54 protein-coding genes, 2 pseudogenes and 1 riboswitch (1 of these 57 running past the window's edge) are annotated in these 57,671 nt (G+C 52.5%); of the genes and pseudogenes, 28 read left to right on the top strand and 28 right to left on the bottom strand.

Features of this window, described 5'->3' with window-relative positions:
• On the top strand, positions 1–260 hold the 3' portion of the coding sequence (locus NXS97_RS00890; protein ID WP_116220127.1) for a DUF1203 domain-containing protein. 211 nt of this gene lie to the left of the window's left edge; the window shows 260 of its 471 coding nt (coding positions 212–471); the start codon falls outside the window, past its left edge; it ends in the stop codon at positions 258–260.
• Between the two features lie 220 nt (positions 261–480).
• On the top strand, positions 481–768 hold the full coding sequence (locus tag NXS97_RS00885; RefSeq protein WP_014333227.1) for a VF530 family DNA-binding protein: 288 nt from the start codon (positions 481–483) through the stop codon (positions 766–768).
• A 79-nt stretch (positions 769–847) separates the two neighbouring features.
• Here the strand turns inward: NXS97_RS00885 and mqo are convergent, their stop codons facing one another.
• Together mqo and NXS97_RS00875 are read right to left on the bottom strand one after the other, a co-directional pair.
• Positions 848–2,497 (bottom strand): malate dehydrogenase (quinone), encoded by a 1,650-nt coding sequence (gene mqo, locus NXS97_RS00880; protein WP_014598277.1) that lies wholly within the window; start codon positions 2,495–2,497, stop codon positions 848–850.
• Between the two features lie 380 nt (positions 2,498–2,877).
• Complete coding sequence (locus NXS97_RS00875; RefSeq protein ID WP_014333229.1) at positions 2,878–3,822, bottom strand: Rpn family recombination-promoting nuclease/putative transposase; 945 nt, start codon at positions 3,820–3,822, stop codon at positions 2,878–2,880.
• Between the two features lie 259 nt (positions 3,823–4,081).
• Here NXS97_RS00875 and NXS97_RS00870 point away from each other — a divergent pair, with 259 nt between their 5' ends.
• Both NXS97_RS00870 and dcuR read left to right on the top strand, forming a co-directional pair.
• A complete protein-coding gene (locus NXS97_RS00870) occupies positions 4,082–5,722 on the top strand; it encodes a sensor histidine kinase (protein ID WP_116220128.1) in 1,641 nt (546 codons plus the stop codon).
• On the top strand, positions 5,719–6,438 hold the full coding sequence (gene dcuR / locus NXS97_RS00865; RefSeq protein ID WP_013027948.1) for a two-component system response regulator DcuR: 720 nt from the start codon (positions 5,719–5,721) through the stop codon (positions 6,436–6,438). Before NXS97_RS00870 ends, dcuR begins: the two co-directional genes overlap by 4 nt.
• Here the strand turns inward: dcuR and NXS97_RS00860 are convergent.
• Positions 6,432–7,400: an FAD:protein FMN transferase gene (locus NXS97_RS00860; protein WP_028716071.1), complete on the bottom strand. Its 969-nt coding sequence runs from the start codon at positions 7,398–7,400 to the stop codon at positions 6,432–6,434. The two genes, dcuR and NXS97_RS00860, sit on opposite strands and share 7 nt — an antisense overlap.
• A 66-nt stretch (positions 7,401–7,466) precedes the next feature.
• On the bottom strand, positions 7,467–10,244 hold the full coding sequence (locus tag NXS97_RS00855; protein WP_116220129.1) for a flavocytochrome c: 2,778 nt from the start codon (positions 10,242–10,244) through the stop codon (positions 7,467–7,469).
• A 590-nt stretch (positions 10,245–10,834) separates the two neighbouring features.
• On the opposite strand from NXS97_RS00855, the gene NXS97_RS00850 reads away from it, so the two are divergent.
• Positions 10,835–12,343, top strand: coding sequence for a DASS family sodium-coupled anion symporter (locus tag NXS97_RS00850; protein WP_116220130.1), 1,509 nt, complete (start codon positions 10,835–10,837; stop codon positions 12,341–12,343).
• Positions 12,344–12,499: 156 nt separating this feature from the next.
• Positions 12,500–14,146 carry a class I fumarate hydratase FumA gene (gene fumA / locus NXS97_RS00845; RefSeq protein ID WP_014598272.1) on the top strand — a complete coding sequence of 549 codons (1,647 nt, stop codon included), beginning with the start codon at positions 12,500–12,502 and terminating at the stop codon, positions 14,144–14,146.
• A 53-nt stretch (positions 14,147–14,199) separates the two neighbouring features.
• On the opposite strand, the gene NXS97_RS00840 is transcribed toward fumA, so the two are convergent.
• A complete protein-coding gene (locus NXS97_RS00840; protein ID WP_105091969.1) occupies positions 14,200–14,853 on the bottom strand; it encodes an SDR family oxidoreductase in 654 nt (217 codons plus the stop codon).
• Positions 14,854–14,940: 87 nt separating this feature from the next.
• A complete protein-coding gene (locus tag NXS97_RS00835; RefSeq protein ID WP_014333237.1) occupies positions 14,941–16,005 on the bottom strand; it encodes an SDR family oxidoreductase in 1,065 nt (354 codons plus the stop codon).
• A 99-nt stretch (positions 16,006–16,104) separates the two neighbouring features.
• Here NXS97_RS00835 and NXS97_RS00830 point away from each other — a divergent pair, with 99 nt between their 5' ends.
• Entirely contained in the window at positions 16,105–17,007 is a 903-nt protein-coding gene (locus NXS97_RS00830) for a LysR family transcriptional regulator (protein ID WP_013027955.1), read from the top strand.
• A gap of 296 nt (positions 17,008–17,303) precedes the next feature.
• Complete coding sequence (locus NXS97_RS00825) at positions 17,304–18,089, top strand: CDP-diacylglycerol diphosphatase (protein ID WP_014604678.1); 786 nt, start codon at positions 17,304–17,306, stop codon at positions 18,087–18,089.
• 5 nt (positions 18,090–18,094) lie between these two features.
• Here NXS97_RS00825 and NXS97_RS00820 read toward each other — a convergent pair whose 3' ends face one another.
• Complete coding sequence (locus tag NXS97_RS00820; protein WP_246874141.1) at positions 18,095–18,484, bottom strand: hypothetical protein; 390 nt, start codon at positions 18,482–18,484, stop codon at positions 18,095–18,097.
• Between the two features lie 646 nt (positions 18,485–19,130).
• Here NXS97_RS00820 and NXS97_RS00815 point away from each other — a divergent pair.
• Both NXS97_RS00815 and proP read left to right on the top strand, forming a co-directional pair.
• Positions 19,131–20,333 (top strand): MFS transporter, encoded by a 1,203-nt coding sequence (locus tag NXS97_RS00815; RefSeq protein WP_014598266.1) that lies wholly within the window; start codon positions 19,131–19,133, stop codon positions 20,331–20,333.
• A gap of 362 nt (positions 20,334–20,695) precedes the next feature.
• Positions 20,696–22,171 carry a glycine betaine/L-proline transporter ProP gene (gene proP / locus NXS97_RS00810; protein WP_013027960.1) on the top strand — a complete coding sequence of 492 codons (1,476 nt, stop codon included), beginning with the start codon at positions 20,696–20,698 and terminating at the stop codon, positions 22,169–22,171.
• A gap of 60 nt (positions 22,172–22,231) precedes the next feature.
• On the opposite strand, the gene NXS97_RS00805 is transcribed toward proP, so the two are convergent.
• Positions 22,232–22,768: a YbhB/YbcL family Raf kinase inhibitor-like protein gene (locus NXS97_RS00805; RefSeq protein WP_019105898.1), complete on the bottom strand. Its 537-nt coding sequence runs from the start codon at positions 22,766–22,768 to the stop codon at positions 22,232–22,234.
• Between the two features lie 368 nt (positions 22,769–23,136).
• Between NXS97_RS00805 and NXS97_RS00800 the strand changes: the two genes are divergently transcribed.
• Entirely contained in the window at positions 23,137–23,310 is a 174-nt protein-coding gene (locus tag NXS97_RS00800; protein ID WP_014333244.1) for a GhoT/OrtT family toxin, read from the top strand.
• Positions 23,311–23,636: 326 nt separating this feature from the next.
• Here NXS97_RS00800 and NXS97_RS00795 read toward each other — a convergent pair.
• Positions 23,637–23,834, bottom strand: a pseudogene (locus NXS97_RS00795) (VasL domain-containing protein); the annotation flags it as partial.
• Between the two features lie 77 nt (positions 23,835–23,911).
• Positions 23,912–25,330 carry a H(+)/Cl(-) exchange transporter ClcA gene (clcA, locus tag NXS97_RS00790; protein ID WP_024471503.1) on the bottom strand — a complete coding sequence of 473 codons (1,419 nt, stop codon included), beginning with the start codon at positions 25,328–25,330 and terminating at the stop codon, positions 23,912–23,914.
• A 258-nt stretch (positions 25,331–25,588) separates the two neighbouring features.
• On the opposite strand from clcA, the gene glsB reads away from it, so the two are divergent.
• Entirely contained in the window at positions 25,589–26,509 is a 921-nt protein-coding gene (gene glsB, locus NXS97_RS00785; RefSeq protein WP_014598235.1) for a glutaminase B, read from the top strand.
• Position 26,510: 1 nt separating this feature from the next.
• On the opposite strand, the gene NXS97_RS00780 is transcribed toward glsB, so the two are convergent.
• On the bottom strand, positions 26,511–27,452 hold the full coding sequence (locus NXS97_RS00780; RefSeq protein WP_013027987.1) for a D-2-hydroxyacid dehydrogenase: 942 nt from the start codon (positions 27,450–27,452) through the stop codon (positions 26,511–26,513).
• A gap of 185 nt (positions 27,453–27,637) precedes the next feature.
• Here NXS97_RS00780 and NXS97_RS00775 point away from each other — a divergent pair, with 185 nt between their 5' ends.
• Entirely contained in the window at positions 27,638–28,066 is a 429-nt protein-coding gene (locus tag NXS97_RS00775) for a DUF2946 domain-containing protein (RefSeq protein WP_024471501.1), read from the top strand.
• Positions 28,067–28,129: 63 nt separating this feature from the next.
• Complete coding sequence (locus tag NXS97_RS00770) at positions 28,130–29,866, top strand: DUF2534 family protein (protein WP_024471500.1); 1,737 nt, start codon at positions 28,130–28,132, stop codon at positions 29,864–29,866.
• 59 nt (positions 29,867–29,925) lie between these two features.
• Here NXS97_RS00770 and NXS97_RS00765 read toward each other — a convergent pair whose 3' ends face one another.
• On the bottom strand, positions 29,926–30,144 hold the full coding sequence (locus NXS97_RS00765; protein WP_014333252.1) for a helix-turn-helix domain-containing protein: 219 nt from the start codon (positions 30,142–30,144) through the stop codon (positions 29,926–29,928).
• 167 nt (positions 30,145–30,311) lie between these two features.
• Between NXS97_RS00765 and NXS97_RS00760 the strand changes: the two genes are divergently transcribed.
• The 6 genes from NXS97_RS00760 (at position 30,312) to crtB (ending at position 36,847) form a co-directional block, all read left to right on the top strand.
• Positions 30,312–30,842 carry a YtfJ family protein gene (locus NXS97_RS00760; RefSeq protein WP_029569638.1) on the top strand — a complete coding sequence of 177 codons (531 nt, stop codon included), beginning with the start codon at positions 30,312–30,314 and terminating at the stop codon, positions 30,840–30,842.
• A 243-nt stretch (positions 30,843–31,085) separates the two neighbouring features.
• Positions 31,086–31,994 carry a polyprenyl synthetase family protein gene (locus NXS97_RS00755; protein ID WP_014333254.1) on the top strand — a complete coding sequence of 303 codons (909 nt, stop codon included), beginning with the start codon at positions 31,086–31,088 and terminating at the stop codon, positions 31,992–31,994.
• 9 nt (positions 31,995–32,003) lie between these two features.
• Positions 32,004–33,299 (top strand): glycosyltransferase, encoded by a 1,296-nt coding sequence (locus NXS97_RS00750; protein ID WP_116220131.1) that lies wholly within the window; start codon positions 32,004–32,006, stop codon positions 33,297–33,299.
• Entirely contained in the window at positions 33,283–34,431 is a 1,149-nt protein-coding gene (crtY, locus tag NXS97_RS00745; protein ID WP_105088750.1) for a lycopene beta-cyclase CrtY, read from the top strand. Before NXS97_RS00750 ends, crtY begins: the two co-directional genes overlap by 17 nt.
• 11 nt (positions 34,432–34,442) lie before the next feature.
• Positions 34,443–35,921: a phytoene desaturase gene (locus tag NXS97_RS00740; RefSeq protein WP_116220132.1), complete on the top strand. Its 1,479-nt coding sequence runs from the start codon at positions 34,443–34,445 to the stop codon at positions 35,919–35,921.
• On the top strand, positions 35,918–36,847 hold the full coding sequence (gene crtB, locus NXS97_RS00735; RefSeq protein WP_105080745.1) for a 15-cis-phytoene synthase CrtB: 930 nt from the start codon (positions 35,918–35,920) through the stop codon (positions 36,845–36,847). The genes NXS97_RS00740 and crtB overlap by 4 nt, the downstream gene beginning before the upstream one ends.
• Here crtB and NXS97_RS00730 read toward each other — a convergent pair.
• The 3 genes from NXS97_RS00730 to NXS97_RS00720 form a co-directional block, all read right to left on the bottom strand.
• Positions 36,786–37,313: a sterol desaturase family protein gene (locus NXS97_RS00730; RefSeq protein ID WP_013027996.1), complete on the bottom strand. Its 528-nt coding sequence runs from the start codon at positions 37,311–37,313 to the stop codon at positions 36,786–36,788. The two genes, crtB and NXS97_RS00730, sit on opposite strands and share 62 nt — an antisense overlap.
• Before the next feature lie 112 nt (positions 37,314–37,425).
• Positions 37,426–38,442 (bottom strand): NAD(P)-dependent alcohol dehydrogenase, encoded by a 1,017-nt coding sequence (locus NXS97_RS00725; protein WP_014333258.1) that lies wholly within the window; start codon positions 38,440–38,442, stop codon positions 37,426–37,428.
• A gap of 12 nt (positions 38,443–38,454) precedes the next feature.
• A complete protein-coding gene (locus NXS97_RS00720) occupies positions 38,455–39,039 on the bottom strand; it encodes a flavin reductase family protein (protein ID WP_014333259.1) in 585 nt (194 codons plus the stop codon).
• A 355-nt stretch (positions 39,040–39,394) separates the two neighbouring features.
• On the opposite strand from NXS97_RS00720, the gene NXS97_RS00715 reads away from it, so the two are divergent.
• Both NXS97_RS00715 and NXS97_RS00710 read left to right on the top strand, forming a co-directional pair.
• Complete coding sequence (locus tag NXS97_RS00715; protein ID WP_116220133.1) at positions 39,395–39,946, top strand: thioredoxin domain-containing protein; 552 nt, start codon at positions 39,395–39,397, stop codon at positions 39,944–39,946.
• 53 nt (positions 39,947–39,999) lie between these two features.
• On the top strand, positions 40,000–40,413 hold the full coding sequence (locus tag NXS97_RS00710) for an ASCH domain-containing protein (protein ID WP_019105889.1): 414 nt from the start codon (positions 40,000–40,002) through the stop codon (positions 40,411–40,413).
• 62 nt (positions 40,414–40,475) lie between these two features.
• Here NXS97_RS00710 and NXS97_RS00705 read toward each other — a convergent pair whose 3' ends face one another.
• On the bottom strand, positions 40,476–40,889 hold the full coding sequence (locus NXS97_RS00705; RefSeq protein WP_014333262.1) for an SgcJ/EcaC family oxidoreductase: 414 nt from the start codon (positions 40,887–40,889) through the stop codon (positions 40,476–40,478).
• Positions 40,890–40,955: 66 nt separating this feature from the next.
• Between NXS97_RS00705 and NXS97_RS00700 the strand changes: the two genes are divergently transcribed.
• The 3 genes from NXS97_RS00700 to NXS97_RS00690 are packed head-to-tail and all read left to right on the top strand — an operon-like array spanning position 40,956 to position 42,503.
• Complete coding sequence (locus tag NXS97_RS00700; RefSeq protein ID WP_019105888.1) at positions 40,956–41,330, top strand: VOC family protein; 375 nt, start codon at positions 40,956–40,958, stop codon at positions 41,328–41,330.
• Positions 41,331–41,383: 53 nt separating this feature from the next.
• Positions 41,384–41,986, top strand: a complete 603-nt coding sequence (locus NXS97_RS00695; protein ID WP_019105887.1) for a LysE family translocator — start codon at positions 41,384–41,386, stop codon at positions 41,984–41,986.
• Positions 41,987–42,035: 49 nt separating this feature from the next.
• Positions 42,036–42,503, top strand: a complete 468-nt coding sequence (locus NXS97_RS00690) for a GNAT family N-acetyltransferase (RefSeq protein WP_014333264.1) — start codon at positions 42,036–42,038, stop codon at positions 42,501–42,503.
• Between the two features lie 13 nt (positions 42,504–42,516).
• On the opposite strand, the gene NXS97_RS00685 is transcribed toward NXS97_RS00690, so the two are convergent.
• The 6 genes from NXS97_RS00685 to NXS97_RS00660 form a co-directional block, all read right to left on the bottom strand.
• Complete coding sequence (locus NXS97_RS00685; RefSeq protein ID WP_014333265.1) at positions 42,517–43,479, bottom strand: HesA/MoeB/ThiF family protein; 963 nt, start codon at positions 43,477–43,479, stop codon at positions 42,517–42,519.
• 9 nt (positions 43,480–43,488) lie between these two features.
• Complete coding sequence (locus tag NXS97_RS00680) at positions 43,489–44,247, bottom strand: thiazole synthase (protein WP_013028007.1); 759 nt, start codon at positions 44,245–44,247, stop codon at positions 43,489–43,491.
• A gap of 2 nt (positions 44,248–44,249) precedes the next feature.
• Positions 44,250–44,447 carry a sulfur carrier protein ThiS gene (gene thiS / locus NXS97_RS00675; RefSeq protein ID WP_013028008.1) on the bottom strand — a complete coding sequence of 66 codons (198 nt, stop codon included), beginning with the start codon at positions 44,445–44,447 and terminating at the stop codon, positions 44,250–44,252.
• Positions 44,444–45,376 carry an FAD-dependent oxidoreductase gene (locus NXS97_RS00670; protein WP_014604691.1) on the bottom strand — a complete coding sequence of 311 codons (933 nt, stop codon included), beginning with the start codon at positions 45,374–45,376 and terminating at the stop codon, positions 44,444–44,446. Before NXS97_RS00670 ends, thiS begins: the two co-directional genes overlap by 4 nt.
• A 138-nt stretch (positions 45,377–45,514) precedes the next feature.
• Positions 45,515–45,634: riboswitch (TPP riboswitch) on the bottom strand.
• 58 nt (positions 45,635–45,692) lie between these two features.
• Entirely contained in the window at positions 45,693–46,001 is a 309-nt protein-coding gene (locus NXS97_RS00665; protein WP_116220134.1) for an AzlD domain-containing protein, read from the bottom strand.
• A gap of 6 nt (positions 46,002–46,007) precedes the next feature.
• A complete protein-coding gene (locus tag NXS97_RS00660) occupies positions 46,008–46,679 on the bottom strand; it encodes an AzlC family ABC transporter permease (RefSeq protein WP_181901439.1) in 672 nt (223 codons plus the stop codon).
• 94 nt (positions 46,680–46,773) lie between these two features.
• On the opposite strand from NXS97_RS00660, the gene NXS97_RS00655 reads away from it, so the two are divergent.
• On the top strand, positions 46,774–47,322 hold the full coding sequence (locus NXS97_RS00655; protein WP_014333268.1) for a helix-turn-helix domain-containing protein: 549 nt from the start codon (positions 46,774–46,776) through the stop codon (positions 47,320–47,322).
• Positions 47,323–47,344: 22 nt separating this feature from the next.
• On the opposite strand, the gene NXS97_RS00650 is transcribed toward NXS97_RS00655, so the two are convergent.
• Genes NXS97_RS00650 through NXS97_RS00635 form a run of 4 tightly spaced genes read right to left on the bottom strand, consistent with a single transcriptional unit; the run spans position 47,345 to position 52,012 of the window.
• Positions 47,345–48,778 (bottom strand): ABC transporter ATP-binding protein, encoded by a 1,434-nt coding sequence (locus tag NXS97_RS00650; RefSeq protein ID WP_116220135.1) that lies wholly within the window; start codon positions 48,776–48,778, stop codon positions 47,345–47,347.
• On the bottom strand, positions 48,775–49,554 hold the full coding sequence (locus tag NXS97_RS00645; protein ID WP_022622827.1) for an ABC transporter permease: 780 nt from the start codon (positions 49,552–49,554) through the stop codon (positions 48,775–48,777). Before NXS97_RS00645 ends, NXS97_RS00650 begins: the two co-directional genes overlap by 4 nt.
• Positions 49,551–50,486 carry an ABC transporter permease gene (locus NXS97_RS00640; protein WP_181901440.1) on the bottom strand — a complete coding sequence of 312 codons (936 nt, stop codon included), beginning with the start codon at positions 50,484–50,486 and terminating at the stop codon, positions 49,551–49,553. The genes NXS97_RS00645 and NXS97_RS00640 overlap by 4 nt, the downstream gene beginning before the upstream one ends.
• Complete coding sequence (locus NXS97_RS00635; RefSeq protein WP_116220137.1) at positions 50,486–52,012, bottom strand: ABC transporter substrate-binding protein; 1,527 nt, start codon at positions 52,010–52,012, stop codon at positions 50,486–50,488. The genes NXS97_RS00640 and NXS97_RS00635 overlap by 1 nt, the downstream gene beginning before the upstream one ends.
• A 217-nt stretch (positions 52,013–52,229) precedes the next feature.
• Here NXS97_RS00635 and zigA point away from each other — a divergent pair, with 217 nt between their 5' ends.
• The gene (gene zigA / locus NXS97_RS00630) at positions 52,230–53,462 is read left to right on the top strand and encodes a zinc metallochaperone GTPase ZigA (RefSeq protein ID WP_014333273.1); all 1,233 of its coding nucleotides are present in this window, start codon (positions 52,230–52,232) and stop codon (positions 53,460–53,462) included.
• Positions 53,463–53,603: 141 nt separating this feature from the next.
• Here the strand turns inward: zigA and NXS97_RS00625 are convergent, their stop codons facing one another.
• Positions 53,604–54,974, bottom strand: coding sequence for an aldehyde dehydrogenase family protein (locus NXS97_RS00625; protein ID WP_116197827.1), 1,371 nt, complete (start codon positions 54,972–54,974; stop codon positions 53,604–53,606).
• 479 nt (positions 54,975–55,453) lie between these two features.
• On the opposite strand from NXS97_RS00625, the gene NXS97_RS00620 reads away from it, so the two are divergent.
• Positions 55,454–56,383, top strand: a complete 930-nt coding sequence (locus tag NXS97_RS00620; RefSeq protein ID WP_014604568.1) for a RepB family plasmid replication initiator protein — start codon at positions 55,454–55,456, stop codon at positions 56,381–56,383.
• Between the two features lie 1,102 nt (positions 56,384–57,485).
• Here NXS97_RS00620 and NXS97_RS00615 read toward each other — a convergent pair.
• A pseudogene (locus tag NXS97_RS00615) lies at positions 57,486–57,671 on the bottom strand (hypothetical protein); the annotation flags it as partial.

The raw sequence follows: 57,671 nt of genomic DNA, 5'->3' as shown, positions 1-57,671 counted from the left end.
GTTCTCATGCGATCTACCTCTGGGAGCACTGTACCCAACAGGGCATTTACATTAATGCATTACCCCCGGTCATGACGCACCGGCTTCTTTCGTTACGGGGCTTTGATGCGCAAGATTTACTGATCCAGGCAGACGTCTGTGAAGGAAAAGCAGCAGACGAAATGATAACGCACTTTTTTAGCCACCCGACGGTGCGCTATATCCAGGTCCATAACGCCAGGCAGGGATGTTATTCCTGCCGGGTAGATCGTTGTGAGTAACGGGCCCGGCAGTGACCGGGGGAAGGCGAAAGGTGAGCTTCGTCTGTTTTATTCCCGAAGTCGGTGAGGCGCAGAGAGTGAAATGATACAGCGCGCTCAGATAGCCCAGGAATGCGTGCAGCAGATTTTTAGAACAGACAGCGAATATGTTCAGTCAGCGCTTGCACCCTGAGGCACCATACTGCAGGATCGGTTTTTTACCGCATTTATCGGAAAGACTATGACCGTTCACGCCTCTAAAGATCCCCTGCATGGCGTTACGCTTGAAATGCAGGTCAACAGCCTTGTCGCACAGTATGGCTGGCCTGAACTGAGTAAGCGCATCAATATTAACTGTTTTAAAAACGACCCCAGCGTGAAGTCCAGCCTGAAGTTTTTACGCCGTACGCCGTGGGCGCGGGCAGAAGTGGAAGCGCTCTATCTGGCTTCGCTGAGTGAATCTCAGCCGGATTCTGCGCCCCCAGCCAGTGATGATCCCTGGGCTAACTGGCGCGAAGATAAAACCTGAAAACGTGTTAACGCCCTTTTAAACAAAAAAAAGCCCGCGTCACTGATGGCGCGGGCTTAGTTTCGTTCAGATGACCGTATTACAGCGCCATATCGTGCTTCGCCGAGGCTGGGGCTTTTTCGCTGTTAGCAGCGGGCGCTTCAGTTGGCTGATTGCCCATCTGAATAACCGGCGGCTTGGTCAGCTGCAGCGTTGCTGCCGTTTCATCCCAGACCTGCTGCGTGAGCGCAGGGTTGTCGTTCAGTTTCTGGCCGTAAGCAGGAACGATTTTACGGATTTTTTCCTGCCATTCTGCTGACTTGAATTGTTCCGGGAACAGTTTCTGCATCACATTGATTGCGATAGGTGCAGCCGTGGATGCGCCAGGCGATGCACCCAGCAATGCGGCAACGGTTTTCTGCTGATCGGTCACAATTTCCGTACCCAGTTTCAGCACGCCGCCTTTATCCGCATCCTTTTTGATGATCTGCACGCGCTGACCGGCCTGAATCAGTTTCCAGTCTTCTTTCTTCGCTTCAGGATAGTACTCTTTCAGCGCGGCAAAACGGTCATCATCGCTCAACATAACCTGACCGATCAGGTATTTGACCAGGTCAAAGTTATCCATGCCTACGTGGGTCATCGGCATAAAGTTGTGGGTGGTCGTTGTGCTCAGTAAATCAAACAACGAACCATTTTTCAGGAACTTGGTTGAGAACGTTGCGAAAGGTCCAAACAGCACGACACGCTTACCATCAAGGTAACGGGTATCCAGATGCGGAACCGACATCGGTGGCGCACCCACGGAAGCCTGACCATACACTTTTGCCAGATGGCGATCGGCAATCGCGCTATTCTCTGTCACCAGGAAGGATCCCCCTACCGGGAAACCTGCGTAATTGTCGGCTTCCGGAATACCGGTTTTTTGCAGCAGTTTAAGCGCACCGCCACCTGCACCGATAAAGACGTATTTCGCGTCTACGGTACGTTCGCCGCCATTTTTGGCGTCTTTAATGGTAACGTGCCAGGAATTATCACTGTTACGTTTAAAATCGGTCACTTCCGAAGAGGTTTCCAGGCGGAAATTATCGTTCTTCTTCAGGCTGCCAATTAACTGACGGGTGATTTCACCATAGTTAACGTCGGTTCCTACTGGCGTCCAGGTAGCAGCCACTTTTTGTTGTGGATCGCGACCTTCCATAACCAGCGGCGCCCACTGCGCGATCTGCTTGTGATCGGTTGAGAACTTCATGCCCTGGAACAGCACAGTTTTCTGCAGTGCGGCATAGCGTTTCGTCAGATAATCAACGTTATCGCCCCAGACAAAGCTCATGTGCGGCGTTGAGTTAATGAACGAACGCGGATTATTTAACACGCCGTCTTTAACCTGAGAGCTCCAGAACTGACGAGAAATCATGAAGGCTTCGTTGATTTCCAGCGCTTTGGTCACGTCAATAGAACCGTCTGCACGCTCTGGCGTGTAGTTCAGTTCCATGTTGGCTGAGTGGCCGGTACCGGCGTTGTTCCAGCCGTTAGAGGATTCCAGCGCTACGCCATCAAGTTTCTCAACCATGATCTGTTTCCAGCCCGGTTGCAGCTCTTCCAGCAGGGTGCCCAGAGAGGCGCTCATGATACCGCCGCCAATCAGCAGAACATCTGTTTTTTCTGGTGAATTTTCAGCGTGGGTCACTGAAGAAACGAGTAACGCTGCAAGCGACAGTGCAGGTACAAATTTAGTTGATTTAATCATTAGGGATCTACGATTTCGTGGAGAACTAGTTAAAAAAAGTTCCGAAACTTTAAAATATTGTTATTTCGTAGTTAATATGAAAATAGTTAAAAAATTAAAAGACAGGGTTTTGCAGTTAATTTAGTTACAAAAGATTAACTTTGTTATCGATATATTTTAACCACACAATAAAGGGGCGTTTCGAAATATACAATGCCCTAACACAAATATTCTCTGTGCGACGAATAAACGGAAATGGCGGCGCCTGACCGGAAAGTGGGGTTATTTACTGCGACAAACGTGCATTAACATGCACGGAACAGGATGAGGCGGTTGACGAAAAAGTATGGGCAGTACACGCAACCTGATGTCCCTGAGCGATACGCCTTCAGGGACATGGATTAGTGGCGAATCAGCGCCAGTTCGTCTTCACTCAGACCAGTCATCTTCATAACCGTCTCACGGTCAAGACCGCTTTGAAGCATAGTGCGGGCGATTTTCAGCGTCGCTTCGCGCTCTCCCTCTGAGCGGCCTTCTTCGCGACCCAGTTGGATGCCTTTTTCCATGCCTTTTTCCATGCCTTTTTGTTCGAGCTGCTGCGCAATGGTCATCAGTACGTCTCCGTGTTGCGGCACGCGATGTGCCAGTTCTCTTACCAATGCTTCGGCGTCGGCGGTTTCTCCCGCCTGCACGATATAGTGTATCAGTGATACGACCTGTGATGAAGAAAGATAGCCCGCCAGTAAGACCGGGACAAGCTTATCAACCAACTCCGCTAAATCGCGCTGGTGGATATGTTTCTGAAGCAGGGTTAGCGCGGCCATACTGCGGTGCTCTGCAATCTCCTCGTCAGGAATAATCGTGACATCCACCAGCGGAAAAGCCGTGCTATAGAGCCGGTTGGCCAGCGCAGGATCGGTAAATTCATCCAGCCAGCGCGTGGAATAAGGATAAGGACGACGTTTCCCGGTATAGAACAAGACAGGGATGACCAGCGGCAATTTTTTATGGCCGGCTTCAAGGTGGCGCTGCATCGCCGCCACGGCATAACGCAGCAGCCTGAATGCCATGTGCTTATCCGGTGAGGACTGATGTTCAATCAGGACGTGAACATAGCCGTCATCGCCTTGTGCGGTTTTCAGGCTGTACAACACGTCGCTGAAATATTGGCGTAGATCATCTTCAACGAAAGATCCGGATTCGAGTTTTAACGTGCTGAGATCGCACACGGCCCGTAATTCCGCAGGCAGGTGCAGTTCCATAAAATCACGCGCAATCTCTGGCTGCGTAAGAAACTGGCGGAAGGTGGCATCGTGAGGCGTGGGTGTACTGTTTTTTTTCTTCATCTGTCCTGACTCTGCAAGCGCAACCTGGCGTAATGCTTACCGGCGCGAAAACGAATATGTCGATTCACACATACATTTTGTCCAGCACTCTCTGATTTACCTGCCATGCTGTCAGTATGATTTACAGGCGTTGTCCGTCATCATGCCAGATATCCACGGTTAAAAGCACGTTAACCTGCTTAATTTACTGGATTTCAGGCGCAAACTGTACTGGTGCGACGACTTCGCGTATGTTGCAACGCGTACCTCAACACATCTGATGCTGACTATGAATGACTCCCGGCCACAACGATCGTTAAAGAAGCGCCCAATGAAGCTCAGCACCCTGTCGTCATTGATGATGGCGGCCGTGCTGATGACCGTAATATTAAGCGTCCATCTGCTTTATTACATCCAGATCGATAACTTCACCCGTTCGCATTTGAAAGATAAAGCGATGGCGGTGGCGCGCACTCTGGCCGACAGCCCGGAGATTCAGCAGGCCCTGACGCGGCCAGACGGAAGCACCATCATTCAGCCGATCGCGCAGGCAACGCGAAAACGTAACGATTTGCTGTTTGTCGTCGTCACCGACATGCGCGGTATTCGCTTCTCTCATCCAAACCCTGAAGTGGTTAATCAGCACTTTGTCGGGGACGATATTAAACCGGCGTTACGCGGCAGGGAGAATGTCGCGGTGAATCATGGCGTACTGGTTGAGGCGCTCAGGGTATTTACGCCCGTTTTCAATCAGGCGCATCAGCAAATTGGCGTGGTGGCAATTGGGATCTCGGTGAATGACGTCGCGGCGCAAATTGCGAAAAGCCGCTGGAATATTCTCTGGACCGTGCTGTTTGGCGGGCTGGTTGGCATGCTCGGCATATTAATCTTAGTGAAACGCTTAAAGCACATCTTACTGGGATTAGAGCCGTATGAGATTTCCAGCTTGTTTGAAGAGCGTCAGGCTATTCTCGATTCGATTAAAGAAGGTGTGATTGCGGTTGACGATCAATCCCGCGTCAGCCTGATTAATCAGGCTGCGCAGCAGCTGTTAAAAGAAACCACCCGCGAAGCGTTTCTGAGCGGTGACCGCGTGCCGGAAAATGCACAGATGCTGACGCATTTACGCGATGCATTGCACGAAGGCAAAACCTCTTATGACGAAGAGCTGAACGTACGCGGCAAAATACTGATCAGTAACACCGTGCCGGTGCGCAGTCGTGACAGTATTATTGGGGCAGTGAGCACATTCAGGGATAAAACAGAAATCAGCCAGCTAATGCAGCGTCTCGACGGCATGGTAAACTATGTCGATGCACTGCGGGAGCGATCCCATGAATTCATGAACAAGCTGCATGTGATTCTTGGTCTGCTGCACATGAAAAACTATGCGCAGATGGAAGAGTACATCCTTAAAACGGCCAATAACTATCAAACGGAAATAGGTTCGCTGCTACAGAAGATTAAGTCGCCTGTTATTGCAGGCTTCCTGTTGAGCAAAATTAACCGCGTAACAGATGAAGGCCACCAGCTGATCCTGAGCGAAGCCAGCTATCTGCCCGACAACGGCAGTGAACAGCAAATCGCAGCACTTATCACGGTACTGGGCAATCTGATTGAAAACGCGCTGGAAGCGCTTGATCCGGAAATGGATGGGGAAATCCATGTCATGCTGCATTATCAAAACGGCTGGCTGTCGTGCGAGGTCAGTGACGATGGCCCCGGTATTCCTGCCGATCAGCTCGCCGCCATTTTCGAACGCGGCGTCTCTACCAAAGGTGAAGATCGTGGCGTTGGACTGTTTTTACTCAAGCAACAAACGGAAAGTCTGGGCGGTAACGTCAGCGTAGAATCAGAACCGGGCGTTTATACCCAGTTTCTGGTTCAGCTTCCGTGGGAAAGAGGGAATATTAGCGAATGATCAATGTGTTAGTCGTAGACGATGATGCCATGGTGGCCGAACTGAACCGATGCTATATCGGGCAGATTGACGGTTTTACCTGCTGTGGTACCGCGTCCACCTTACAGCAAGCCAAAGAGCGCCTGTTGCAGACAGATCCGCCCGTTGATCTTATTTTGCTGGATATCTATATGCAGCAGGAAAACGGACTGGACCTGTTGCCAGAGCTGCGCAGTGCGGGGCGTCCGGTTGACGTCATTATCATCTCATCCGCTGCCGATGCGGCGACCATTAAAACGTCGCTGAACTACGGCGTTGTGGATTATCTGATAAAACCCTTTCAGTTTTCCCGCTTTGAAGAGGCGCTGACCGGATGGCGTCAGAAAAAACGGCTGATGGATAATCATCAGTTTTATCAGCAGGCCGATGTGGATCAACTGCTGCATGGTAATCAGGCCAATGCCAGCGAGACAAAACGCCTGCCAAAAGGGCTGACGCCGCAGACATTACGTACGCTGTGTTTGTGGATTGATGCGCACCCCGGTACCGAGTTTTCTACCGATGAGCTGGCCACTGAGGTGAATATTTCTCGCGTATCGTGCCGTAAATACCTGATTTGGCTGGCGCAGAGCAATATTTTGTTTACCAGTATTCACTACGGCGTCACGGGACGTCCGGTGTATCGCTATCGTCTGCAGCCGGAGTACCACACGCTTTTACGCCAGTACTGTCAATGACGGAGCTGAAAGCGGTTATCCAGTAAGGTGAAGTGAAAGTGACGTTGTGACGAGCAAATAACCTGCTTGTCGCGCGTCACGAAGACAGCCTCAATATCAGGATGGCTTTTCAGATACGCAATGCCCTTCTCAACGCCCATGCCATAAATCAGCGTGGTATAAATATCACCGTCGATCGACTGGTCGGAAATAATGGTCACGCTATACAGCTCATTATCCAGCGGATAGCCGGTATGTCTGTCAAGAATATGGTGATAACAGACGCCATCCTGTTCGAAGTAACGTTCGTAGATCCCGGACGTCACCACGGATTTGTTCACAACATGAATGACCCCAATCAGGGCATCCTGGGCCGCAAAAGGGGTTTTCAGACCAATTGCCCATCCCTGCTGCGGCGCATCACGAGGTGCGCCTAACGTTTGCACGTTGCCGCCAAGGTTAATCAACGCACTATCGACGCCCTGCTGCTGCAAAAAAGCCTGCACCCGATCGGCAATGTAGCCTTTGGCGATGGCACCCAGATCAATTTCCATCCCCGTTTTGTTCAGAAACACCGAACGCGTGTCCGCATCAAGCTGGACATTTTCAGGACAGGTTAAGGGCAACGTTGCCAGTATTGTCTCCCGCGCAGGAACGCAGTCACCCTGAAAGCCAATTTTCCAGCATTTCACCAGCGGGCCAATCGTGAGATTAAAACTGCTGTCTGGTAACAGACTGACGTTAAGTGCGCGCTGAATTAAATCAAAGACGGGTTGACTGACGCTCACGGGATGCTGACCGGCAGCATGGTTAATCGCCATCACTTCGGAGTGCGTCCGGTTAACCGTCAGCAGATTTTCGTACTGTTTGATTAATCTGAAAGCCTGTGCCGCAAGCTTTTCGTCGTGCTCGAATAGCTTAAGCAGAATGGGCGATCCCATCAGGACGGCGGAATAAGCACAGACTTGCGACTCGGTTTGCATAAGCGACACCGCTCTGGGAGGGAATAAAACCGGCACCTGCATGCGGGCAGATGCCGGCGGTGACGACTAGCGTTTGGCTAACGCCGCAGCGTTGGCACCTGCCAGAATACCAAAGATGATGATGTCCGCAACCGCGTTACCACCGATACGGTTTGCACCGTGGATCCCGCCGACAACTTCACCGCACGCCCAGGCACCGTGGATTGGCTGTTTATGGCTATCGAGCACGGCTGTGGTGGTATCAATGGTGACGCCACCCATTGTGTGGTGAACACCGGGCGCGATGCGGATCGCATGGAAAGGGCCCTCGTTCAACGGATGACGCAGCGCGGTCTGACGATCGAAGTCCGCGTCTTTCTGCTGTATCACAAAGCCGTTATAGCGATGCAGCGTTTCTTCCAGCGTCCGGTGTTCCATATTCAGTTTCACCGCCAGCTCGCCTACGGTTGGCGCGCTGACGACAAATCCTTTGGCAATATACTCATCGGCCGCTTTGTTATTCATACGAACCTGCTCATCGAAGACAATCCAGGCGCTTTTCTCCGGCAGTGCAATAATCTGCGCAGAAACTTTATCGCGGGTTTCCATCTCATTACAGAAGCGCTGTCCCGCCTGGCTGACCAGAATGGCCCCACCGCCACGAATAGACTCTGACACCAGATAGGATGTGGTTTGCTCAACCGTTGGGTGAATCTGAATCTCGCCCATATCCACGGTATCTGCACCAATTTTTTGCAGCATCGCAATGCCTGCGCCAGTGGCCCCTTTATGGTTGGTGGTGACAAAGCCATCCAGCTCAGGGCGGTATTTCACCACCATTTCCCGGTTGGCGCTGAAGCCACCTGTTGCGACGATGACGCTTTTCGCATTGAGAATACGGCTGTCGTTGTATTCATCCACCACTTTGACACCGCTGACCGCGCCGTTGTCGAACAAAATTTCCTCTACGGCGGTTTCAAGCAGGACGTCAATATTACGGTTATTGATATTTTTCACTAACCCACTGATCAGGAAGCCGCCAACGGCCGAGCGGTCGGCAGGACGGTGCGTACGATCAATGCTCATGCCGCCGGTGATGGTGATGTCATTCAGTTCGATACCGTGATCGGCCAGCCAGTCAATGGCTTCAGGCGCCAAATCAACGAACTCGCGCAGCAGGGTCGGGTTGTTTTTGTACTTACCGCCCTTGAGCGTTTCCTCATAAAACAGTTCTTTGCTGTCTTCGATACCTTTCAGTTTCTGAAAACGCGTCTCGGCGGCGTTCATCCCTACGGATGCTTTGATCGTGTTACCGCCGATAGTGGGCATTTTCTCAATGACAACCACTTTGGCACCTTCATCATGCGCCTGAATGGCCGCGGCCAGACCGGCACCGCCGCTTCCCACGACCACCACATCATACTGTTGCGGTGCATTGGGATTACCGCCCTCTTCAATCACATGGGCTTTATTTGAAGTGGTCATTGCACGCGATACTGCTTTTTTCAGGGCCTCACTCTGCGTGGTCGCGCCGGTGATAGCATCAACGTGTGGGCTGTTAGCCACCAGAATACGATTACGCAGGCTTTCGAAGGTGGTAGTGAAGTCAACGTCCAGCGTGTCGTCCGGTACCAGCGAGATATCTGTAATACGGTCGGTATCCAGCGTGACGTTGATCTTCAGCTTAAGCGCTTCAGCCTCAACTTTTTCCTGATAAACACCGGCTTTGTATTTGCGTCCCGACTCACTCATATCGCGAATCATGGCGTCAACCAGCGAGAAACGCCACAGCGGTTCAGGGATCAATAACGCTTCACGCTGGTTACTGTCGATGTAAAGTTCAAGATGCTCATTATTGATAATGCGATCTGTCCAGTCGGGATAAGCGATGCAGGCTTTACCAATCGCAACCAGGTCATAGCCTTTTTCCAGCGCTTTTTCCGCATCTTCTTTGTTTACCACACCGCCAACGCCAATGACCGGCACTTTCGCCAGCGTTGGGGACCGCATGTTAATAAACTTCTCAATCAGCGGGGTTGGATCGGTGGTATCAACGATAGAGGGGCGCATAAGCTGCCCAACAGAAAAGTGGACATAATCGAGCCCGCGTGCCGCCAGCTTTTCCAGTAGGTACAGGGTGTCATCGAAACGGATGCCCGGGACTTCAAGTTCTTCAGGGGAAAAACGATAGCCGATGATGAACCCGTTATGTGCAAATCGCGCGGCCATTTTATGGGTAATTTCGAGGACTTCCAGCGGAAAGCGGGCACGGTTATCGCGACTGCCGCCCCATTTGTCATCGCGTTGATTGGAATTGGGTGAGTAAAATTGCTGTATCAGATAGGTGTTTGCGCCATGAATTTCAACGCCATCAAATCCGGCTTTAATGGCGCGGTTAACGGCGTCACCAAATTTAGTGATCATGGTATCCACTTCTTCTGCCGTTAGCGCGCGCGGCGTCGTGGCACCCTCACGAGGTGCGGCAATGGCGCTTGGGGCGACAGGGGTTTTTCCCCCTATCAGCTCAGGCTCAACCATGCGGCCGCCGTGATAGATCTGCAAAATCGCTGTCGAACCTTCCTGCTTGATGGCGTCAGCAATTCGCTTTAGGCCCGGAATTTTGTTGTCGCTGTCGATGGCTATAGCCCCTGGAAACGCGGGACCTTTTGGATCGATAAAACAGCATTCAACAATGACCGTTCCGATGCTGCCAGCACGGGCACGATAATATTCAACCAGTTCACTGGTGACCGTTCCGTCATAAAAACCGGTGCAGGTTGTCATGGGTGCCATGATCAGGCGATTTTTTAAAACCGCGCCACGCGGCAACGTAATGGGATTGAGAATGGGGGTGAGTGTATTCATTGCGATTAACTCCAAAAATTCAAAACTCGGGAATTCTGTGCGGACGCTTTTTTATTAATAAATAAGTGGTCCGATGTCATAACGCTAATATACCAATTATTTTAGTTTCATAAGTTATAATTTTAGTTTTTTAACTTTTAAATATTTCATGCTTACTATTTGATTAAAGCAGGATCGTGATGTATATTTATTGTTAATCAATAGTTAAAGAAAATCAATGAGAATTATAAAATTAAAAATAATATAATAAAAACAAAAACTTAAACACGTAGTTTTGTTGCTTACCCTTGCCATGTCAAGGCTTAAAACCCTTATTATTGCAGTTTAAATATTTAACTTTTGGTTATTAATAATTTAGTTGTTAAAAATTTAATCGTATATTTTAACTTACTTGATCTGGATCAATATTCTGTTTTTAATTAATCGCATCATATCCACATGATCTTTTATAAATGCCTCCATCGCACCAGAGGACAAGTTAAAAAATTATAAGGCATCACGGTTTATTCTCATAATTTAGAATAAAGAAGTCCCTATGGACGAATTGCCGGGACGCTGCTCGAATTATCCTTAACACGTAGAAAAATACTATGAAAACACTATCAAACGTCAAAGAGCCTCCAAAAGCAGCCCCTGCAGCTGCGGGCAAAAATAAAGCACTTATGCTCCTTTTGCCGGTTTTGGTCGCCGTCCTGTTGTTACTCGTCCCCGTGCCAGCGGGTCTTGAACCTTATGCATGGCACTTCTTTGCCATCTTCGTCGGCGTCATCGTCGGGCTGATTTTTGAACCCTTGCCCGGCGCAGTGATTGGTCTGACCGGCGTCGTTGTCATCGCCCTGTTCAGCCAGTTCCTGCTCTTTAGCCCGGCAGAACTGGCCAACCCCAAATTTAAAGTGGCGAGTGAGTCATTTAAATGGGCGGTCAGCGGCTTCGGTAACTCAACCGTCTGGCTGATTTTTGGCGCATTCATGTTCGCTGCGGGCTATGACAAGACCCAGTTCGGCCGCCGTCTGGCATTAATTCTGGTGAAATACCTGGGCCGCCGGAGTTTAACCCTCGGCTATGCCATCACCTTCGCGGATTTGCTGCTGGCCCCTTTCACCCCGTCGAACACGGCCCGCAGTGGCGGTACCATTTATCCCATCATTGCCAATCTGCCGCCGCTTTATGGTTCAAAACCCAATGACCCCAGCGCGCGTAAAATTGGATCTTATCTGATGTGGGTTGCTATCACCGCTGCCTGTATCACCAGCTCCATGTTCCTGTCCGCCCTGGCGCCCAACCTGCTCGCCCTTGCGCTGGTTAAAAGCGTCATTGGTTTTGATATTTCATGGGGAATGTGGTTCCTTGCCTTTTTGCCACTGGGCCTGCTGTTGATTCTGACCATGCCGCTGCTGGCGTACTGGTTCTATCCGCCTGAAGTGAAGGTGAATGATGAAGTGCCTCGCTGGGCGATTGCTGAGCTGGAAAAACTGGGTAAGTTGACCCGCAATGAAATCCTGTTACTGGTGTTTGTTGTCTGTGCGCTACTGATGTGGATTTTTGCCACGGCCTGGGTCGAACCGGCCATGGCCGCTCTGCTGGTGATTATCCTGATGCTGTGGACCGGGGTACTTAACTGGAACGACATCACCAGCAATAAAGCCGCCTGGAACACCTTTGCCTGGTTTGCCACACTGGTTGCGCTGGCCGATGGTTTAGCCCGCGTAGGCTTTATCGCCTGGCTGGGCAAAGAAGGGGGAATGTTACTGCAGGGATACGATCCTCAAGTGTCGGCTGTGGTGCTGTTGATTGCCTTCTTCCTGCTGCACTACCTGTTTGCCAGTACCACCGCGCATACGACCGCCTTGCTGCCTGCGATGTTAACCATTGCCGCTTCCATTCCAGGTATTAACATGCCCGTGTTTTGCCTGATGCTGTGTACTTCACTGGGTGTGATGGGGATTATCACCCCTTACGGTACCGGCCCAAGCCCTATTTATTACGGCAGCGGCTATTTACCTACGAAAGATTACTGGCGTCTGGGCACCATCTTTGGCGCTATCTTCCTGATTGCTATGATGCTCATCGCCTACCCCTGGATGGTGTGGATGTTCTGATTGTGTCAAATGCATTTCGACGCGTCATACGATAACATGCCAACACTTGCCAGCCTGTGCTTATGGCTGGCAAGCATAATAAACAACTCATTCGCCTTTGATGTTGCTCCTGTCAGCCTGCGTTAACGGAGCCAGCACGTCATTAAGTGAGATACTATGTCGAACAAACCTTTTTTTTATCAGAACCCCTTTCCTCTTGCCCACGAGGACACCGAATACTATTTGCTTAGCCCCGACCACGTTTCCGTGGCTGAGTTTGACGGCCAGTCCATATTAAAAGTGGACCCACAGGCATTGACGCTGCTGGCCCAGCAGGCCTTTCATGATGCGTCTTTTATGTTGCGCCCGGCCCACCAGCAGCAGGTTGCGTCAATTCTGGCTGACCCTGAAGCCAGCGATAACGATAAATACGTCGCACTGCAGTTCTTACGAAACTCCGAGATCGCCGCTAAAGGTGTCTTGCCAACCTGCCAGGACACCGGCACCGCCATCATCATGGGCAAAAAAGGCCAGCGAGTGTGGACCGGTGGCGGTGACGAAGCCGCGCTGTCGCAAGGTATCTACAATACCTATATTGAAGATAACCTGCGTTACTCCCAAAATGCCGCGCTGGATATGTATAAAGAAGTGAACACCGGCACCAATCTTCCGGCGCAGATTGACCTCTACAGCGTGGACGGTGATGAATACAAATTCCTTTGCATCGCCAAAGGCGGCGGTTCCGCCAATAAAACCTATTTGTATCAGGAAACCAAAGCACTGCTCAGCCCCGGCAAGCTGAAAAATTATCTGGTCGATAAAATGCGTACGCTGGGTACTGCGGCTTGTCCTCCCTACCATATCGCCTTTGTCATTGGCGGCACCTCTGCCGAAAGTACGCTGAAAACCGTCAAGCTGGCATCGACTCACTACTATGATGGTTTACCTACAGAAGGTAACGAGCATGGTCAGGCGTTCCGTGATGTTCAGCTTGAGCAGGAGTTACTGGAAGCGGCGCAGCAGCTTGGGCTGGGAGCACAGTTCGGCGGCAAATATTTTGCACATGATATCCGCGTAGTGCGTTTGCCTCGCCACGGCGCATCCTGCCCGGTTGGCATGGGGGTTTCGTGCTCCGCTGACCGCAATATCAAAGCTAAAATCAACCGCGAGGGTATCTGGATTGAAAAACTGGAAGCCAATCCTGGGCGTTATATCCCTGAGGCACTGCGCAAGCAAGGTGAAGGCGAAGTGGTCCACATCGACCTGAATCGCCCGATGAATGACATCCTTGCCCAGCTTTCGGAATACCCGGTTTCGACACGTTTGTCCCTGACCGGGACCATCATCGTTGCGCGTGACATTGCCCATGCCAAACTAAAAGAACGCATTGATAACGGCGAAGGCTTGCCGCAGTACATTAAAGATCACCCTGTCTATTATGCGGGTCCGGCCAAAACACCGGAGGGTTACGCATCTGGCTCTCTGGGCCCGACGACGGCAGGCCGCATGGATTCGTATGTCGATCTTTTGCAGGCGAATGGCGGCAGCAAAGTCATGCTGGCAAAAGGTAACCGTAGCCAGCAGGTCACCGATGCCTGCCACAAGCACGGCGGTTTTTACTTAGGCAGCATTGGTGGTCCGGCTGCCGTTCTGGCGCAGCAGAGCATCAAGAGTCTGGAGTGCGTGGAGTATGCCGAACTGGGGATGGAAGCTATCTGGAAAATAGAGGTCGAAAATTTCCCGGCCTTTATCCTGGTGGATGACAAAGGAAATGACTTCTTCCAGCATATCGAACGTGAGCACTGCTCGCGCTGTGTGAAATAAACACGCGGCGGAAAACATGAAAAAACGGCCCCGTTACAGGGGCCGTTTTTTTATCATCGTTGCAGACGGAACATGGCGTCGCTTATGCTTTCGTCGCCTTCGGTCAGCTCAATAATTTTGCGCGAAATTTGCGGTGTTTCGACCAGAGCCACCAGCGTGGCGGCCACATCCTCACGCGGGACCGACCCGTAAGGAATCGCAAAATCTGCACGTACGGTGCCGCGGCCCGCCACATTGGTTAGCGTACCGGGACGAAGAATTACCCAGTCGAGTTGGCTTTCGACCAGGCGAACATCAGCCAGCCGCTTCACGCGCATGTAATTTTCGAAACCTTCAGATGTCTTTTCGCCACGTGCGGCATCCGGGAAGACTGAAACCAGCAAAAACCGCTTCACACCGGCCTTTTCGGCTGCGGCAACCGCCAGGGATGACCCCTCGCCGTCAATGGCGTTGGTCAGCTCAATACCCGCGCCTCCCGCCCCAGCGCTAAAAATCACCACATCGTGGCCGGCCATTTTCTGCGCCAGTTGATCCACGGTCAGCTTCTGGAGATCCCCCGCCACGGGAACCGCTCCGGCGGATTTAAGTGCTTCGGCCTGCTCAGATTTACGATGCAGTGCAGAAACCGCATGTTGCTTAGCGCTGAGCTGTTTCGTCAGATGAGAGCCAACGTTGCCCGCCGCGCCAATAATAAAACATGTCGTCATCGTCCTGCTCCTTTGAAAAAGTCAGATATCAGTATAGACAATAAGCGCAGCGGTAATGAGCGCCCGTCGGGGCGCTCCAGGACATGATTAAGGAATGATTTTCTCATGCTTCAGCTTATCGAAAAGCTGAGTGAAGGAATCCAGAGTGCTCCGGTAACCGGTAAAGCCCGCCTTGCGACTTTTACTCATGTCGGTGAAGGCTTCCATGGGTCGCCCCAGATCCGCGTCGGTGTGCCACCATGAGGCCAGACGCGTGATATCCTGTTCACGCAGGTTTTCACGCTGAGCAAGCGCCTGCCATACGCTGGCCGCCTCCTGCATGCGCCCGTCAAGCGGCATCATTTTCGCCGGATAAGCGGCAGCCTCAAGACCAAAATACGCCGCCAGTTTTGGCCACATCCAGTTCCAGCGGAAAACGTCACCGTTTACCGCGTTGAAGTCCTGATTTGCCGCGGCCGGGCTGGTCGCCGCCCACTCAAGTTGCTCAGCCAGAAGACCGGCGTCGGTCATATCCACCACGCCATTCCATTGCTCGGGTGAGCCTGGGAAGATAAACGGCCAGCCTTTTTCTTTACATAAGGTGGCGTAAACGGCCAGAGTCTGCCCCATGTTCATGGCATTTCCGAGCGCATAGCCAATGATGGTATGCGGACGGTGGACGCTCCAGCGATAGCCATATTTTTCGGCGCCAGCGAAGACTTCATCCTCCTGGGCATAATAGAAGTTGTCTACCGGCTGACGACCCTGCTCTTCGCGGAAAGGCGTGACCGGCACAGCGCCTTTGCCGTAAGCTTCAAATGGCCCCAGATAGTGCTTAAGGCCTGTCACCAGCGCCACATGTGCGCCCTGGAGGCGTTCGCCAAGCGCTTCAATAACGTTGCGGATCATGCCGCCATTGACGCGGATATTCTCTTTTTCACTGTCCTGGCGCGCCCAGACGCTGAAGAACACTGCATCAGGTTTGACCGCTTTCAATGCCGTTTTTACCGCTTCAGGATCGGTTAAATCTGCGGTGAGGTTGCTGCAGCCCTCAGGTACCGCGCTGCGGCCCCGTGACAACCCGCTGACCTGCCAGCCTTCGTTATTTAGCCTTTCTGCTAACGCTCGACCAATCACACCACTGATTCCAACAATCAAAGCCTGCTTTTGCATGTTAATTCTCCTCTTTTTGCGTAATGCTAAGCGTAATAGAGAATTTCATTCCTATTTTGGGTAATAATTCACATCATTATCAACCTGAGTTCATCAATCATGCACGATCAGCGTCTTAAAGACATTGTTCCTTTTGTGGCCAGTGTAGAAAGCGGGAGTTTTACCGCTGCGGCTGCCCGTTTACATGTCACGGGTTCTGCCATCAGTAAAAGCGTTAGCCGACTGGAGATGCGACTGGGCTCGCGCCTGCTCGAACGCACAACGCGAAAACTGCAACTGACGGATGCGGGCAGCGCCTATTACCAAACCTGCTTACGCATCATGGAAGAGCTGGCCGAAGCAGAAGCCGTCCTGGCTGCGCAACGGATTATTCCTTCCGGCCGTCTGAGACTGGCCGTGCCGCATACTTATGGTCGGCTGAACGTGATGCCGTTGCTGATTCCGTTTTGTCAGCAGCATCCCGAGCTTGAATTGAGAATGAGTTTTTCAGATCGCTTCATCGATCTGTTTGATGAAGGCATTGACGTTGCGGTCAGAATTGGCGGCTCAGATGATTTACCCGCATCAATGGGCTGCCGTCATATTGGTCGTGAACGCATGGTGTTTTGTGCCTCGCCAGCGTGGCTGGAACGCGAAGGAAGGCCGCAAAATGAACAGGCACTCATGCAGCATCGGGCCATTCTGTATGAACGGGCCGATAACACGCCAAAACCCTGGTTATTTAGTGGTAAAGACGGTCATTCGTACTGGCGGGACGTTCCCTTTCGCATGGCGCTGGCTGATGTGGATGCACAACTACAGGCAGTAATTGCCGGATTAGGCGTTGCACAAATGCCCTCGTGGCTGGTACAGAACGCCGTTGACAGTGGTGAACTGGAAATCTTACTGCCGCAGCAGCAACCCGAGGGGCTGCCACTCAGTGTGATTTGGCCCCGGCGTAAGCAGCTCCTGCCCAAAGTGGATGTTTTATTAACCACGCTAACGCAGTTAACCATTCGTTGATTGCGAGAGAATTTAATCGCTTTTTCGCAGGGTGAGTAATGGAATATGGCGGATAATATAACGTCATTATAACGTTTATACCTGTGCTGCCAGAATCGGATGGGCAGGTTAGGTCATAATATTTCAGTACTTTCTGGTCAACCCAATGGTGTTTATAACGGAGTGGCGCTAACGTAGAGGCATTCCAATCCGCTCAGACGTAAGGACAAAGGCGATATGGCAGCAAGGGCGGTGAGCGTTAAAAAAATCAAAGGTTGTGAAACGTTGCCGGTACCTGACAGTGAACGGCTGCGTTTATGCTAAGTCTGCTCTTTCGCCTGATGGTACTGACTATAATGGCACTCACGCTGGCGGGATGCGCACGCTCAGATGCATTATGGGCGGTAACGGACAACGTTTGCATGGTGAATTATCACTACACTGGCCACCCGTCACCCTGTCAGCAAATCTATATTCCAGAGGGCAAACGGCAGGGTTTTAGCATTATTCAAAACCCTCGTTATCCCTATCATTTCATTCTGGTTCCCACGATTCCGGTATCCGGTATTGAAAGCCCGTGGCTATTCATGCCTGGCCGTCCAGATTATTTCGGCTACGCCTGGCTGATGCGTTATCAGTTGATGTCTCAATACGGCAGGCCTGTGCCGGAGGACATGCTGGGCATGGCAATCAACTCGGCCTGGGGCCGCAGTCAGAATCAGCTACATATCCACCTCACCTGCCTGCGAGAAGATGTTTACAGGCAGTTAAGGGCTGAACGTCCCTATATTCAGGATGCGTGGCATCCCCTGCCCGATAAGCTCTTAACGCATACTTATTACGCTCGCCGTGTCCTTCAACCTACAGCGATGGGCATTTACCCTATCGCGTCCGTTGCTCACTACTTTCGCCTGACGCCGCCTATGCTGGCTGAATATGGCGTGGCGTTAGTGCCGACAACGTTCTCGGGTGAAAAAGGGTTCATCCTGCTGGCAACCCGTCGCGGCTGGGATAAAGGCAATCGCGCCTCCGTTGAGTCTTTACTGGATAAGCGATGTGACATTCTGGGTTCGGGATCCGCAAAACCCTTACGTTTCAGATAATTAACTCACTTATGTAAAATGCGCTGAACCCACGCCCTCAACGCCTGATGTCTCCGAGGGTGATGAAAATTGTGTTCAGCCCCTTGCACCGTCGCCAGTACCGCTTTGTGGCGGTGTGCAAAGGTGACAACCGCACTGAAATCGGCAATCTGGTCCTGGCTTCCATCCATAATATTCAGGGGCAAGTTTTCTCCCGAAACCCGGTGCTGCTGAAGATACGCAAGATAATCGGCTCGAAAAACCGTGCCGTCAGAAGCAATGATGACCTTCTCGCGATTGAGCCGGTTTTCATCAACATCAGCCTTGACCATCATTTTTCTGATGAGACTGTCGAGATTGATAACAGGCCAAAGAAATAATGCCTGACTTATTTTTATTTTCTGAGCTGCAATCATGCTAAAACTGGCACCAATGCTGCAGGCAAATAGTGCCGTTGCACTGAATCGTTTCTGAGCATAAGCAAGCGTGATTTTAATGTCATCAACGGCTTATGTTACATGGTATTCAGACTCTACATGACGCCTTTCACCATGAGCAGGAAGATCGAAACTCAGTATGCTATATCCCGCTTTTACAGCCTCAGATGCCAGAATCTCAATGCATTGATCTTCTTTAATGGGAAAAATAGCCATGTACGGCAAGGATAAGCTTACCGCCTGCCCGATTACCCCAGTGAACGCAGGAATGCCCTGCACATGGCTTCGTGTGTTTAACATAGGGCTTCGCCTTCTTCAGCCTCTCACGTCCTCTGAGTCTAACCGGGCTCACAGCAGAAAATTTTGATTCTGGAACGCCTTAAATGGGACAGTTGTCGACGCCGCCAGAGAAGGTGGACGACAGTGTACCCCTGCATGGATACCTCTCACCACAGAACGGCCTTCAGACCCCACCGCCGCTAGACCAGATTACATAAAAAGTGAATTTTTTCATTTTGTAACTTTAACGTTATGTTACTTGGTATTTTTGCTGCCATGATTCATTGCGTTACTTATTGAAATGTGTTGGTCACCCAAACCTTACTATTGCTACAGGGAAAATCACATGTCACAACGGTCACTTCAGGCACTGTGTCTGATGAGTTTTTTTCTGGCCGACGTCAGAGACGGTCTGGGACCATTTTTAGGCATTTTTCTGACAGAACGCCACTGGAGCCCGGATGAAATAGGCCTGGTCATGACCTCAGGCGGCATTGCAGGGCTCCTCTCAACGTTGCCCGCAGGCGTGGTGGCGGATGCAACGCGCTATAAACGTCTTGTCATCCTGACAGGATGCATCGTGATTACCGTTGCGACCTTATTACTCTGGTACAGCAACCAGTCCTGGACGGCGATCATTTCACAGATCGTTGCCGGTATTGCTGCCGCCTTTATTGGCCCGACCGTAGCAGGGATAACGCTGGGCCTGACGGGGCAAAAAGGGTTCAACCACCAGATGGGGCGGAACGAGGCTTACAACCATGCCGGAAACACTCTGGCGGCTGTACTGGCAGGATTCGCTGCCTGGAAATGGGGGCTCGGCGCCGTTTTCATTTTAATGATGATAATGGCCGTCTTTGCCGCCATCGCGACGTTGGCGATACGTGGAGAGGATATCAATCATGAGGTTGCGCGCGGATTAGAAGACAATCAGTCTCAAAAGCCGACGCTGAGCCTGTGGATCCTGGCGCGCAAACCCGCACTGCTGGTAACCGGTCTGACTTTACTGCTGTTTCATCTGGCCAACGCCGCACTGTTGCCCATGCTGAGTATGCGCGTTGCCTCATCAACCGGGCCAGATGCGGTCGATCCCGGTTTGTATGCTGCGGCAACGGTTGTTATTTCTCAGCTGGTGATGATCCCTGTCGCGATTTACGTTTCACGCCGTGTGGATAAAATTGGCTATCGCTATTTGATCATGACGGCCCTGTTAATGATGCCGCTTCGGGCGCTTATTGCGGCAGAATTTCCAGAGACGCTATTCGTTATTCCAGTCCAGGTGCTTGATGGCATTGCGGCAGGAATACTGGGCGTTGCCGTGCCGGGCTACATTGTCTCCCTGCTGCGCGGCAGCGGGCACGTTAATGCGGGTCAGAGTGTGGTGATGCTAATGCAAGGCGTAGGTGCCTCCATGAGCCCGGCGATGACGGGGCTGATTGTGGCTCGCTATTCCTACAGTATTGCCTTTAGCGCATTGGGTTGTATCGCCCTGGTGGCCTTACTGCTGTGGTGGAGTACCGGACGAACGCCGGCGGCTGAACCGGCATAATTAAGGGTAATCTGCCAGCAATCTCACGCTGGCGGATTCTGGTTTGCCCCTGAATACCGCATGCAATAGGCGAATCCGCCATCCTGAATGCCGTTTAAAAGGGACTCAGGCACCATCATATGTGCCAGAATGTAAACAAAGGTAAAAAATGATTTATGCCTATCTCACTTATTAATCACTCTTTTTTCCTGATTACTTGCAAAAAATTACATTCATGTACTATGTTTTCTCGCTGCGGTTAAGAACGCTCTATCATTAATGTCACTGGCCTCTTATAGCTTTCTCTTCCTTTATTTCCGTTAACCTCGCTGACTGGCTGCGAAAGCTATAGGTCGTCTTCATTTAAGTAGTTTGAGGAAAATATGGATACAAACCGTTCATCGTCACCCAGGCCTAAAAAACATTTCTGGAATAAAAAGCAAAAAAAACTCACGGTTGATGACATAACCGTTATCGATAATGACATGTTAAAACGCGCTGTCGGTGCCGCCGCATTAGGTAATGCCATGGAGTGGTTTGACTTTGGCGTCTACAGCTACCTGGCTGTTATCATTGGTAAGGTCTTTTTCCCCGATGCCAATACGGCAATTCAGTTGATCGCGACCTTTGGTACCTTTGCAGCGGCGTTTTTAGTCCGCCCACTGGGCGGTCTGGTATTCGGTCCGCTGGGTGACCGAATCGGACGTCAGAAAGTGCTGGCCATCACCATGATCATGATGTCGATAGGCACATTTTGCATCGGCATCATTCCATCCTATGCCTCAATCGGCATCATGGCACCCATCCTGCTGCTGGTGGCCCGACTCGTTCAGGGATTCTCTACCGGTGGCGAATATGGCGGTGCAGCAACCTTCATCGCAGAGTATTCGACAGATAAACGTCGTGGTTTTATGGGAAGCTTCCTGGAGTTCGGTACATTAGGCGGCTACCTGCTGGGTGCCTGTCTGGTGACCGTAATGACGAGCTTTATCTCATCAGAAGCCATGATGTCCTGGGGCTGGCGCGTGCCCTTCTTTATTGCCGCGCCCCTTGGCTTGTTCGGCCTGTATGTGCGTTTGAAACTCGAGGAAACACCGGCTTTTAAACAACATATGCAGAAGCAGGAGGAGCTGGAGCAGAGTAAACCGCGCCTGACGCTCTTCAAGATGTTAAGTAAGCACCGCGTGCCCATGATGAAGTGTATCGGGCTGGTCTTATTGTTTAACGTTTCCAACTACATGCTGACCTCGTATATGCCCAGCTATCTTACCGGCGTACTGGGTTTACCTGAGCTCAGCGGGCTGCTGCTGGTAATGATCGTGATGTTTGTCATGATGCCGTTAACGCTGATGTGGGGCCGCTGGACCGATCGAATTGGTCGTCGCCCGGTGATTGGCTTCGGTGCAGTGGGCCTGATCCTGCTCGCTATCCCCAGCTTTATGTTGATCGGTTCACATAATATGTGGGCAGTCTTTGCCGGCCTGCTCATACTGGGTATTCTGCACACCTGCTTCAGTGGCACCATGCCCTCAACGCTACCCGCGCTTTTTGCCACTGATATTCGTTACAGTGCACTGGCGATCGGCTTCAATCTTTCGGTTTCACTGTTTGGCGGCACCACGCCTTTACTTACCGCATGGCTGGTTGATACCACGCAAAATACCATGATGCCGGCGTACTACATGATGGTTGCAGGGGTGGTGGGATTACTGACGATTCTGACGGTACGTGAAACGGCCCGTAAGCCCTTAACCGGCTCTTCTCCTGCTGTCGCAAGCGAAGCCGAAGCCCAAAGCCTGATTAATAAAATGGACAGAAAGGCTGAATCCGATCGACCCGCGCCAGCTGACGCGAAATAATCCGCCGTTTTCATCCAAAACACCCTGTCCGCAGGGTGTTTTTTTATGTGTACATTCAGTCTAGTCATTACCAAACCGGGCCACCGAGCTGGCCGCACCCAGGGCATGTCCTTTGAGTTTCTTCATCAGCTCGTCATGAGTCAAACCCGGTTCAAGCGCAGAGGGTGCAAGATCCGTGGCAATCAGCACGAAGTTATAGTGGTGAATGCCTGAACCGACAGGCGGACAGGGGCCGTAGTAATGGGCGGTGCCCGGTGAGTTTTTCCCACCCGTGTAACCTTTCCCCGTTGTCAGTTCACCCTGAGCAAAAGCACTGCGTTCAGAAGCAATGTTGTAAGCCACCATATGACTCACCCCGAGACCTTTAGCCCCCACGGGATCGGTCATCAGTAAGGCAAAGCTTTTGGTACCGGCCGGACTCTCTGACCAGTTAAGTTCGGGTGATACGTTTTCGCCGGTACAGGCCGCATTACTTTTATTCGCACCGGCAAATTTTTTATCTAACAAGCCATTATCGCTGAAGTCTTTCGACTGCAGGGTTAAAGCCAATGCAGCAGGACATAAAAAGATTAACAACAGATAAGGAAATTTTTTCACCTGATACTCCTGTGTTATCGAGAGGTTATCCTGGGACGAGAGCGAAATTCATCCAATCCACAGTGAAACAGTATATGTCTCAAAACCCGACAGAGAAGTGAGACAGGAGCCCACAGAAGAGAGGAGAAGAGAAATAAAAACGGCAGTTCGCCAGGGGCGACAGGCCTTAAGGATCGGCCTGTGAAGGGGAATAAGGCTTATTTTACTGTCATCTTTCAGGGTGAAATCGCCAGTATTTAGCGCCAGATTGCCGGTAGCAAACCGGTCTGACGCCTTTTTTTTATTTACACAAAAGGCCTGATACTTGATCTGAATCACAAAAATCCGCATGATCTGCATCAAACATTTAAACAGGTATTGAGGCAAAAATGACACTTTATCAACACATGCTGGTCTTCTATGGCATTGTTGCCTCGGTAGCGGCACTCATCACCTTCTTTATCGCCAAAGACAAGCTCAGCATCAAACTGTTGAGTGCTTTTCTGGTTGGTGCAACATGGCCTATGAGTTTTCCGGTAGCATTAATGTTCGCGCTATTTTGAAATTTCTCTCCTGTAGGTCAGATACATCGCTACCTGCTGGGCGGTCTTCACACTTCAATAAGACACCTTCACCAGACAATTTTGCATAACCTTCCCTTGGCGCAACCGCTGCCCTGTACTGTTCTGCAAAACCCGCTTTTTCTTGCAAGCGATGGCTGCAATCATCGCCACAGCGTGCCGTTCCGATAGACGCCTTTTGTCATACACCGCACTCACTGACTTGCTGACGTCGCAAGATACCTGTTTTGGCAGCGCGCGATCGCCCGCTACCGAAAGGGAAAATCGTAGGGTAACAGACTGAACCTCGTGAAGTTTTTACCCCACCTTTATTGTGAACCCTGGTGTGTTATTTCAGCATAACGGGCCGTCAGTTGCTTCAGGTGCATTTCCAGTTGAGACCGGGCAGCGGCAGGTAAAGGTTCGCCCGCAGGATGTTGTGACAATGCCCGCAGTTGCTCTTCAACCGGTATGGATTGGTTAAAGGACTGCATAGTGGAAAAAACCACTGATTTCAGCTCGCTGACCCGTTTCAAGAATGATTGCCGTCCGACCTCAGGCCAGATTCCCGGCGTTAATATCTGCGCAATTTCGCCCTGCTCACTCAGGCCCGATCGTGCGTTGCATTGGCCTCCGCCTCACTTTGTTGCTGCTTTGCCAGAGTCCGGGCGAGAAGCGTTGAATACAACGGCGTTCCGCCGAAATATTGCGCGGACAGGGTAGCCCCAAGACAGGTAATAATCATTGGCAGAATAAGCTGATAATTATTCGTCATCTCCAGCACCAGAATAATGCCGGTCAAGGGTGCGCGTACCGAGGCCGCAAATAACGCCCCCATGCCCGCAACGGCAAAGGTTGCCGCTTCAAGATGATACGCCGGAAACATCGCAACACAGAGTTGACCGACGCTGATGCCGAGTAATGTGCCGAGCGTCAGCATCGGCGCGAAAATACCGCCTGGCGCCCCGGATGCGAAACACAGCAAGGTGGTCAGCGCGCGAAGAAAAAACAGGGAGAGTAAAGCGGCGGAGGTATATGTACCGGCTGAAAAGTCGGGAATTAACGTAATACCGCCAGTGACGGCCTGAGGCAGTACCAGCCCCAGCAGACCGCATAATCCGCCCAACACTGCACCGCCCAGCACCCAACGCGAGGTTTGGCCCTTGTGAAGAGTCTGAAACAGATCCTGCAGCGTGAATATCAGACGATTAAAGGCCACACCGCAGCCACCAAATAGAATCCCTAACAGCAAATATAACCACAGGGTTTGTATCGGCGCATCTTTCAGTTGCCCGATGTTAATGATGGGTTCGTTACCGTTCAGCGCGCGAAAAACAATGCTTGAGGTAATGACCCCAACAAACACGGCTTTGATAGAAATAAGGCTAAAGCGAAACTGCAGGCGCATTTCTTCAATGATGAACAGAATGCCTGCCAGCGGGGCATTAAAGGCGGCGGCCAGGCCTGAAGCAGCACCGGTAGCCAGAATAGTATGACGGGATTCAGAAGACCGCATGCGGAAGATATCCAGACACATGCGTCCAATGTTACCGCCAATCTGAACTGTCGGCCCTTCTCGCCCAAGCACCATGCCCGAGCCCAGCGCGCCCAGCCCCCCAACGAACTTCACCGGTAAAACTCGCCACCAGCGTACGGGCCTTAACTCCTCCAGCGCACCTTCTATTTCAGGAATGCCCGATCCACCCGCTTCAGGCGCAAATCGCCTGACAAGAAAATAGCCTGACGCTGCCAGCCCTGCGGAAAAAATAAAGGCAAACAAGCCCATTAACAAGGCATTGTTTTCAAACTGGCTCAGCCAGTGGAGGCGGGAATGTATGACCCAGCTTACCGCTCTGTCGAATGCCACCGCCGTCAGGCCTGTTAATACGCCCACCAGCGCGGCGAGCAGTAATAAGGCAACCGGCGTTTTATCTCGCCGAATAAGATATTGTAACAACCGTAGCCGACGGGGGCGAAAAAGACCGGGTCGGTTTGAGACAAAAGCGCGCATGCCTGACCTCAAAATTAGCGTGCTGAACAGCACCAACAATGCAAATTAAATCCAGAGGTTATCGCATCCCCGCCATAATTCCTCGCTTTTATTTATCTCCGAATTTTACTAAATCAGCAACCTGCTGCTGCATAAGGGATGATGTGGGGTAATCATCATGCCTGATAAAATTTCAGGCCTCGTCTGGCAATTTTATCTGCAAGCCATTGATTTGCAGCCTGAGGACGCTCATCATCCTGCGCCATCAACGATCTTTCTGGAGACGCGTGTGTGACCACTCTCAGTAATTCACTGCTTGAAGCCGTTCTTGAGCAGGTCCGTCCGTTAGTTCATCAGGGCAAAGTCGCTAATTACATTCCGGCGCTGGCTGACGTCGCGGCCGACCATCTGGGTATAGCGGTCTGTTTACGTGATGGCACAGTTTTTCAGGCAGGCGATGCTGAAACACGTTTTTCGATCCAGTCCATTTCGAAAGTGCTCTCTCTCACCGTCGCGCTGACGCGTTATGAGGATGCGGAGATATGGCGGCGAGTGGGTAAAGAACCCTCCGGTCAGCCTTTTAATTCGCTGGTTCAGCTTGAACTGGAGCAGGGAAAACCCCGTAATCCCTTTATTAACGCCGGGGCGCTGGTGATCTGCGATTTGCTTGAAACCCGGCTGACAGCACCGCGTCAGCGTATGCTGGAAATAATCCGTCAGCTCAGTCAGCAATCGGATATTCAGTACGATCGTCACGTCGCCCGTTCTGAATACGAACACTCTGCCCGCAACGCGGCTATCGCCTGGCTGATGAAGTCATTTGGTAATTTTGACAACGACGTCACCAGCGTTATGCAGACTTATTTTCACTACTGCTCATTGTCCATGAACTGTATTGAACTGGCTCGCAGTTTTATTTATCTGGCTAATCAGGGAAAAACCCTGGATGGCGCGTCCCTGATTTCGTCCCGCCAGGCGCGGCAGATCAATGCGCTAATGATTACCAGCGGTATGTACGACGGGGCTGGCGAATTTGCCTGGCGGGTGGGCATGCCCGCCAAATCCGGGGTTGGCGGCGGTATCATTGCCGTCATTCCCGGTGAAATGAGCATCGCGGTCTGGTCACCCGGATTGGATAGCGCGGGCAATTCGTTAGCCGGCACCGCCGCGCTGGAGTGCCTGACTGACAAACTCGGCCGTTCGATATTCTGATTCAGCTCACGACATTCACGGGCCGGTTTTGCTCAAATCCCGCCAGGTTCACCATGAGTCCCTGAAGCAGATTGTGCATGCCGCTGTTACTCGCCCAGGCAATGTGCGGTGTCAGGAGAAGATTGGGGATATCGGGCTGGAGTAGAGGGTGATCCCGCGCAGGGGGTTCACTGCTGAGAACGTCCAGCGCTGCACCGGCAAGGGTGCCATTCCGCAGGGCATCTGCCAGTTGCGCCTCGTGAATTAGGCCGCCCCGCGCGGTGTTAATCAGCAACGCCTGGGGTTTCATCTTTTCCAGCGTCTCGCGATCGATAAGATGACGGGTTTGCTCGCTGAGAGGGCAGTGCAGTGAAATGATATCGCTGGAGGCCAGCATCGCATCAAAGCTGACATAGCCGTCACGGATCCTGCTGCTGTCTTTGCGTTCGGCATAAAGCACACGCATTCCCAAGGCCTGTGCCAGCCTGCCGACTGCGCTGCCGATGTCGCCCTTTCCAACAATACCCAGCGTTGCGCCAGCAATATCCTGAATCGGCGCCCGGTGCAGGCAAAAATGAGAGGATTCAGGCCAGGAGTGACGCGTGCTGTTGGCGTATTCCACGATCTGGCGCCGCAAGGCAAAAATAAAGGCTATCACGCCTTCCGAAACACTTTGCGTTGAGTAACCCGGAATGTTGCTCACCACAATGCCACGCTCTTTGCAGGCTGCAATATCAATGCAGTCATAGCCCGTTGCCGTGACACAGATGTATCGCAGGTCGGGGAGCTGTGCCAGCGTCGCCGCACGTAAGGGCACCTTGTTGGTGATGGCAATGGTCGCCCCCTTTAGCGCTGTAACGATCTCGTCTTCGGCCGTGTCCGTTCGAAATTGCCAGTCACTACACCAGGCGGGCTGAGTCGGTGGCACGGGTAATGTGTCGCCATCGAGTGTTACGATTTTCATTAGATCTCCTTTATTACGATATCACCAACAAATAATGTTATTTAAATGTACGGCATGAGTAACGATAAAGTTAACTTCAAAGCCAATTTGAGTGAATGTGTTCAAAAGGTGCGACTTTCGATGGCTTAAATGTCATTTTTTTTAACCCTTTTATCTCCGTCGCGTTACACTGCCGCCCTGAAATTGTGAATAACTATCCTGTTCTGATGATGAAATCCACCCGCTGTAAACAACAACGACTGAGCGCCTGTATTGCGATACTGGCTGTACTGCTGTTGTTTATTGCACCTGTGGTATCAAAAAATCTTGCTGAACGCCATGATGCGATGACGATGTCAGGCATGAGTGCGGATATGCCGATGATGGATCATCACAGCGATATGGCGATGACCGATCACAGTATGATGAACGACGGCCTCGCCTGCGGTTATTGCGATCTGCTGGTGCATGTTCCGTTAATGTTGTGGGTATTTATTCCCTTCATCTGGTTGATCTGCCTGACCTGTCGCGCTCCTCCGCCCCGGCACATTGCGCGCCTGGCGTTACCGCGCCTGAACGGTATTTATCGACCCCGCGCACCACCGTTGCCCCGGTTGTTTATTTCCTCGATGTGATCTTTTCTTCTTACGCCATGGCGCAGGAGGAAAAGCCCGGTATTCTGAAAATATGGAATCGCTATGACTTTTTCACGGGAAAACAATCTTCCTCAACGCGGGGCGATGTTGAATGTTCTTCGTCGTTTACATTTTTATATTGGCCTGTTTATTGCGCCCTTTATTTTTGTTGCGGCATTAACCGGCACGCTGTATGTCATCACGCCGCAGTTAGAGAACCTGATTTATAAAGATGCTCTCACCACCAACGCCCAGGGCACTGCAAAGCCGCTTTCCGATCAAATTAGTGCGGCCAGGCGTTATGCCGGTAATGCCCGGATTTATGCCGTAAGGCCCGCTCCGGGCGAACACGACACGACGCGTGTGCAGTTTTCAGAGCCGCAGTCAGGCCCTTCAGAATCGCGTTCTGTTTTTATCGACCCTTATACGCTCGCTGTAAAAGGGGACATGACGGTTTATGGTACCAGCGGCGTATTACCTCTTCGCATGTGGCTCGATCAGGTTCATCGCGGTCTGCTGCTGGGCGATGTTGGCCGTAATTACAGCGAACTGGCGGCGTCATGGTTATGGGTTGCGGCACTGGGTGGTATTCTGCTGTGGCTGGGTACGCGTCCGCGGCGCAAAGTCAGACAGCCGCGTTCTGGCTTTTTATTAACGCGTTCCTGGCATATTACGCTCGGCTTAGTCCTGTCCCTTGGTCTGGTCTTTTTCTCGGTAACGGGATTAACCTGGTCACAGTGGGCAGGCAGTAATATTGATAAAATGCGCAGCGATTTTGGCTGGTTGACGCCTCAGGTCAGAACAGCGCTAAATGGCGATGCACCGGTGGTGGCTGCCGATCCTCATGCCGAACATCATGCCACGATGGACGGTATGGCAATGGGCGGCACACTGACCGGCATGCCGGGTCATAAGACCGACAAACCCGTTATCCTTAATCAGCCTGATGCTGACTGGGACAGGGTTGAGGCGGCCGCACGTAGCGCAGGTATCAAGGCGGCAAAAATTGAATTACGCCAGCCGAAAAGTGCCGGTCAGGCATGGACAGTGAGTGAGATCGATCGCCGCTGGCCAAGTCAGGTCGATTCGGTTTCCGTTAATCCTGATGACTTCAGCATTGTCGATCACGTGGAGTTTGCCCATTTTCCGCTGGTCGCGAAGCTGACACGCTGGGGCGTAGATGCACATATGGGCGTGCTGTTTGGCCTACCGAACCAACTCATCCTGGCGCTGTTTGGTACGGGGTTATGTGCGATGATCGTTCTGGGTTATCGCATGTGGTGGATTCGCCGCCCGGCATTACCGCAGGCCAATCCCGCGCAAACGCTGCTGGCAGCATGGCAGGTCTTACCGCGCTATCAGCAGGGGGCCAGCCTGATCCTGGCTCTCGCATTCGGTTATGCGCTGCCGTTGATGGGCGTGAGTTTACTGGCCTTCTTACTGCTTGATATCCAGCGCTGGCGGAAAGCACAGCGTGCTTCACGTCAGGAGGTTGTCACGCCGCTGGATAAGCAGTCTCCATTGGCGATTGTTCAATCCCGATTTGCCGTTAAGCGTAAAGAGATGCGTTATTTCCTGCGCAGCGTGGTCATTCTGGCAATTATTGTGGGAACCGTTATGGCACGCGCCATGGTGAGTGGCGTAATTGAGCAATACAATATTCCGTTCAGCGACTGGACGATAATGATGTATATCACTCAGGCCATGATGATTCTGCTTTATACCACCGTATTTACCGGCTTAATGTCGATTCCACTCTGGTATTTTTTCCTGGGTGAAAGTGACGAGCAGGGCAAGTAATAAAAATGCCCGCATTATGCGGGCGTTTGATGAATCAGAATGCATGCTAAGCCGGGTCTTTAATCATGATGGATATCGTGAACGCGTTGCAAGGCGTGTTTTAACTGGCTGACATCCTCTTTTAACCAGTGCCGTTGCGTCAGAGGCAGATGATCCAGTCCTTCGGGAAGCGGCACACCCTCTAACGCCCCCTCATTACAAAGCGCCCTGACCAGGGTTGCCTGCGAAACCCCTAGATAGGCTGCCATTTCAGATAATGTCATACGATCTGAGTGCATTTTTCACCTCCTGATCTTCACTTGCTGATGCATTTTTGTTCAGGCCTCCCCCGGCTATATTGATCTCAAACAGGTTTGGGCATAAAACAGTTGAAAGTGAATAAAGTTGCTAAGCTGGTAACTCAGATCCTAAAAACAGGGATAAGACTGTGCAACGTTATGGATTGATGGCGCTTTTGCTCGTTTCCTGCTGGGCCAGCGCGCATGACATCGTCATCGGGCAGCCCCTTCCGTCGGTTTTTATTGCGGATAAAGGTGAGATGCGGCTGGATAGCGGCAAGGTTAACTATCAAAAATGGAACAGCCTGTCTCTTCCGGGTCGGACACGTTTAGTTATTCATGTTGCAGGACGATTGTCGGCCAAAGAGCAATCCGCCCCGCTTATTGCGGCCCTGCAGCGCGCCAACCTGCCACAAGACCGGTTCCAGACCACAACCATCGTGAATACAGATGATACTTTGCCTGGCAGCAGTCTGTTTGTGATTAACAGTATCCGCTCCAGTAAAAAAGCCTCACCATGGCAACAATTTATTATCGACAGTAGCGGCGTGGCACAACATCGCTGGCAGCTTAAGCCAGAAGGTGCCGCTGTCATCGTGCTGGACCCTGATGGTCAGGTAAAGTTTGCGAAAGACACGGCGCTCAGTGCGGATGATGTTTCTCAGGTCATTGCAACATTACGTGCGCTGACAGGCTGACCCCTGGCAACCCGGTAAAGGTACCGCACGGTCTGCCAATCCGACGGAGGTTTATGAATTTTCCACCTTTTCCACAAGCTCAACTAGTATTAACGATGTGGATTTAGCAAAAAAAACCTGTAACCCTAAATGTAAAATAACGGGTAAGCCTGCCAACCATGTTATGGCAGATTAAGCGTCTTTTTGAAGGGCACCGCATCTTTCGCGTTGCCGTAAATGTATCCGTTTATAAGGACAGCCCGAATGACGGTCTGCGCAAAAAAACACGTTCATCTCACTCGCGATGCTGCGGAGCAGTTACTGGCTGATATTGATCGACGCCTTGATCAGTTATTGCCCGTGGAGGGAGAACGGGATGTTGTGGGTGCCGCGATGCGTGAAGGTGCGCTGGCACCGGGAAAACGTATTCGCCCCATGTTGCTGTTGCTGACCGCCCGCGATCTGGGTTGCGCTGTCAGCCATGACGGATTACTGGATTTGGCCTGTGCGGTGGAAATGGTCCACGCGGCTTCGCTGATCCTTGACGATATGCCCTGCATGGACGATGCGAAGCTGCGGCGCGGACGCCCTACCATTCATTCTCATTACGGAGAGCATGTGGCAATACTGGCGGCGGTTGCCTTGCTGAGTAAAGCCTTTGGCGTAATTGCCGATGCAGATGGCCTCACGCCGCTGGCAAAAAATCGGGCGGTTTCTGAACTGTCAAACGCCATCGGCATGCAAGGATTGGTTCAGGGTCAGTTCAAGGACCTGTCTGAAGGGGATAAGCCGCGCAGCGCTGAAGCTATTCTGATGACGAATCACTTTAAAACCAGCACGCTGTTTTGTGCCTCCATGCAGATGGCCTCGATTGTTGCGAATGCCTCCAGCGAAGCGCGTGATTGCCTGCATCGTTTTTCACTTGATCTTGGTCAGGCATTTCAACTACTGGACGATTTGACCGATGGCATGACCGACACCGGTAAGGATAGCAATCAGGACGCCGGTAAATCGACGCTGGTCAATCTGTTAGGCCCGAGGGCGGTTGAAGAACGTCTGAGACAACATCTTCATCTTGCCAGTGAGCATCTCTCTGCGGCCTGCCAACACGGGCACGCCACTCAACATTTTATTCAGGCCTGGTTTGACAAAAAACTCGCTGCCGTCAGTTAAGGATGCTGCATGAGCCATTTCGCGGCGATCGCACCGCCTTTTTACAGCCATGTTCGCGCATTACAGAATCTCGCTCAGGAACTGGTCGCGCGCGGTCATCGGGTGACCTTTATTCAGCAATACGATATTAAACACTTGATCGATAGCGAAACCATTGGATTTCATGCCGTCGGGACAGACAGCCATCCCCCCGGCGCGTTAACGCGCGTGCTAAACCTGGCGGCTCATCCTCTGGGGCCGTCAATGCTGAAGCTCATCAATGAAATGGCGCGCACCACCGATATGCTGTGCCGCGAACTCCCCCAGGCATTTAACGATCTGGCGATAGATGGCGTCATTGTTGATCAAATGGAACCGGCAGGCGCGCTCGTTGCTGAAGCACTGGGACTGCCGTTTATCTCCGTAGCCTGCGCGCTGCCTCTCAATCGTGAACCGGATATGCCCCTGGCGGTTATGCCTTTCGAATACGGGACCAGCGACGCGGCTCGCGAACGTTATGCCGCCAGTGAAAAAATTTATGACTGGCTAATGCGTCGTCATGACCGTGTCATTGCCGAACACAGCCACAGAATGGGCTTAGCCCCCCGGCAAAAGCTTCACCAGTGTTTTTCGCCACTGGCGCAAATCAGCCAGCTTGTTCCTGAACTGGATTTTCCCCGCAAAGCGTTACCGGCTTGTTTTCATGCCGTCGGGCCTCTGCGCGAAACGTACGCACCATCAACGTCTTCATCCCGTTATTTTACATCCTCAGAAAAACCCCGGATTTTCGCCTCGCTGGGCACGCTTCAGGGACACCGTTATGGGCTGTTTAAAACGATAGTGAAAGCCTGTGAAGAAATTGACGGTCAGCTCCTGTTAGCCCACTGTGGTCGTCTTACGGACTCTCAGAGTGAAGAACTGGCGCGAAGCCGTCATACACAGGTGGTGGATTTTGCCGATCAGTCAGCCGCGCTGTCACAGGCGCAGCTGGCGATCACCCACGGCGGCATGAATACGGTACTGGACGCGATTAATTACCGGACGCCCCTTTTAGCGCTTCCACTGGCCTTTGATCAGCCCGGCGTCGCGTCGCGCATCGTTTATCACGGCATCGGCAAGCGTGCTTCCCGCTTTACCACCAGCCATGCTTTGGCTCGTCAGATGCGTTCATTGCTGACCAACGTCGACTTTCAGCAGCGCATGGCGAAGATCCAGACCGCCCTTCGTTTGGCAGGGGGCACCATGGCCGCTGCCGATATCATTGAGCAGGTTATGCGCACCGGTCAGCCTGTCTTAAGTGGGAGCGGCTATGCAACCGCATTATGATCTGATTCTCGTGGGGGCTGGACTCGCGAATGGCCTTATCGCCCTGCGTCTTCAGCAACAGCAACCTGATATGCGTATTTTGCTTATCGACGCCGCACCCCAGGCGGGCGGGAATCATACGTGGTCATTTCACCACGATGATTTGACTGAGAGCCAACATCGCTGGATAGCTCCGCTGGTGGTTCATCACTGGCCCGACTATCAGGTGCGCTTTCCCACACGCCGTCGTAAGCTGAACAGCGGCTACTTCTGTATTACTTCTCAGCGTTTCGCTGAGGTTTTACAGCGACAGTTTGGCCCGCACTTGTGGATGGATACCGCGGTCGCAGAGGTTAATGCGGAATCTGTTCGGTTGAAAAAGGGTCAGGTTATCGGTGCACGCGCGGTGATTGACGGGCGGGGTTATGCGGCAAACTCAGCACTGAGCGTGGGCTTCCAGGCGTTTATTGGCCAGGAATGGCGATTGAGCCAACCGCATGGTTTATCGTCTCCCATTATCATGGATGCCACGGTCGATCAGCAAAATGGTTATCGCTTCGTGTACAGCCTGCCGCTCTCGCCGACCAGATTGTTAATTGAAGACACGCACTATATCGATAATGCGACATTAGATCCTGAACGCGCGCGGCAAAATATTTGCGACTATGCCGCGCAACAGGGTTGGCAGCTTCAGACATTGCTGCGTGAAGAACAGGGCGCCTTACCCATCACCCTGTCGGGCAATGCCGAGGCATTCTGGCAGCAGCGCCCCCTGGCCTGTAGTGGATTACGTGCCGGTCTGTTCCATCCTACCACCGGCTATTCACTGCCGCTGGCGGTTGACGTGGCCGACCGCCTGAGCGCACTTGATGTCTTTACATCGGCCTCAATTCACCAGGCCATTACGCATTTTGCCCGCGAGCGCTGGCAGCAGCAGCGCTTTTTCCGCATGCTGAATCGCATGCTGTTTTTAGCCGGGCCCGCCGATTCACGCTGGCGAGTTATGCAGCGTTTTTATGGTTTACCTGAAGATTTAATTGCCCGTTTTTATGCGGGAAAACTCACGCTGACCGATCGGCTACGTATTCTGAGCGGCAAGCCGCCTGTTCCGGTATTAGCAGCATTGCAAGCCATTATGACGACTCATCGTTAAAGAGCGACTACATGAAACCAACTACGGTAATTGGTGCAGGCTTCGGTGGCCTGGCACTGGCAATTCGTCTACAGGCTGCGGGGATCCCCATCTTACTGCTTGAACAACGCGATAAACCCGGCGGTCGGGCTTATGTCTACGAGGATCAGGGGTTTACCTTTGATGCAGGCCCGACGGTTATCACCGATCCCAGTGCCATTGAAGAACTGTTTGCACTGGCAGGAAAACAGTTAAAAGAGTATGTCGAACTGCTGCCGGTTACGCCTTTTTACCGCCTGTGTTGGGAGTCAGGGAAGGTCTTTAATTACGATAACGATCAAACCCGGCTCGAAGCGCAGATTCAGCAGTTTAATCCCCGCGATGTCGAAGGTTATCGTCAGTTTCTGGACTATTCACGCGCGGTGTTTAAAGAAGGCTATCTGAAGCTCGGTACTGTCCCTTTTTTATCGTTCAGAGACATGCTTCGCGCCGCACCTCAACTGGCGAAACTGCAGGCATGGAGAAGCGTTTACAGTAAGGTTGCCAGTTACATCGAAGATGAACATCTGCGCCAGGCGTTTTCTTTCCACTCGCTGTTGGTGGGCGGCAATCCCTTCGCCACCTCATCCATTTATACGTTGATACACGCGCTGGAACGTGAGTGGGGCGTCTGGTTTCCGCGTGGCGGCACCGGCGCATTAGTTCAGGGGATGATAAAGCTGTTTCAGGATCTGGGTGGTGAAGTCGTGTTAAACGCCAGAGTCAGCCATATGGAAACGACAGGAAACAAGATTGAAGCCGTGCATTTAGAGGACGGTCGCAGGTTCCTGACGCAAGCCGTCGCGTCAAATGCAGATGTGGTTCATACCTATCGCGACCTGTTAAGCCAGCACCCTGCCGCGGTTAAGCAGTCCAACAAACTGCAGACTAAGCGTATGAGTAACTCTCTGTTTGTGCTCTATTTTGGTTTGAATCACCATCATGATCAGCTCGCGCATCACACGGTTTGTTTCGGCCCGCGTTACCGCGAACTGATTGACGAGATTTTTAATCATGATGGCCTCGCAGAGGACTTCTCACTTTATCTACACGCGCCCTGTGTCACGGATTCGTCACTGGCGCCTGAAGGTTGCGGCAGTTACTATGTGTTGGCGCCGGTGCCGCATTTAGGCACCGCGAACCTCGACTGGACGGTTGAGGGGCCAAAACTACGCGACCGTATTTTTGAGTACCTTGAGCAGCATTACATGCCTGGCTTACGGAGTCAGCTGGTCACGCACCGGATGTTTACGCCGTTTGATTTTCGCGACCAGCTTAATGCCTATCAGGGCTCAGCCTTTTCCGTGGAGCCCGTTCTTACCCAGAGCGCCTGGTTTCGGCCGCATAACCGCGATAAAACCATTACTAATCTCTACCTGGTCGGCGCAGGCACGCATCCCGGCGCAGGCATTCCTGGCGTCATCGGCTCGGCAAAAGCGACAGCAGGTTTGATGCTGGAGGATCTGATTTGAATAATCCGTCGTTACTCAATCATGCGGTCGAAACGATGGCAGTTGGCTCGAAAAGTTTTGCGACAGCCTCAAAGTTATTTGATGCAAAAACCCGGCGCAGCGTACTGATGCTCTACGCCTGGTGCCGCCATTGTGACGATGTTATTGACGATCAGACGCTGGGCTTCCAGGCCCGGCAGCCAGCCTTACAAACGCCCGAACAACGTCTGATGCAACTTGAGATGAAAACGCGCCAGGCCTATGCAGGATCGCAGATGCACGAACCGGCGTTTGCGGCTTTTCAGGAAGTGGCTATGGCTCATGATATCGCCCCGGCTTACGCGTTTGATCATCTGGAAGGCTTCGCCATGGATGTACGCGAAGCGCAATACAGCCAACTGGACGATACGCTGCGCTATTGCTATCACGTTGCAGGCGTAGTCGGCTTGATGATGGCGCAAATCATGGGCGTACGGGATAACGCCACGCTGGACCGCGCCTGTGACCTTGGGCTGGCATTTCAGTTGACCAATATTGCTCGCGATATTGTGGACGATGCGCATGCGGGCCGCTGTTATCTGCCGGCAAGCTGGCTGGAGCATGAAGGTCTGAACAAAGCGAATTATGCGGCACCTGAAAACCGTCAGGCGCTGAGCCGTATCGCCCGTCGTTTGGTGCAGGAAGCAGAACCTTACTATTTGTCTGCCACAGCGGGCCTGGCTGGGTTGCCCCTGCGTTCGGCCTGGGCAATCGCTACGGCGAAGCAGGTTTACCGGAAAATAGGTGTCAAAGTTGAACAGGCCGGTCAGCAAGCCTGGGATCAGCGGCAGTCAACGACCACGCCCGAAAAATTAACGCTGCTGCTGGCCGCCTCTGGTCAGGCCCTTACTTCCCGGATGCGGGCTCATCCTCCCCGCCCTGCGCATCTCTGGCAGCGCCCGCTCTAGCGCCATGTCTTTCCCGGAGCGTCGCCTGAAGTTTTGACAGGGGCGGCGCATAGAGGAAGCCAAAAGAAACACAACCTTCTTTGCCCCTGACGGCGTGATGCATACGGTGCGCCATATACAACCGTTTGAGGTAGCCCTTGCGTGGAATATAGCGGAATGGCCAACGTTGATGCACCAGCCCGTCGTGCACCATAAAATAGAGTAATCCATACGCCGTCATACCTGCGCCAATCCACTGGAGCGGCCACATTCCTGTACTGCCCAGATAAATCAGCAGGATCGATAATGCAGCAAAAACCACGGCATAAAGATCGTTAACTTCAAACGCACCTTTACGCGGTTCATGATGTGAAAGATGCCATCCCCAACCCCAGCCGTGCATGATGTATTTGTGTGCCAGTGCAGCAACCACTTCCATGCCAATCACGGTAACGAAAACGATCAGGGCATTCCAAATCCACAACATAATTTCTCCGGTAGAGACGTCTGGCAGCAGGCTTAAGGATTCAATTTTAACAGAGATTAGCCGATCTGGCGGCGGGAAGGGAAAAAGGCGCGCCAGAAAGGCGCGCCAGGGATCAGAAGTCGGCTTTCAGAACCACACGGTAGTTGGCTTTACCTGCACGAACATGGTCCAGTGCATCGTTGATTTTCGACATCGGGAAGTACTCCACTGTCGGCGCAATATCTGTACGGCCAGCCAGCTTCAGCAGTGAACGCAGCTGCGCAGGTGAACCGGTTGAAGAACCCGTCACGGCGCGGTCGCCTAAAATCAGGCTGAAAGCCGGCACGTCAAACGGCTTCAGTACGGCACCCACGGTATGGAACTTACCGCGAGGCGCCAGGGCCGCAAAGTAGGGTTGCCAGTCGAGATCGACGGCGACCGTGCTGATAATCAGGTCAAACTGGCCCGCCAGGCTTTTTAAAGCTTCCGGATCGCGGCTGTTCACCACATGATCGGCGCCCATGTCCAGAATAGCCTGCTTCTTATTGGCCGAAGAACTGAACGCCGTCACTTCTGCGCCCATCGCGTGCAGAATCTTTATGGCGATGTGGCCCAGACCACCAATACCGATCACGCCGACGCGGCTCATCGCGGTAATGTTATGCATAAGTAAGGGTTTAAAGACGGTAATCCCACCACACAGCAGAGGGCCGGCCGTGGCCGCATCCAGCTTTTCAGGTAATGGGATAACCCACTGCCAGTTGGCGCGCAGTTTGTCAGCAAAGCCCCCATTGTTGCCAATCGTGGTTGTGGTGCCATTGGCGCAGTTGACGTGATCGCCGCTGATGCAGGGATCGCAATGCTGGCAGCTCTTGGCTGTCCAGCCGATGCCCACGCGCTGTCCCACTTTCAGGCCTTTCGTTTTGGCACTTTCGCCAAGCGCAGCCACGCGTCCAATCACTTCATGGCCGGCAACAACGGGATACGCGGAAATTCCCCATTCGTTATCGATCATCGACAGATCTGAGTGGCATACGCCGCAGTATTCAACTTCAACTTCTACATCTTCAGCGTCTAACGGGCCGGGATCATAGTCGTAACGCTCCAGTGCTTGTCCCGCCTGCATGGCTGCGTAACTCTTAATTGTCATTCTGTACCTCATTTAACGCGTTGTTTTGGCGGTCAGCGTATTTGCAACTGTCACGAACTGACCGCCGCCAAGATGATGTAAAGTGTGTAGCGCTGAGTTGCTGTCATCGAAATGCCAGCGACCATCGTAAAAAACCCGATTGTCTGCCGCAGCGGTGACCACTTCACCAAACAGCGTGTCGTACGCCTGCTGCGCTTCGGTTTCAGGTAACAGACGGCATTCCATCCACGCTACACAGCTCTCCTCCAACAGAGGCACACCGAAGTGCTGACTCTCGCTGGCCTGAATATCAAAAGCCGCAAATTTATCCTGGTCGCGCCCGGTCGTGCTGCCAACGGCATAAGCCAGATCGACAAATTGCGCGGCAGGGACACAAATACCAAATGCACCACTGGCTTCAATCAGCTCACGTGACCAGGTCGATTTATCCACAATAATCGCTACCCGCGGCGGCGAAAATTCGACGGGAACGGACCAGGCTGCGGCCATGATGTTGCGACGCTGTGACTGACTATCCCGACTGGTTATTAATATAGTCGGTCCGTGGTTCAGCAAACGGCTTGCGTGTTCCAGCGCGACAGGACGAAAGTGCGACATTCGAAAATCCTTAATGACTGGGTCAGGCAATATAACGCCAGTACACCCGGTTTGCAGGTTGATGAACCCGGTACTCTAGCGGTTTTTATCTCAGATGAACTTGCCGCTTTGTGCCTTAGCTTGACAAAATAGTGTTTAATATCATGATTTAACAATCTTGAAATTTTAAACAGGTTGCACGACAAGCGGAACCGCTGAAGGGATAATTTTAGTTCGGTTTGGTATGAAAGATGAGAAATAAGACTAATCCTTATCAGTCTGCATTCACGACTGCTGGCAGGAGCACCTGGCAGAATAAGCGTAAGTTTGTCACAGTCAGTGAAGCAGAATTTTAACCATCGTAACGGGAGTTGCTATGAACAATGACAAGCTACAGGCTGAACCTCTTGTCTGGGGACAAGGTCCACAGGTGTTTGAGGTTTTTATCGAACCCACCTGCCCTTTCTCTGTACGCGCGTTTAACAAATTCGATGCGCTGTTAGAGCAGGTTGGTGAAGATAAAATGACACTCAAAATTCATCTTCAGTCGCAGCCCTGGCACATGTACTCTGGCGTAATCGTGCGCTACATCCTCGCGGCATCGGTAGAAAGCAAAGCGGCGGCTAAAGCGGTTCTGCAGGCCGTTGCCGATCATCGGGAAGCCTTTGAGTTTACAGACCATTGTCGTGGTCCAAACCGAGATGTTACGCCTAATCAGCTTCTCGCCAGACTCAGAGAGTACAGCGGCGTCGATGCTTATGCGGCATTCGACCGGCCTGATTTGCAAAACCTGATCAAATGGCACTGTAAATATGCCCGCCAGAACGCTATTCATGTTTCACCCACCTTTATGATTAATGGCCTGGTGCAGCCCGATATCGGCAGTGGTGATACGGTTGATGAGTGGGCAAAACGTATTCTGGCCTGACAGACTTGCTGCCCAAAAGCAGCCATTCAGGCCCTGCTGTAAAAGGACTTAATATGACGATGACGCTTGAACAGATTAAAACGAAATACCCTGACGCGCTGGCCTGGTCGTTTGGCGATTCACCCGATCTGGCCAATGAACTGGCCACGTTGGTCCTTACCGGCAAAAAAATCGCCACCTGCAGTTCTCTGCAAGGCTGGTATGAAGATGACGTGAAACCGCAACCCGGCGGCTATAGCATCATCTTAAACGGCGCGGATAATCCGGTTTGCGTCATCAGGACGACGGGACTGTTTGTGACACGCTTCGATCGCGTTACGCCGGAGATGGCCATGATGGAAGGCGAAGGTGACCTGAGCCTTGAGTACTGGCAGCGTGAACATCAACGCTTTTTTCAGCGTAACGGGGGTTTCAGTGCTGAAATGGAACTGATATTTGAGACCTTTCAGCTTATTGAAGTCATCTGAATCAGCCGTTAATCCGCACGCTATCCGGATTAACGGCCTAAATCACGCAGTGCATACCAAAATCAGCCCTGCTCACTCAGTACAGGATCCAGTAGCGAAGTGCCATAGGAGTTATCCACGGTGCAGCGCCACTGGTTATCGCTTTCCAGGCGAAATACATAGGTGGCCCGGCGGGTGCTTTCTACGGACTGTCCCTGCCCATCGGGATAGCGCAGCACAGTTTCCATAATCACCAGCGCGGTGCCTGCGCCCTCAATGACCTCCATCCTGCCCTGCTCTACCACCAGCTGATGCTGAAAATAATTTGCAATCGCTTCAAAGGCGCGACGAATGGCTACGCGACCCGTAACGGTCATTCCGGGCTTCACAACCAGGCTGGCATCGGCAGCATAGTGTTTCATCAGGGCATCATAATTACCGGCTGATATCGCCCGGTCGCATAACCTGACAACCTCTAAAACGGGATGGTCATTCATCAGCTCTTCCTCACACATAGCGGGTGTGCTAAGTATATCGCCATCAATGTTAAAAAGGAGTTATGTATGTTTAGCCATATGGTTGTTGGTACGGATAATATTGAGCAAGCTAAAAAATTCTACGATGCTGTTTTTGCTGTGATCCGTTGCGAAGATCAGGGCATTGATGCCCTGGGTCGCCCTTTTTACGTTAAAAATCACCAGCGTTTTATTATCACTCAGCCCATTAATGGCCAGCCCGCGACCTTTGCCAACGGGGGTACCATTGGCTTTACCATGGCCTCCTCTGAAGACGTTTTCAACTGGTATCAAAAAGGTCTCGAAAACGGCGGCTCTTCGGCTGAAACACCGCCTCATGTCAGAGAAACGGATGGAAGATGCGTCGCCTATCTGCGGGATCCAACCGGCAATAAGCTGTGTGCTTTTTATAATCCGGCATAATTTTTTAACGAATTTGGTGTGCGCCTTGAAGCGCTCCCACAAGCCGGTGGCGGATGGAGATTAACCTGACAGGGTTTCTGCCTGCGCTTCTACCGATTGCCCTTTCTCCCGGCGCGAGTTTCACGCTGGCGATGAACAGCGCGCTTACGGCTGGCCGCAGGGGGCTGGTGAAAACGCTGCTTGGTACCGCGCTGGGTATTTATACGCATGCTTTGCTGATCGGTCTGGGCCTGTCGACAGCGCTGGTTGCGTCCCCCGCGCTGTTTGCCCTGTTAAAAATAGCTGGCGTACTTTACCTGTTCTGGCTGGGCGGCCTTTTATTTATCACTGGCGTCAGGACCACGGCATTCGTGCTGAAGACAACGGGTAGCGCAATTACCGTTAAAGGTGCGTGGCTGGCTAATGTCGCTAACCCCAAAGCTATCCTGTTTTACCTGACGGTGGTTTCACAGTTTGTTGGCGACAGGGCCGGTATTGATGCCTTTCTGACGCTGGCAACAGTGCACATTGTCGTGATGAGCCTGTGGTTAGCGCTCTTCAGCCAGGCGCTGGTCTTCTCGGCGCAAAAAATCAATCCTGTCGCGCTGAAACGCTACGTCAATATCGGTGGTGGATTACTGCTTATCGGCATTGTCGTACGCACTCTTATCGCCTGACAGGTCTTTCGCCACCGACTCTCATACTTAAACAAGGAATACGGGAAAAATGATGGCACCTGTTCAGCACTGGCATAACGGCGAGTATGCCGTTACGACGGATAAGTCGCAGATGGATATCGGGGCAATACACCGTTACCTCACCCGTTCAAGTTGGGCAGCGGGAATTGATTACGCCACGGTCGCGCGGTCAATTGAAAACAGCCTGAATTTTGGGCTTTTTCATCAGCAGCAGCAGATTGGCTTTGCGCGATTCATTACTGATTACGCGACCTTTGCGTACCTGTGCGATGTCTATGTACTTGAAGAATGCCAGGGCAAAGGACTGGGCGGATGGCTGATCGAATGCTGTCAGTCACATCCCGTGGTTAACACATTGCGCCGGCTGTTGCTCTTCACCTCAACCGCGCCCTGGTTATATCAAAAATTTGGCTACCAGCCGGTAAACAAACCCGACTATGCCTGGACAATCACCCGGCCCGATATTTATCAGGCCAACCGCGATGCCCAGACGTGATCAGCCGCCTGTATTACCGATCTGCAATAATCGCCAGCCGCTGGCAGCCACGTGCCTCCAGGGCCAACGCGACCTGAGCAGCACGCATGCCGCTGGCACAGACCAGAACAATGCGTTTATCCGCGGGCGGCTGCCAGCCGGCAATGTGCTGTGGCAATATCCGCTGTGCATACTGGCTGACACTGACAGGTGCTTCCTCTGTCCCCCGTAGATCCACCACACAGTCATCGGGGGTCAGCAAAGCAGGATCGATAAACGGGATGCCGGCCTTTTTGGGCTCAGGCGCATTATCGAACCGGAACTGACGCAGTTGCCATGAGACAAAATCACAGTTGATCATGCAGCCCAGTGGTGAGGGCGACAGGTGCAACAGAATGCTGAGCGCCATCTGCGCCTGTAAGGCGCCAAGGGTGGCAACCGCCGGGCCCAGCACGCCTGCGGTGTTACAGTTACCTGAGGCTTTGGGTAATTGTGGGAACAGTGCGCGATAGCTGGGCGCGCCGCCGCAAAAACTGCCTGCATAACCCTGTCGCCCCAGCACCGAAGCGCAAACCAGCGGTAGGTTACGGGCAAAGCAGCTGTCGGAAAGCAGATAAGTCACCGCGAAGTTATCCGCAGCGTCGATAACCAAATCAATATCCACCAGTGCTTCTTCAATACGACTTGCCTGTAACGCTACGGGATGTGCTTCAACCACCGTATCAGGATTACGCTGTGCCAGCGCACGTTGGGCGCAAAACACCTTCGGCTCGCCAATATCGGCAGTCGTAAATAGCGTCTGACGATGCAGGTTATGCAGCGCCACGACGTCGTCGTCATAGAGCCGGATATAACCGATGCCAGCGCCCGCCAGGAGCGGTAATAACGTGGAAGCCAGTCCACCCGCGCCAACCACTAAGACGCGGGCAGCGGACAAAGCCTGCTGCCCCTGCTCGCCCACTTCTGGCAGCATTGTCTGTCGTTGATAACGTGCCATATCTGCTCCTTAGCGAAATTGCGCCAGCCCGAAAACGGGCGTAGAGGCGGCAGCCATGTCGCGACGCTCCATCATGCCAGCCTGACGTGCCTGATATCCCGCTTCAATGGCGCGCGCAAATGCGCCAGCCATGCGAACCGGATCGCTGGATTTCGCCACGGCGGTATTCAACAGCACAGCATCAAACCCCAATTCCATCGCCTGAGCCGCCTGGCTCGGCGCACCGATCCCGGCATCAATAATCAGTGGAACGTCCTTAAACCAGGCACGCATCGTCCGTAAGCCCTCGATATTGCGTAATCCCTGGCCTGAGCCGATAGGCGCCCCCCACGGCATCAGCACTTCACAGCCCGCGTCCAGCAGTTTCTCGCCCACAATCAGATCTTCTGTGGTGTAAGGGAAAACGTGGAAACCCTCTGCACACAAAATACGTGCTGCTTCGACGAGGGCAAAGGGATCGGGCTGTAAGGTATCGGCATGACCGATCACCTCAAGCTTGATCCAGGACGTGGCAAACAATTCCCGCGCCATATGCGCAGTCGTCACGGCTTCTTTCACCGTGTGGCAGCCTGCGGTATTGGGTAAAACGCGTTTATTTAAGGTTTTCAGGAGATCGCGAAAGGCTCCGCCCTGGCTTCCTTCACGACGCAGACTCACCGTAATAATCTCGGCGCCGGATGCGCCAACGGCCTGTTGCAGAATATCCGGCGAGGGATAACCTGCAGTGCCCAGTAAAAAACGTGACTGTCCGCTAAAGTCATAAAACATCGTTAGCCTCCCTGCATCGGCGATAACACTTCAAGACGACAACCCGCCACAAGCGGCTCTGAGGAATAGCGCTCCCGAGGAACAAATTCGCCATTCACGGCACTGGCGACACAGCCAGCATCGATATGTTGTTCCACGAGTAATTCAGCCAGCGTGCGGGCTTCGGTTTCAATAGCAAGGCCGTTCAGTTCTATTTTCATCGCACTCCCTCGGACGTCAGTTGTTGCATAAGCTTCTCGGCCATCATCGGGGCCAGCAGGAAGCCGTGACGGTACATGCCGTTAATGGAAAAAATGCCATTTTCATAACGCACTTCGGGCAGATTGTGGCGGTAAGCCGGACGCAAACCTGTGCCGCTTTCAATAATGCGTGCTTCGGCGAGGGCGGGATGGATGCTGTAGGCTGCGCTTAACAGTTCCATCATAGCGCGCGCGCTGATTGGGCTGTCATCCTGGCTTTCGACCATGGTCGCGCCCAGCATAAAATGCCCCTGAGCCCTGGGCACCAGATAACAGGGAAAACGCGGGTGCAGCAGGCGAACAGGACGGGAAAACGTTATTTCGTCGGTGTGGAGAATAACCATTTCACCGCGCACGGCACGCAATTCCGGTTGGGATTGCCGGGCATGAATACCCCGGCAATCGATAATTTTCCCGCTGGGTTTACACGGGTGAAACCGGACCCCCGCATTCAGTAAACGCGTTTGTAATTGTTGCATTGCCAGCCGGGGATCAAGATGACCTTCTGCGGCAAAGAACAAGCCACGGGCAAAACGGTCTTCCAGCGCAGGTTCAATCTCTGCCGGCGTCACCCACTGATGTGATGAGGTCATGTTAGCGAAACGCGTTAACTCAGCACTGTCGCGCGGGGGCGCAATCACCAGGGTACCCTGCTGTTCCACGCCGCTGACCCTGGCCGACCACCATGCCGCAGCATACTGACCCCAGTCAACGACCTGCTGTGGCGCACTTTCCGCTTCGCACCAGGGCGCCAGCATACCGCCAGCCCAGTGCGATGCCGCGCGGCAGTCCGGTAAGGTAATGATTTCGACAGGTTCACCTTGCTCCGCCAGTAGCGTGGCGATACACAGTCCGGACACGCCGCTGCCGAGCACTGACCAGCGGCTCATTGCCAGCCAACCTGACAGGGTAACATCAGAAACAGGATTTTCACTTTGGCCTCTCTGTTAACAGTCAGAGACCCGTGATACAAGAAGGGAAAAAGCATGAGCCCGACAAAAGCAGACTCTGCGGCAAGTATCTGCCTGGGGCAAAGATACCCGTCTTCCTACGCCAGTATCAACTGGGTCAGGTTCTAAGGGTCGCTAAGCCGCGCATTGCGCTATTAGCCTCTCAGTCTCTTTGGCGAGACTCCCCTGACGGGTTCTAGTTTTATTTTAAGCCGCGCCTTACGTCAAGGCTGATGCAGCAATTTGTCGTTAGCGACTAAGGCACATTCAGGTAACGCAGCAGAGCGGTCATACAGGCTGCGCCCAAAATGATGACGATCAGCGGCGCCCTGCGCCAGGCGAGAAAAATGGCAAACGACACGCCCAGCAGCCTTGCCATCCCGGCAAAATGCTGACCTTCGAACAACGTGGTGGTGGCTGCAACGGCCAGTAACAGTACCGTGGCCGCATCGGATAACACATTTTGCGTGCGCTCACTGACAGGCAACCGGTTACCCAGTTTGACGCCCGCATAACGAATGGCATAGGTTCCGGCAGCCAGCAAGGCAATGCCTGCAATTATCATCGGATGTCATTTACGCGATCTCCACGTAAGCAGCCCTAACAACGAAAACAGAACAGGCATCCCTGCTGGAACAAATGGCGTGACCGCCAGCGACAGCACGGCGCCGGTAGGCGCAGGAATGCGGGTTCGGGGTTTGCGTAACGCCGGGAAGATGAGTGCGATAAGAATGGCGGGAAAAACCGCATCCAGACCGATAACGGAAATATTCGGGATAAACTGGCCAATCGCGGCCCCGAGCATGACGGTGAACGGCCAGATCAATCCGATACCGATGCCGCACAGCCAAAACGCACTGCGGCGTTGAGCCAGCTGCGGCTGAGAGATGCCGAACACCACACTTTCATCGTTCATAATGTGACAGCCGAGCGCCCCCCGCCAGCCTCTGCCCACTAAGTCTTTAACCGCAATGCCAAAGGGAAGATGGCGGGCGTTGACCAGCAAACCTGCCGCGGCAGCGGTTAACGGACTGCCACCGCCGGCAACGATGCCAATAAATAAGAATTCCGATGCGCCAGCCAGCACCAGCGTTGATAACGCCAGCGGTACCCAAAACGGAAAGCCATCAGCAGTGGCGAGCGACCCGTAAGACAGGCCGACAATGCCATCTGCGATACAGACCAGAAAAATTGCTTTTATAACGCCTTTATCCAGCGTGAATTTTTTTGCCAGCATCAACATCGAATCCCATAACGAACGATAAATCCATTATAATGAACATCGGATATGTATTACAAGACGAACGATACGTTCATTTTAACGAACAGGAAAAGTGATGAGCACGCCCATTGATATCATTGCCCGAGGTTTAGTAAGAGAACGCCTGCGTGCCGGCCTGACGCTGGCTGAAGTTGCTCGCCGGGCGGGGATTGCAAAATCGACCCTGTCTCAGCTTGAAGCCGGTAACGGCAATCCGGGTATTGAGACGTTGTGGTCGCTGTGTGTCGCGCTCAATATTCCATTTGCACGCCTGATGGAGCCGGAAACGAACCGGTTACAGGTTATTCGCCGCGGAGAAGGCCCCACGGTGGCTGCTGAGCAGGCTGATTACAAAGCCGTCTTACTGGCAACCTGTCCACCGGGCGCACGACGGGATATCTATCTGCTGCACATACAGCCCGGCAGCGAACGCTGCTCACAGCCGCATTCACCGAATACCATCGAACATTTAATTTTGACGCAAGGCCGCGCAGAGGTTGGGCCGGTTGATTCACCCGTTGAGCTTGAGGTAGGCGATTACATCAGCTACCCGGGTGACACTGAGCATATTTTTCGTGCGCTTGAGCCAGATACGCTGGCTGTGCTGGTCATGGAGCATGTGTGAAGGCAGGTTTCCCTGCCTTCGGTTAAACACAGACTTCCTGGGCTATTGCGGCGCTCTGGCTGAGGGAGGCCAGTGAGATAACACGATGCGCGCTTTTCTCCAGTAAGGCGAGATCGTGGCTGACCAGCAAAATGGCGCAGCGTTGCTGTGTGGCCAGTTCGCTAATCAACGCCAGCGTCTGCTGCTGAACGACAGGATCCAGGCGCGACGTCGGCTCATCCGCGAATAAAAACACAGGGTCCAGTAACATCACCCTGAGCAGTGAAAAGCGCTGAAGCTCGCCGCCTGACAAACCCGAAGCCGGACGGTTCAGCAACGCGTGCGCTAATCCCAGTTGTGCCATCAGTTCATCACGTCGTTTCACCGTGGCGTGGTGCAGCCGCAGCACATCATCGATAACTCTGGCCATCGCGATGTCAGGTGGAAATATGGCTGAGGGATCCTGATAAAGTTTTTGATAACGTAACCTACTGGCAGCCCCTGGACGCACGACCTTGCCCGCATCGGGCGTTATCAAACCGCATAGCGTATCCCCCAGGCTACTTTTACCGCAGCCGCTTTCGCCGTAAAGCCCCACGATTTCGCCAGCCCGGAAGATTAGCGAGGCATTGTGAAACAGTTGCTTCCCTGACCGTTTCAGAGAAAGGCCCTCTGTCTGTAACACGATGGTTTCATCACAGGGTACTCGCGAGCCTGGCGCCCAGGCCTCAGGATCGGCCGCCAACAGCAGTTGGGTGTAAGGCGCTTGTGGACGGTATAACACCTGCCCGGCGCTGCCCTGCTCAACGACTTTGCCTTTATGCATCACCATGACCTCACCACCTAACTGTCGGGCCAGTGCAATGTCGTGCGTGATCGTCAGCAAGGTTTCACCCTGAGACACCGCCGTATTTAACAGGTTACCCATTTCATCCCGCCGCGTGACGTCCAGCCCTTTAGTCGGCTCGTCTGCAATCAGCAGCGTCGCGCCCCCCGCGCGAGCAGCCGCGAAGCAAACCCGCTGGGCCATTCCCCCTGAAAGCTGCCAGGGAAAACGCGCAGAGGCGTGCGCAAGCCCCAGATGATTGAGTGCGTGTGCCGCGGCCTGTTGTGCATCCCTCCGGGCTAAACCCCGCACGTACCGGTAACCTTCCATGACCTGAGCGCTGACACGCATTGTTGGATCGAGCGCCAGCCCGGGTTCCTGGGGCAAAGACGCGATGCGATGCCCCCACAGAGCGCGAAGACGGGCCAGATCGGTTTGGAGATCATAACGTTGTCCGTCAATCTCAACCGTGCCTGTGGCACGGAGTCCTTCTGGTAACGCCCCCATGATGGCCTGGGCGAACAGACTTTTTCCCGATCCGGTTTCGCCCACCAGCGTCATGGGTTTGCCCGGCTGAATGACCATGCTCACGGGCTCGACGATGCAATCTTCGGCGTAAACGGCGACCTGTTTAATTACTATGCCCGTCATATCCGATCCTTATTCACTAATAAATTCATGCCAGTCAGTAACAAAAAAAGCACCAGCACGGGCTGGAGTAGAAGCCAGGGCGCTTCCCAGGCATAGGGAAAAAGTTCTGTCATCATCAGCCCCAATTCTGGTGTCGGTGGGCGAACCCCCACGCTGATGAATCCCAATGCGGACACCGCCATAACGGCACTGCTAAACGCATAGACCGTTAACGTCAGCAACAAGGGCGCCATGGCTGGCCATAAGTGTCTGCGAAACAGATAGCGTATCGAGAAACCGAGCAGTGAAGAGGACTGGACGGCGGGAGACGTAACAACGGGTCGCAGGGTGGCTCGCGTCACGCGAAAAAACTCGACCCACAGCACCAGTGAAATCCCCAGCCACAACATTTCTGGCGAATCAGGTGAGATAGCCGCTAACAACAGCACCAGCAGCAGACCGGGAAGCGCAAGGCACATATCCGCTAATGCGTTGCACACCTTGTCCACCCAACCGCCGCGCCAGGCACTCATGATCCCCGCCAGCGTGCCCATTATCAGTGCCGTGATAACGCATATCGCTGCCAGGCCCAGTGATAACCTGAGTGCCGCACTCAACCGGGCCAGCATTGAGCGGCCAAGATGGTCATAGCCCAACCAGGCCTGCCCAGAGGGAAGCTGTAACATCTGCAACAGGTCCTGCTGCACAGGATCCCCAGCCCCGAATAGCGGCACCAGCCAGGCAAACGCGAGCAACGCCAGAATAATTGCCAGACCTGTTTTTTGACGAAAGGTCATATGCGTTTCCCCCTTGGATCCAACACATAGCACAAACCATCTACCAGCATGTTCAGGGTGACAAACGTCAACCCCAGTACCATTGCGCTGGCCTGTATCACGGGCACGTCCCGGGCAAAAATCGCATGGACCAGCGCATGGCCAATGCCTGGCCAGGCAAACAGCGTTTCCACCACCACCACGCCTTCCACCAGCCAGACGAACTGCATGCCGAGCCAGGTCACGACCGGAACGCTGAGATTACGCAGGGCGTGACGCCAGAAAAGACGCGGTTGAGAGAGACCCTTTTGTGCCCCCCAGCGATACCAGCTGGCCGTTACAGCCTGGAATGTCGCCTCACGTACGACCCGAGCGCCCACGGCACTTAGCGGCAGCGCCAGCGTCACTGACGGCAGGATGAAATGTCGCCAGTTCCCCTGCCCGGCACTGGGCAGCCAGTCCAGACGCAGCGCAAACAAAACGATAAGCAGCAGGCCAAGAGCAAAATGCGGAACCGATTTGAGAATGGCGACAGCGCCGTTAATGGCCCGGTCCAGGAAACGGCCGGGATGACAGCCTGCCCAAATCCCGAGTGGAATAATCAGCAGCAGGGTCAGTAACAGAGAAAAGCCGGCAAGGGCGAACGTTTGTTTCAATTGCCAGACCAGTTCGCCACTGACAGGCTCACCCGATACCAGTGAACGGCCAAAGTTGAAGCGCAGCAGATCCCACATCCACTGCCCCAGCGCACTTCCCTGGGCGGTCATATCCGCCAGTTGCTGTTTTACCTGGGCTACCGCTGCCAGATCGACCCTATCATAACCATAACGTCCCGATGCGATACGCCAGGCCATATCACCCGGTAATGCCTGTACCAGAACAAACGTTAAGATCCCGACCGCGAGAATGACGAAGGCGGCCTGACAAAGGCGCCAGCTGAGTTGTTTAAGCATCATTTCACCCATTGCATATCACGCAGGCCAAAATGGCGTTCAAACGGATCCAGCGTGACCGAGGTGAGGCTGGCATTAACTGCCGCTGACTGCTGATACCAGGCGATGGGAATAACCGGCAAATCGCGCTGGAAAGCCGTAGTAATGACCTCTCTGGCCTTTTGTCGCACCGCAGGATCATGACTCTGCGATAGCGTACCGAGCGCCTCGTTAAAGGCCTTGTCGTGCCAGTTCATTGCTCCCCAGTCACCGCCTTGAGGCCCATAATCCTGAAGCAGCGTACCGGTGGGATCGGGCGTTAAGGCAAAATTACGGGCGAACAGCGCCATCTGCAGGCTCCCGTCGTGATGACGAGCGGGGATTTCACTGGAGTTAGTTGAATTAATGACGACATCGATTCCGATCTGACGCAGCTGCTGTTGGATCACCATCGCGATGAGCGGCAATTCAGGACGGTCCGGATAGGTCAGCAGCGTGAGCGTAAAACGCTGTCCATTACGGATCAGTATCCCATCCTGACCGGCTTGCCAGCCTGACTGCGTAAGCAATGCTGTTGCATGCTGTGGTGAGTAATCCAGCGTGGGCAATGCCGGATTGTGCCACTCGGCCATCGAAGGCGGGAACATCTGTGTCGCCGCCCCCGGATAGCGCAAAACCGCATTAGCAAGCGCACTCCGGTTAATCGCAAGGCTTAACGCCTCGCGCGTGGTGTGGTCGCTGAGAAAGGGATGTGCCAGATTCAGTTTGAGCATCACCGTTCGTGGAACGGAAACGGTGAGCAGCTGCAGAGATTTTTTATGTGACAGGCGCTGCCGACTGGCGGCATCAAGGTTAAAAACATAATCGGCGTCTCCGCTTTCAGCCAGCAGTGCGCGTGTTTCAGCGCGTCCCGCAGATAAAAATTCAGCGCCAGCGATGGCCGGTTTTTTCCCCCAGTAACCCTCAAATCTCTTTACGCTCAGCGCCTGAGGCGGCTGGAAACTTACCAGCTGAAACGGACCGCTGCCAATGATCCGCGTGACAGCGTTCGTGCTATCCCATGATGCCAGCGCCAGAATTTGTGAACGACTTTCTGCCAGCACCGCCAGTAGCGGTGTAAAAGGTTCACTGAGTGTGATGGTGACCTGTCGATCTTCACCCACAATCGACGTTATCGGTGCCTTATCCAGCAAGCCCGGCTTACCGCGGGCGATGTTAAGTGATTTCACCACGCTTTCAGCAGTAACAGGGGAACCGTCGTGAAAATGGGCGCCTGGACGCAGTGTAAAGCGCCATTGCAGACCATCCGGAGAAGCCTGCCAGCTCTCAGCCAGCGCTGGAACAGGGGCTCCTTTAGCATCCGTCTCCACCAGCGTTTCCACCACATCCATGCGGAGTAAAATATCACCCGAAAGAGCGGGATCGGCACCCTTAATTTCAAATGGGGCGGCAATACGGACCGGTTTTGTTTCGGCAGCACCGGCACTCAAGGAGGCAAATAACAGGCACGCAAGCGTGCTGTGAAGGAGGTGCTTAAGTTGTTTCATAATATGTCTTTTAACCACATAATGTTACCCAGAAATACTATGTTATAACATATCAATTCAAAGCAAAACCCATCTGAACATGTCGAGTCGAAAACGGGATAGGCACTCAGCAGTTTCACGATCCTGTGTTTTGCTATTCCTGACAAACAGTGTTGAAAATCACCGCCATTTTGTTATGTTATAACATATTAAATGACACTGATTTTAAGGATCTCTCATGGCGCTTCATTCCTTACCGGACTCATCCGATCCCCGCTTGCCTGTTTCTGTACTGTCAGGATTTCTCGGCGCAGGTAAAACGACACTGCTAAATCACATTCTTAATAATCGCGAGGGTCGACGCATTGCAGTGATTGTTAACGATATGTCTGAAGTCAACATTGATGCGGCGTTGGTGCGTAATGGCGGAGCTGAACTCTCTCGTACCGATGAAAAGCTGGTGGAAATGAGCAATGGCTGCATATGCTGCACCCTTCGTGAAGACCTGTTACTGGAGGTCAAACGGCTGGCGCAGGAAGGCCGCTTTGATCATCTTGTCATAGAATCGACCGGCATCTCTGAGCCGCTTCCGGTTGCAGAAACCTTCACCTTCGCCGATGAGGACGGGGAGAGTTTATCCACTATTGCGCGGTTAGATACCATGGTCACCGTCGTAGATGGGTATAACTTTCTTCAGGATTACCGTTCGGTCGACTCGCTTCAGGCACGAGGAGAATCTCTTGGGGCAGAAGATGAACGATCTGTCGTCGATCTTCTGGTCGATCAAATCGAATTCTGTGATGTGCTGGTGGTTAATAAGACTGACCTCATCACGGAGGATGAGCAACGGACGCTTAAAGCGATGTTACATTCGCTGAATCCACGAGCGCGTATCATCACCAGCCATTTTGGTAACGTTCCCCTTGATCAGGTACTGGATACCGGTCTGTTTGACTTTGATCAGGCTGCACAGGCACCGGGTTGGCTGAAAGAGCTACGCGGCGAGCATCAGCCTGAAACAGAAGAGTATGGTATTCGCAGTTTTGTTTACCGTGCCAGGCGCCCTTTTCATCCAGAACGTTTCTGGCATGCTGTTAACCACCAGCTTGATGGCGTCATTCGCTCGAAAGGCTATTTCTGGCTGGCCAGCCGTCCGGAATATGCGGCGATGTGGTCACAGGCCGGTGCGGTCGCACAGCATGGTTATGCCGGGAGCTGGTGGGCCAGCATTCCGCGGGACAAATGGCCCAGAGACAGCGAGTCTCTGAATTTTATTGCTGAGAACTGGCTGGATGGGATTGGCGATGCCCGACAGGAACTGGTTTTTATCGGCATTGAAATGGATGAAGATCAGGTGCGCAGCGCGCTTGACGCTGCGCTGTTAACGCCGCTGGAAATGGCTCAGGGCCCCGAATACTGGGTAACGCTTCCGGATCCCATGCCGGGCTGGTTTGGAGATGCTGATTCCTGATCGTTATATCCTGAGTGCACCCTCTGACTCGCAATAGAAAACCCGCTTCTCTGTTCTGCATGAAGGCTGAAAGTGATAAGAAACAGGCGCATTGTCATGCGCCTGTTTTATTGTTGTTGTCGCCAGAAGCCAGAACGTGGATTACCGACGGTTTTTCCAAATCGTCTGCACATTACAGAACTCATGCACACCAAAATGTGACAGTTCGCGGCCATAGCCACTCTTTTTCACACCACCAATGGTGACGCGCGGATCTGAAGCGCCATTGCCATTAATAAACACAGCGCCCACTTCCAGCTCTTCACTCATCCGGGCAGCCATATGCTCATCGCCTGTCCAGACGGTCGCGCTCAGCCCAAAGTCGCTGTTATTGGCGATTTCCAGAGCGTGCTCCGCATCCCGGGCCACGGCAATCGCCGCTACCGGACCAAACAGCTCTTGCCGGAAGGCGGTCATTTCGCTGGTGACGTCTGAAAGGATGGTGGGGGCGTAATAGTTGCCCTGCCCTGCTATTTTCTCACCGCCTAACACCAACCGGGCACCCTCACGCAGGCTGGCTTGTACCTGCTGATCCAGCTCATCACGCAGATCGGCGCGGGCCATTGGGCCGATATAGGTGTCCTCATTCAAAGGATCGCCGATTTTAAGCGCTTTGACAGCCTCTACAAAACGGGCCTCAAATGCCTCTGCTATGGATGCCTCAATGATGAACCGTTTAGCCGCCATACAGACCTGTCCGGTATTCTGATAACGGCCTGTCACCGCAGATTTCACCGCTTCATCGAGGTCTGCATCAGCCAGCACGATGAAAGGATCTGATCCGCCCAGTTCCAGCACGGTCTTTTTCAACGCTGCGCCCGCCTGTGCTGCGATCGCTGCACCAGCCCGAACACTGCCTGTTACTGCGACTGCAGCAATACGATCATCTTTGATAGCGGTTGAGACACCTTCGTTATCAACGTTAATCAGATTAAAACCGCCCTTTGGCAGGTCGGTTGCATCAAATAACTCAGCCATCAGCGTTGCGCTTCCCATGACGTTGGGCGCGTGTTTAAGCAGATAGGTATTACCCGCCAGCAGCATGCCTACGGCGCCGCGCAGAACCTGCCAGAAGGGGAAATTCCACGGCATGACGGCCAGTATCACGCCTATTGGGCGAAAGGACTGCCACGCATCAGGTACCTGTGATGGCTGGTCTTCCAGCATCGCAGGTCCAAATTCTGCATACCAGTCACACAGATTGGCGCATTTCAGGATCTCCGCTCTCGCCTGCGCCACGGGTTTACCCATCTCGAGGGTAATCATGCGTGTCAGTTCAGGCTCGCGTTCACGAAGCTGATGACCGAGCTGGCGAAGCACCGTTACGCGTGATGCCATGCTGCTTTTTCGCCATTTTTTAAACGCGGCCGCGCTGGTGCTTAATGCCTGTTCCAGTTCAGCTGTGTTCTGCATGGGATAGCTGGCAAGAATGTCGCCCGTGGTTGGATTACGTGACACGGCAAAGTCAGTCATGGTTTCGATCCTTTTCAGTAAGTGATGTTGTCACCATACGCCGGGATAATGCTGATGAAAAATGAATAATGCTGAGCAAGTTGTTTATAAAAAATGAAGTGATCGCTTTGTCACGCCAGGTTTCGCTCAGGCGAACACCACGAGCAGCGCGTTACTATTTTGGCAGAACGGATCCGGACAGACGGCTGGATAACGTGAATGCCATATGTGTTTCAGGCAAGTTATCCACTTATACAGTGAATAGTTCCTATATAACGATCATAAAGAGATCCCTTATAGATCCAAAGAGATCCCCGATCGTCGCAGGCCGCACCACACAAGGGCTGAGAGGGGGTTTGCATTCACTGTAATCAGTAAAGTATTCACTGTAATCAGTACTTTATTCACTATACACAGTAGAATGTTCACTATAATCAGTGCTAATGTTCACTGTAATCAGAAAACGATCCTTTTCATCCACAGAATGAAGATCTTATCCAATGGCAGATAAAGATAGTGAAAACAAAGCGTTACTAGAGCCTTTTCTGTCTGTGACCAAAAACAGTGGTGAAGTTATTCAGCTTCATCCCAACAAAAATAATACCGTTCAGCCCGTGGCCTTAATGCGTCTGGGACTCTTTGTTCCCACGCTTAAATCCACAGCGCGAGGCATTTCTGGTGCTATGGCTTCAACCGACGCCACCAAAGAGCTTAAAAACCTCTCTCTGGTTAAAGCGGAAGGCTATGAAAAGATTACCATCACCGGTGCCAGACTGGATATGGATAATGACTTTAAGACCTGGGCCGGCATTATTCAGTCTTTTTCCCGTTACCCTACACAGGGTGATACGGTAACCCTGCCTTTTATTGATTTCGTGAAGATGTGCGGTATTCCCTCCGCCAACTCCTCTGCCGCATTGCGTAAGCGACTCGACGCTTCGTTACGCCGTATTGCGACGAACACTCTCTCTTTTGAAGGTAACGGTAAGGCCTATCATACGCATCTGGTACAGTCAGCTTATTACGATCGTGAAAAAGACATTGTCCGCATACAGGCTGATCCCAAGCTCTTTGAGCTGTATAACTTCGACCACAAGGTTTTACTGCAGCTGAGGGCTATCTCCCGCCTTAAGCGTAAAGAATCGGCTCAGGCGCTTTATACGTTCCTGGAGAGCCTGCCGACCAACCCTGCGCCCATTTCTCTTGCCCGCTTACGTATGCGGCTCAATCTTGGCTCAAAGATTACCACGCAGAATCACGTGGTACGACGCGCGATGGAACAGCTTAAAGAGATTGGCTACCTTGATTACTCTGAAGTCAAACGAGGCCGCTCCGTATTTTTCATCATTCACAGCAGAACACCGAAACTTGATGGAATCAGTAACCTGGAAGGAATCGATACGCTCGATGAGATCGATTTTGAAGACTGAGCCCAACGTTCACTGTAATCAGTACTCCTCGCGTTGCAGTGTCACTTTTGCCAAAAAGTGACACGTATGCCTATCATTTTCGTCTGAATTCTTCAGGCAGTTGGCTGGCCATTCACTGTAATCAGTCGTGTTCACTGTAATCAGTAAAAGTGGACTGGTTCACATATCTACTTTCGCGGTCCATTTTTTTAAGTGCAAACTTATCAATAATTTATAAGTTAGCTTGCACTTACTAACCTTTTTTAGAACACCTCTCTCCATGTGTTTAAACCGCTTTTACTGATTACAGTGAATGTCGGCTCGAAAGCAAACCTCCGCGTCGTCATACTGTTTATAGTGAATTTACTGAGCTTTGTTATTTACAGAATACAGTGGATGTTAGAGTTAACCCATTGTTTAATAGTGTCTTTTTTTACCTCTTTTTTGCTGGCTATTTGCCCTGCCTTTCCTGTTCCAGTTGGGTGCTTTTCCGCTAAAAAAAAAGTGACAGGGTTAAGCCAGTGCTGATTACAGTGAATGATGTGTGCCGTTTGGGATGAAGCTTCAGCATTTGTCACGAAGTCAGCTGACTACAGTGAACACTTAGCTCATTACAGTGAATGTTGAGATACTGGCAGGTTAAATGAAAATCACGTTTGCTGATTATAGTGAACATCCCATCTGACGCGGCCAGGTTCCGTTTGCAGCCAACCGAATTCCTTTCCTTCTTTTACTGATTACAGTGAATGTTTTACTGACTACAGTGAATCTCCTCTCACCCGTAAGCCCGCCCATGATGAGACGTGGCCTGATTCTGGTCACTGACCCGCGGGTCAGGACTTACGAAGTATACTGATTACAGTGAATGCTCTGACCATGCTGGGGCTGGTGGAAGTAGATTGAGTTGTTTAGCATTCAACCCCGTATGAGGTGTTTGGCTGGATGTGTATTTACTGATTACAGTGAATGTTTGAAACTCAGTCCCATAGCCGTTCTGCGTTTAAGTTAGAGTCTGGCTGTGGGAAAGGCCAGCCTGATGACTCCTCGTAAAGGGGCCATCAAAATGAAAGCGGAAGGTTACTGACTACAGTGAATGCCTAAAGTTACCCATAACTTTTACTGATTACAGTGAATATACTGAGCGCTGCACTTGCTGATTATAGTGAATCCTCTGTTGGCGCCCTGTGAAATGACTCCCCTTTTCTTTCGTTGAAAAACGGGATATGACACCCTGCCAGTTGCCAGTTGCCAGTTGCCAGTTGCCAGTTGCCAGTTGCCAGTTGCCAGTTGCCAGTTGCCAGTTGCCAGT

It is taken from the genome of Pantoea sp. B623, from assembly GCF_024814475.1.
In the GTDB taxonomy this organism is placed as follows: Bacteria; Pseudomonadota; Gammaproteobacteria; order Enterobacterales; family Enterobacteriaceae; genus Pantoea; species Pantoea ananatis.
This window is presented reverse-complemented; position numbering and strand designations above follow the sequence as displayed.

Coding starts and splice junctions, on each gene's coding strand:
- NXS97_RS00885 (WP_014333227.1), top strand. CDS start 481: ATGACCGTTCACGCCTCTAAAGATCCCCTGCATGGCGTTACGCTTGAA.
- mqo (WP_014598277.1), bottom strand. CDS start 2,497: ATGATTAAATCAACTAAATTTGTACCTGCACTGTCGCTTGCAGCGTTA.
- NXS97_RS00875 (WP_014333229.1), bottom strand. CDS start 3,822: ATGAAGAAAAAAAACAGTACACCCACGCCTCACGATGCCACCTTCCGC.
- NXS97_RS00870 (WP_116220128.1), top strand. CDS start 4,082: ATGCTGACTATGAATGACTCCCGGCCACAACGATCGTTAAAGAAGCGC.
- dcuR (WP_013027948.1), top strand. CDS start 5,719: ATGATCAATGTGTTAGTCGTAGACGATGATGCCATGGTGGCCGAACTG.
- NXS97_RS00860 (WP_028716071.1), bottom strand. CDS start 7,400: ATGCAAACCGAGTCGCAAGTCTGTGCTTATTCCGCCGTCCTGATGGGA.
- NXS97_RS00855 (WP_116220129.1), bottom strand. CDS start 10,244: ATGAATACACTCACCCCCATTCTCAATCCCATTACGTTGCCGCGTGGC.
- NXS97_RS00850 (WP_116220130.1), top strand. CDS start 10,835: ATGAAAACACTATCAAACGTCAAAGAGCCTCCAAAAGCAGCCCCTGCA.
- fumA (WP_014598272.1), top strand. CDS start 12,500: ATGTCGAACAAACCTTTTTTTTATCAGAACCCCTTTCCTCTTGCCCAC.
- NXS97_RS00840 (WP_105091969.1), bottom strand. CDS start 14,853: ATGACGACATGTTTTATTATTGGCGCGGCGGGCAACGTTGGCTCTCAT.
- NXS97_RS00835 (WP_014333237.1), bottom strand. CDS start 16,005: ATGCAAAAGCAGGCTTTGATTGTTGGAATCAGTGGTGTGATTGGTCGA.
- NXS97_RS00830 (WP_013027955.1), top strand. CDS start 16,105: ATGCACGATCAGCGTCTTAAAGACATTGTTCCTTTTGTGGCCAGTGTA.
- NXS97_RS00825 (WP_014604678.1), top strand. CDS start 17,304: ATGCTAAGTCTGCTCTTTCGCCTGATGGTACTGACTATAATGGCACTC.
- NXS97_RS00820 (WP_246874141.1), bottom strand. CDS start 18,484: ATGATTGCAGCTCAGAAAATAAAAATAAGTCAGGCATTATTTCTTTGG.
- NXS97_RS00815 (WP_014598266.1), top strand. CDS start 19,131: ATGTCACAACGGTCACTTCAGGCACTGTGTCTGATGAGTTTTTTTCTG.
- proP (WP_013027960.1), top strand. CDS start 20,696: ATGGATACAAACCGTTCATCGTCACCCAGGCCTAAAAAACATTTCTGG.
- NXS97_RS00800 (WP_014333244.1), top strand. CDS start 23,137: ATGACACTTTATCAACACATGCTGGTCTTCTATGGCATTGTTGCCTCG.
- NXS97_RS00780 (WP_013027987.1), bottom strand. CDS start 27,452: ATGAAAATCGTAACACTCGATGGCGACACATTACCCGTGCCACCGACT.
- NXS97_RS00770 (WP_024471500.1), top strand. CDS start 28,130: ATGACTTTTTCACGGGAAAACAATCTTCCTCAACGCGGGGCGATGTTG.
- NXS97_RS00765 (WP_014333252.1), bottom strand. CDS start 30,144: ATGCACTCAGATCGTATGACATTATCTGAAATGGCAGCCTATCTAGGG.
- NXS97_RS00760 (WP_029569638.1), top strand. CDS start 30,312: ATGGCGCTTTTGCTCGTTTCCTGCTGGGCCAGCGCGCATGACATCGTC.
- NXS97_RS00755 (WP_014333254.1), top strand. CDS start 31,086: ATGACGGTCTGCGCAAAAAAACACGTTCATCTCACTCGCGATGCTGCG.
- NXS97_RS00750 (WP_116220131.1), top strand. CDS start 32,004: ATGAGCCATTTCGCGGCGATCGCACCGCCTTTTTACAGCCATGTTCGC.
- crtY (WP_105088750.1), top strand. CDS start 33,283: ATGCAACCGCATTATGATCTGATTCTCGTGGGGGCTGGACTCGCGAAT.
- NXS97_RS00740 (WP_116220132.1), top strand. CDS start 34,443: ATGAAACCAACTACGGTAATTGGTGCAGGCTTCGGTGGCCTGGCACTG.
- NXS97_RS00730 (WP_013027996.1), bottom strand. CDS start 37,313: ATGTTGTGGATTTGGAATGCCCTGATCGTTTTCGTTACCGTGATTGGC.
- NXS97_RS00725 (WP_014333258.1), bottom strand. CDS start 38,442: ATGACAATTAAGAGTTACGCAGCCATGCAGGCGGGACAAGCACTGGAG.
- NXS97_RS00720 (WP_014333259.1), bottom strand. CDS start 39,039: ATGTCGCACTTTCGTCCTGTCGCGCTGGAACACGCAAGCCGTTTGCTG.
- NXS97_RS00715 (WP_116220133.1), top strand. CDS start 39,395: ATGAACAATGACAAGCTACAGGCTGAACCTCTTGTCTGGGGACAAGGT.
- NXS97_RS00710 (WP_019105889.1), top strand. CDS start 40,000: ATGACGATGACGCTTGAACAGATTAAAACGAAATACCCTGACGCGCTG.
- NXS97_RS00705 (WP_014333262.1), bottom strand. CDS start 40,889: ATGAATGACCATCCCGTTTTAGAGGTTGTCAGGTTATGCGACCGGGCG.
- NXS97_RS00700 (WP_019105888.1), top strand. CDS start 40,956: ATGTTTAGCCATATGGTTGTTGGTACGGATAATATTGAGCAAGCTAAA.
- NXS97_RS00695 (WP_019105887.1), top strand. CDS start 41,384: ATGGAGATTAACCTGACAGGGTTTCTGCCTGCGCTTCTACCGATTGCC.
- NXS97_RS00690 (WP_014333264.1), top strand. CDS start 42,036: ATGATGGCACCTGTTCAGCACTGGCATAACGGCGAGTATGCCGTTACG.
- NXS97_RS00685 (WP_014333265.1), bottom strand. CDS start 43,479: ATGGCACGTTATCAACGACAGACAATGCTGCCAGAAGTGGGCGAGCAG.
- NXS97_RS00680 (WP_013028007.1), bottom strand. CDS start 44,247: ATGTTTTATGACTTTAGCGGACAGTCACGTTTTTTACTGGGCACTGCA.
- thiS (WP_013028008.1), bottom strand. CDS start 44,447: ATGAAAATAGAACTGAACGGCCTTGCTATTGAAACCGAAGCCCGCACG.
- NXS97_RS00670 (WP_014604691.1), bottom strand. CDS start 45,376: ATGAGCCGCTGGTCAGTGCTCGGCAGCGGCGTGTCCGGACTGTGTATC.
- NXS97_RS00665 (WP_116220134.1), bottom strand. CDS start 46,001: ATGATAATTGCAGGCATTGCCTTGCTGGCTGCCGGAACCTATGCCATT.
- NXS97_RS00660 (WP_181901439.1), bottom strand. CDS start 46,679: ATGTTGATGCTGGCAAAAAAATTCACGCTGGATAAAGGCGTTATAAAA.
- NXS97_RS00655 (WP_014333268.1), top strand. CDS start 46,774: ATGAGCACGCCCATTGATATCATTGCCCGAGGTTTAGTAAGAGAACGC.
- NXS97_RS00650 (WP_116220135.1), bottom strand. CDS start 48,778: ATGACGGGCATAGTAATTAAACAGGTCGCCGTTTACGCCGAAGATTGC.
- NXS97_RS00645 (WP_022622827.1), bottom strand. CDS start 49,554: ATGACCTTTCGTCAAAAAACAGGTCTGGCAATTATTCTGGCGTTGCTC.
- NXS97_RS00640 (WP_181901440.1), bottom strand. CDS start 50,486: ATGCTTAAACAACTCAGCTGGCGCCTTTGTCAGGCCGCCTTCGTCATT.
- NXS97_RS00635 (WP_116220137.1), bottom strand. CDS start 52,012: ATGAAACAACTTAAGCACCTCCTTCACAGCACGCTTGCGTGCCTGTTA.
- zigA (WP_014333273.1), top strand. CDS start 52,230: ATGGCGCTTCATTCCTTACCGGACTCATCCGATCCCCGCTTGCCTGTT.
- NXS97_RS00625 (WP_116197827.1), bottom strand. CDS start 54,974: ATGACTGACTTTGCCGTGTCACGTAATCCAACCACGGGCGACATTCTT.
- NXS97_RS00620 (WP_014604568.1), top strand. CDS start 55,454: ATGGCAGATAAAGATAGTGAAAACAAAGCGTTACTAGAGCCTTTTCTG.